This window comes from Kitasatospora sp. NPDC058032 (assembly GCF_042885845.1).
Classification (GTDB): Bacteria; Actinomycetota; Actinomycetes; order Streptomycetales; family Streptomycetaceae; genus Kitasatospora.
The window spans coordinates 224,340-282,010 of the sequence record NZ_JBHVRK010000003.1 but is presented as its reverse complement, the minus strand read 5'-3'; the positions used below and the strand labels follow the sequence as shown (position 1 = coordinate 282,010).

Genomic DNA, 57,671 nt, shown 5'->3' with positions numbered 1-57,671 from the left:
CCATCCAGTCGGCCGAGGTGAGGGTGCGGCCGAGGCGGGCGGCGGCGAGGTGGAAGATCCCGGGGTCGGGTTTGCGGGCGCCGGCCTCCTCGGAGACGCAGACGACGTCGACGGCGGGGAGCAGGCCGGTGCGGGCGAGTTTGGCGCGCTGGATGTCGGTGGAGCCGTTGGTGACGACGGCGATGGTCCAGCCGGCCGCGCGGAGTGCGGCGAGGGCTTCGGGGACGCCGGGGATCAGGCGGGTGCGGGCGGCCTCGTGGGTGACGTGCTGCTTCCACAGGGTGGCGCCCGAGTAGGGGAGGCGGAAGCGGGTGCCGATGCGGCCGAAGCCGGAGGGGGAGCGGTCGGCGCGGAAGAGGGCGTAGACGACGGGGGCGGCCTCGGGGGGCAGGTCGTGGGCGGCGCAGAAGGCGGGGGTCCAGGCCTCGGGGCCGCCGTCGCGTTCGACCAGGGTGTGGTCCAGGTCGATGAGGAGGAGGGGTGAGGAGGAGGGCAGGACGGAAGGGAAGAGCTGAGGGTGAGGTGGCATGTGCGGAGGGTAGCGGATGAAGGGGGGTGGGGGTTATTGCGAATGGCTTGCAATTACATGAGCAAGGCAGCACAGTGGTGGGGCAGGGTGGGACCGGACCGTTCAGCTCGGCCGCCGGGAGTCCTTCCCCAGAGCCGATCGTCTTCCCAACCGGCGCCCGCCGGGACAAGCGGTCCGCCCATCCTGTCCAGCCGCCGTCAGGGGCCCGTCAAGAGCGGGCGACGGCGCGTCAGGAACGCGTAGGGGCCGTGGGGTGGGACCGGCCGCCGCCCGCAGGATCGGAGCAGCCGATCGACTGCGGAGGTTCCGTCCGATGTCCAGCCCCCTCGCTCCGGCCGCCGCCGCGGCCCCCGCGGTCGAGCCCGAGTCGCCGGATACCGGCGCGAGCGCGGCGGACCGGCACCGGCTGACCGCGCTCGGGGGTCTGGCGGCACTGTCGTTGGACGCGATGGCCTCGGTGGCGTACGGGCCGGAGTCGGTGGTGCTGGTGCTCGCCGCGGCGGGGGCGTACGGCCTGGGGTTCACGCTGCCGGTCACGGCGGCGATCGCGGTGCTGCTGGCGGTGCTGGTCGCCTCCTACCGGCAGGTGATCGCGGCGTTCCCGGACGGCGGTGGCTCCTACGCGGTGGCCAAGGCGCACCTGGGCCGGCGGACGGCGCTGACCGCCGCGGCCTCGCTGGTGATCGACTACATCCTGAACGTGGCGGTCTCGGTGACGGCCGGCGTGGCGGCGCTCACCTCCGCCGTGCCGGGTCTGTACGGGCACCGGGTCTGGCTCTGCCTGGGCGTGCTGGCGCTGGTGACGGCGGTGAACCTGCGCGGGATCGCCGAGTCGGCCCGCTGGTTCATGGCGCCGACGGCCGTCTTCGTGCTGTCGATCCTGACGATCGTCGTGGTCGGCCTGTTCCGGGACGCGCCGGTGAGCACGGCGGCGGCCGACGGCCACGCCTCCGTGCTGGCCGACAACGCGACGGCGGTGGGCGCGTTGCTGCTGCTCAAGGCCTTCGCGGCCGGGTGTTCGGCGCTGACCGGCGTGGAAGCGGTGGCGAACGCCGTCCCGTCCTTCCGCGTGCCGGGCGTGAAGCGCGCGCAGCGCACCGAGGTCGCGCTCGGCGCGCTGCTCGGTGTGATGCTGATCGGACTGGCCGTGCTGATCGGCCGCTTCCACCTCCAGCCGGTCGAGGGCGTCACCGTGCTTGCCCAGTTGGCCGACGCCTCGCTCGGGCACGGGGCCGGCTTCTACCTGGTGCAGTTCGCCACCGTGGTCCTGCTGGGCCTGGCCGCCAACACCTCCTTCGGCGGCCTGCCGGTCCTGCTCCACCTGCTGGCCCGCGACAACCACCTGCCGCACGTCTTCGCCCTGCGCGCCGACCGCCAGGTGCACCGGCACGGGGTGCTCTTCCTGGCCGCCGTCTCCGCGCTGCTGCTGGTCGGCTCGGGCGGCGACGTCAACAGCCTGGTCCCGCTCTTCGCGATCGGCGTGTTCGTCGGCTTCACGATCTGCCAGGTCGGCATGGTCCGCCACTGGTGCCTGCTCAAGCCGGCCGGCCGGCGGTGGAAGGCGGCGCTGAACGGGTTCGGCGCGCTGCTCACCGGCACCGCCGCCCTCGTCGTCACCGGCACCAAGTTCACCGAGGGTGCCTGGGGCATCTGCCTGGCCCTTCCGCTGCTGGTGCTGCTGTTCGAGGCGGTGCACCGCGGCTACGCCCGGATCGGTGAGCGGCTGGAGCTGGGGCGCGTGCCCGGCCCGCTCACCCCGCAGCGCAGCCTGGTCGTGGTCCCGGTCACCGCGATCACCCGCCTCACCCGCGACGGCCTGTCCGCCGCGCTCTCGCTCGGCGACGAGGTCCTCGCCGTCACCGTCGTCCACGAACCCGCCGAGGCGGAGGCGCTGCGCCGGGACTGGGAGCTGTGGCGGCCCGGCGTGCCGCTGATCGAGATCGCCGACGACCACCGCCGCCTCGGGCAGCCGATCGCCGCCTTCGTCAACGACCTCGCCGCCGAGCACGTCTACGACCGTCTCACCGTCCTCATCCCCGAGGTCGAACCCGCCCGCCCCTGGCAGCGCGCCCTGCAGAACCGCCGCGGCGCCGTCATCGACCGGGCGCTGCGCCGGCACACCGACGCGGTGGTCTGCCGGCTCCGGCTGCGGATGTGAACGGCGCGGGGCTGTGAACGGCGCGGGGCTGTGAACGGCGCGCGGACGCGAACGGCGCGGGGCTGTGAACGGCGCGGAGAGGCGGGCGGGGCGCGGAGGTGAACGGCGCACAAATGCGAACAGCCCCCCCTGATGGAATTGCGGGGATATGTCCCATGTAAATGGAGTGATCGTCATATCTTGACGATGTCTTAACGGCCCTCCTTGACGCCCTCGAAACGCCCCCGACCCACCCGGAACGCCCGTCCATAGCGGCTGCGACCAGCGGAAACATCCCGCCCGTCCGTCCCGCCGGACGCCGCGGGCACGCCGGAACGGCCCATTGCGCGCCCGTCGCACGCGCTTACGCTCGCCGATGTGTTCAACGTGCCCCAGGCGCTCAAGCGCCTCGTGATCGGCAGGGCCATGCGCAGCGAGGAGCTCGGCGAGACGCTGCTCCCCAAGCGCCTGGCCCTGCCGATCTTCGCCTCCGACCCGCTCTCCTCGGTCGCCTACGCGACCCAGGAGATCCTGCTGGTGCTCACCGTCGGCGGCACCGCCTTCCTCTACCTGACCCCGTGGGTCGCGGCCGGCGTGGTCGCGCTGATGGCGGTCGTGGTGATGTCCTACCGCCAGGTCGTGCACGCCTACCCGAGCGGCGGCGGCTCCTACGAGGTGGTCTCCCGCAACCTGGGCGCCAACTCGGGCCTGGTGGTGGCCGCCTCGCTGCTGGTCGACTACGTGATGACGGTCGCCGTCTCGGTGGCCTCCGGCGTGGACAACATCATCTCGGCGCTGCCCTCGCTGGCGGACCACCGGGTGGAGCTGGCGCTCGGCTTCGTCCTGCTGCTGATGGCGATGAACCTGCGCGGCGTGCGCGAGTCCGGCAAGGCCTTCGCCGCACCGACCTACCTCTTCATCGGCGCGATCCTGCTGATGGTGGTCACCGGTCTGATCCGGGTGGCGTTCGGTCACGCGCCGGTGGCGTCCAGCGCCGGGTACGGGATCGTTCCGGAGGACGGCAAGGACAGCCTGGCGGGGCTCGGGCTGCTGATGCTGGGCCTGCGGGCCTTCGCCTCCGGCTGCACGGCGCTGACCGGGGTGGAGGCGATCTCCAACGGCGTGCCGGCGTTCCGGGCGCCGAAGTCGCGCAACGCCGCCGCCACGATGGCCGTGATGGGCACCACGGCCGTGGTCATGTTCGTCGGCATCACCTCCCTGGCGCTGATCTCCAAGGTCCACATCACCGACGACACCTGCCACCTCACCGGCTTCCCCGGGGACTGCGCGAGCGCGCCGCAGCAGACCGTGATCGCCCAGCTGGCGGCGGCGATCTTCGGCGGCGACCACAGCGTCCTCTTCTACGCCGTGCAGGCGGTCACCGCGCTGGTGCTGATCCTGGCGGCCAACACGGCGTTCAACGGCTTCCCGCTGCTGGCCTCGATCCTGGCCGAGCACCGCTACCTGCCCCGCCAGATGCACACCCGCGGCGACCGGCTGGCCTTCTCCAACGGCATCATCGCGCTCGCGGTGGTGGCCGGCGGGCTGCTCTGGCTGTACGACGCGGACGTCACCAGCCTCATCCACCTCTACATCCTGGGCGTCTTCACCTCGTTCACGCTGTCGCAGATCGGCATGGTGCGGCACTGGAACCGGGCCCTGGCCGGCGAGACCGACCCGTCGGTGCGCGGCGCCGCCCAGCGCTCCCGGGCGATCAACTTCTTCGGCGCGGTCACCACGGCGCTGGTGCTGGTCATCGTGCTGCTGACCAAGTTCACCCAGGGCGCCTGGCTGGCGGTGGTCGCGGCGGTGGTGCTGTGGCTGATGATGCGCGGCATCCGCCGACACTACGACGGCGTCGCCGAGGAGTTGGCGGTGGACGACGCACGGGCCGCGGCGGTGCGGCCGTCCAAGGTGCACGGCATCGTGCTGGTCTCCCAGGTGCACAAGCCGACCCTGCGGGCGCTCGGTTACGCGCAGGCGTTCGCGCCGGACTCGCTGGAGGCGCTCACCGTCGCGGTGGAGCAGGACGCCACCGGGGAACTGGAGCGCCGGTGGCGGGAGCTGGACGTCCAGGTGCCGCTGAAGGTGCTGGACTCGCCGTACCGGGAGATCACCAAGCCGGTGGTGCAGTACGTGCGGGACCGGCGGCGCAGCAGCCCGCAGGACGCGGTGGCGGTGTTCATCCCCGAGTACGTGGTCGGCCGCTGGTGGGAGCACCTGCTGCACAACCAGTCGGCGCTCTGGCTGAAGAGCCGGCTGCTGTTCACACCGGGGGTGATGGTGATCAGCGTGCCGTGGCAGCTGACCTCCTCCAGCCGGGCGAACCGGCCCTCGCGGCGCGCCCCCGGCGCGGTCCGGCGCGGCGAGCCGGCGGCCCGCCCGGAGCGTGGGACGGAGCGCGGGACGGAGCGCGAGGAGTCGGAGCACGAGAGGTCGCCCGAGCGCGCGTAGCCACCGCGCGGGGGAGGACCAGGGCCCCGGACGGCACCCGCCGTCCGGGGCTTCCGCGTACCCGGTCACGGCCCGGACAAGCCGCCGTATGGAGCCCGTCAACAATCGAACGGGCGCCGTATGGAGGGCGTCAAGAGATCCGTTGACGCTCCGTGAGCGCGGTTGGCTGGCCTTGCCGGCCCGCCGCCGGCGCCGTGCCCCGCAGGCCCGTGGTTCGCCCCGGACGCGGGCGGCGGCCACTTCCGAGCCACCGTGGTGGAGTCATGTCCGATCTCATCTACGTCGCCGTCACGCTCGCCGTGTTCGGCGTCATCGCCCTGATCGCGCGGGGGGTGGAGAAGCTGTGAGCGTGGAGAACGTCGTGGGTCTTTTTGTGGCCGTCGCGCTCGTCGGCTACCTCGTCCTGGCGCTGATCTACCCGGAGAAGTTCTGACATGGGCTCGACTCTCGCGGGCTGGCTGCAGGTCCTCGCCCTGGTGGGCGCGTTGGCCCTGTGCTACCGGCCGCTGGGCGACTACATCGCCCGCATCCTCACCACCTCCAAGCACCTGAGAGCCGAGAAGGCGCTCTACAAGGTGATCGGCGTGGACGCCGACGCCGACCAGCGCTGGCCGGTCTACCTGCGCTCGGTGCTGGCCTTCTCGGCCGTCTCCGTCCTCTTCCTCTACGGCCTGATCCGCCTCCAGCAGTGGCTGCCGCTGAACCTCGGCGTGCCGCGGATGGAGGGCCATCAGGCGTGGAACACCGCGATCTCCTTCGTGGCCAACACCAACTGGCAGTCCTACAGCGGCGAGGCCGCGATGGGACACCTGGCCCAGATGGCCGGCCTGGCGGTGCAGAACTTCGTCTCCGCGGCCGTCGGCATCGCCGTCGTCGCCACCCTGATCCGCGGCTTCACGCGCAACCGCACCGACCGGGTCGGCAACTTCTGGGTCGACCTGACCCGGATCAGCGTGCGTCTGCTGCTGCCGGTCGCGATCGTCTTCGCCCTGGTCCTGGTGGCGAGCGGCGTGGTGCAGAACTTCCACGGCTTCCACGAGGTGGCCGGCCTGGCGGGCGACCCGCAGGCGATCCCGGGCGGGCCGGTGGCCTCGCAGGAGGTCATCAAGCTGCTGGGCACCAACGGCGGCGGCTTCTACAACGCCAACTCGGCGCACCCGTTCGAGAACCCGAGCGGCTTCTCCAACCTGGTCGAGGTCTTCCTGATCCTGCTGATCCCGTTCGCGCTGCCGCGCGCGTTCGGCCGGATGGTGGGCGACCACCGTCAGGGCTACGCGATCGTCTCGGTGATGGCGCTGTTCTGGATCGCCTCGACGGCGCTGGTCACCCTCTCCGAGTCGCAGCACGCGGGCAGCGCCCTGCAGGCGGCCGGCGGGGCGATGGAGGGCAAGGAGCAGCGGTTCGGCATCGCGGCGTCCAGCCTGTTCGCCGCGACGACGACGCTGACCTCGACCGGCGCGGTGAACTCCTTCCACGACTCGTACACGCCGTTCGGCGGCGGTCTGACGATGTTCAACATGATGCTGGGCGAGATCGCGCCCGGCGGGGTGGGCTCGGGCCTGTACGGGATGCTGGTGCTGGCGGTCGTGGCGGTCTTCGTGGCCGGTCTGATGGTCGGGCGCACCCCGGAGTACCTGGGCAAGAAGCTCGGCGGGCGGGAGATGAAGTTCGCCTCGCTGTACATCCTGACCACGCCGACGATCGTGCTGGTCGGCACGGGTGTGGCGATGTCGCTGCCGGGCGAGCGGGCCGGGATGCTCAACACCGGCGCCCACGGCTTCTCCGAGGTGCTGTACGCGTTCACCTCGGGCGCGAACAACAACGGCTCGGCGTTCGGCGGCATCACCGTCAACACCGACTGGTACGACACCGCGATCGGCCTGGCCATGGTGTTCGGCCGGTTCCTGCCGATGGTCTTCGTGCTCGCCCTGGCCGGCGCGCTCGCGCAGCAGCAGCCGGTCCCCGCCACCCCGGGCACCCTGCCCACCCACAAGCCGCTGTTCGTGGGCCTGCTGTCGGGCGTCGTCCTGATCGTCGTCGGCCTCACCTACTTCCCGGCCCTGGCTCTCGGGCCGATCGCGGAAGGTCTCTCCTGATGTCGTCCACCCTTACCGACAAGCCGGCCCCGCAGCCGCAGGCGGCGTCCGCCGAGGCGCCGCACAGAGCGGCCGGCGGCCTGCTGGACCCCAAACTGATCCTGGCGTCCCTCCCGGACGCGGTGAAGAAGCTCGACCCCCGGGTGATGGTCAAGAACCCGGTGATGTTCGTGGTCGAGGTCGGCTCGGTCGTCACCACCGTCTCCGCGATAGCCGACCCGTCGGTGTTCGCCTGGTCGATCACCGTCTGGCTCTGGCTGACCACCGTGTTCGCCAACCTGGCCGAGGCCGTCGCCGAGGGCCGCGGCAAGGCGCAGGCGGACACCCTGCGCCGCGCCAGGACCGACACCACGGCCCGCCGCCTCACCGACTGGCCGGCGACCCGGGCCGAGGAGGAGGTGGCCGGCACCGCGCTGCGGCTCGGCGACCACGTGGTGGTCGAGGCCGGCCAGGTCATCCCGGGCGACGGTGACGTCGTCGAGGGTGTCGCCTCCGTCGACGAGTCCGCGATCACCGGCGAGTCCGCGCCGGTGATCCGGGAGTCGGGCGGTGACCGTTCCGCTGTGACCGGCGGCACCAAGGTGCTGTCCGACCGGATCGTGGTGAGGATCTCCTCCGAGCCCGGCAAGACCTTCATCGACCGGATGATCGCCCTGGTCGAGGGCGCCGCCCGGCAGAAGACGCCCAACGAGATCGCGCTCAACATCCTGCTGGCCTCGCTGACCATCGTCTTCCTGGTCGCGGTCGTCACCCTGCAGCCGATGGCCACCTACGCGGGTGCCCCGCAGTCGATGATCGTGCTGGTCGCGCTGATCGTGGCGCTGATCCCGACCACCATCGGCGCGCTGCTCTCGGCGATCGGCATCGCCGGCATGGACCGGCTGGTCCAGCGCAACGTGCTGGCGATGTCCGGGCGCGCCGTCGAGGCCGCCGGCGACGTCAACACCCTGCTGCTCGACAAGACCGGCACCATCACCCTCGGCAACCGCCAGGCCGCCGAGTTCCTCGCGGTGACCGGCGTGTCCACCGACGAACTGGCCGACGCCGCCCAGCTCTCCTCGCTGGCCGACGAGACGCCGGAGGGCCGCTCGATCGTCGTCCTGGCGAAGACCGGCTACGGCCTGCGGGCCCGTGCGCAGGGCGAGCTGGCCCACGCCACCTGGGTGCCGTTCACCGCGCAGACCCGGATGTCCGGCGTCGACCTCGACGAGCCGGAAGGGCTCCAGCAGGTCCGCAAGGGCGCGGCCTCGGCCGTGTCCTCCTGGGTCACCGGCAACGGCGGCACCGTCACCGAGGAGGTCTCCTCCCTGGTCGACGGCATCTCCGCGGCCGGCGGCACCCCGCTGGTCGTCGCCACCAGGGCCGGTGAGACGCCCGCCCGGGTCCTGGGCGTCATCCACCTCAAGGACGTGGTCAAGGAGGGCATGCGGGAGCGGTTCGACGAGCTGCGCCGGATGGGCATCAGGACCGTCATGATCACCGGTGACAACCCGCTGACCGCCCGGGCGATCGCGGAGGAGGCGGGCGTGGACGACTTCCTCGCCGAGGCCACCCCCGAGGACAAGATGGCCCTGATCAAGAAGGAGCAGGCCGGCGGCAAGCTGGTCGCGATGACGGGCGACGGCACCAACGACGCCCCCGCCCTCGCCCAGGCCGACGTCGGTGTCGCGATGAACACCGGCACCATGGCGGCCAAGGAGGCCGGCAACATGGTCGACCTGGACTCCAACCCCACCAAGCTGATCGAGATCGTCGAGATCGGCAAGCAGCTCCTCATCACCCGCGGCGCCCTGACCACCTTCTCCATCGCCAACGACGTCGCGAAGTACTTCGCGATCATCCCGGCGATGTTCGCGGCCGTCTACCCGGGCCTGGAGAAGCTGAACATCATGCACCTGCACAGCCCGCAGTCCGCGATCACCTCGGCCATCGTCTTCAACGCCCTGGTCATCATCGGCCTCATCCCGCTGGCCCTGCGCGGCGTGCGCTACCGCCCCACCGACGCCGGCTCCCTGCTGCGCCGCAACATCGGCCTCTACGGCTTCGGCGGCCTGGTCGTCCCCTTCATCGGCATCAAACTGATCGACCTGGTCGTCCAGTTCATCCCCGGCCTCAACTAGCAAGAGAGGAGAACGCATCATGTCCAAGCCCCTGCCCACCGCCGTGCGCACCCACCTCACCGCGCTGCGCGCCCTGCTGGTCCTGACGGTGCTCCTCGGCATCGCCTACCCGCTGCTGGTCACCGGCATCTCCCAACTGGCCTTCGCCGACAAGGCCAACGGCTCGATCGTGAAGGTCGACGGCAAGGAGGCCGGCTCCAGCCTGCTGGGCCAGAACTTCAACCTGCCCAAGCAGAACCCGAACGACCCGGACGAGGCCCCCCGGCCGGACCCGCAGTGGTTCCAGCCGCGACCCGGCGCCTACGACCCCAAGGCCTCCGGCGCCTCCAACCTGGGCCCCAACAGCGAGGACCTCACCAAGACCGTCGAGGAACGCCGTCAGGCCGTCGCCGCGTTCGACGGCGTCAGCCCGGCGAGCGTCCCGGCCGACGCGGTCACCGCCTCCGGCTCCGGCCTCGACCCGCACATCTCCACCGCCTACGCCCGGGAACAGGTCGACCGGGTCGCCAAGGCCCGCGACCTGCCGGCGGACACCGTCCGCAAGCTGGTCGAGAAGTACACCGACGGACGCCCACTGGGCTTCCTCGGACAGCCGGGCGTCAACGTCGTCCTGCTGAACAAGGCACTGGTGGAACAGAAGTGACGACCACGCGCCGAACAGTCGAGTGACCCGGCCGGCCCGGGCGAGCGGAACACCCGCCGCCCGGGCCGGCCGCCCGTGTCCGCGCACCACCGACCTGCCAGCCACGCAAGGAAAGAGCAGCGCCCATGGCCCGCGACCTCACCCCCGGCACCGGTCACCGACGCGGCCGGCTGAGGGTGTACCTCGGCTCCGCCCCCGGTGTCGGCAAGACCTACCGGATGCTGGACGAGGCACGGCGCAGACACGACCGCGGCGCGGACGTCGTCGTCGGCTGGATCGAGTGCCACGGTCGCCGCCACACCGAGGCCATGCTCGACGGCCTGGAGGTCCTGTCGCGGGCCCACCGCTCCTACCGGGACGCCGACTTCGAGGAGATGGACCTCGACGCCGTGCTGGCCCGCCGGCCCGCCGTCGCCCTGGTCGACGAGCTCGCCCACACCAACGTCCCCGGCGGGCGCAACGCCAAGCGCTGGCAGGACGTCGAGGACCTGCTCGACGCCGGGATCGACGTCATCACCACCGTCAACGTCCAGCACCTGGAATCGCTGAACGACGTGGTCCGCAAGATCACCGGCACCCCGCAGCGCGAAACCGTCCCGGACGAGGTGGTCCGCCGGGCCGACCAGATCGAGCTCGTCGACATGGCCCCCCAGGCGCTGCGCCGCCGGATGGCCCACGGCAACGTCTACCGGGCGGAGAAGGTGGACGCCGCGCTCTCCCACTACTTCCGGGTCGGCAACCTCACCGCCCTGCGCGAACTCGCCCTGCTCTGGGTGGCCGGCCGGGTCGACGAGGGCCTGCGCGACTACCGGGCCAGCCACAACATCGACCGGGTCTGGGAGACCCGCGAGCGCGTCGTGGTCGCCCTCACCGGCGGCCCCGAGGGCGAGACGCTGATCCGCCGCGCCGCCCGCATCGCCGACCGCATCGCCGACCGCACCGCCGGCGGCGACCTGCTCGCCGTCCACGTCACCCGCAGCGACGGCCTGGCCGGCGCCTCCTCCGGCGCCCTCGCCCAGCAACGGCAGCTGGCGGAGAGCCTCGGCGGCAGCTACCACGTGGTCGTCGGCGACGACATCCCCACCGCGCTGCTCGCCTTCGCCCGCGCCCACGACGCCACCCAGCTCGTGCTCGGCACCAGCCGGCGCGGCCGGATCACCCGCTTCCTCACCGGCCCCGGCATCGGCGAGACCACCGTGGACGCCTCCGAGGACATCGACGTCCACATGGTCACCCACGCGTTCACCGGCCGCGGCCGGCTGCCCGCGCTCGGCCGCCGCCACTCCCGGCGGCGCACCGTCGCCGGCTTCCTCGCCGGCCTGGTGCTGCCCTGGCTGCTGACCGCGCTGCTCTCGCAGTTCCACGAGACCGTCAACCTCACCACCGACGCGCTGATCTTCCAGCTCGGCGTGGTGGCGGTGGCGCTGCTCGGCGGCGCGACCTCGGCCCTGGTGGCCTCGCTGGTCGCCTCGGTGCTGCTCAACTGGTTCTTCATCCCGCCCGTCCACAACTTCACCATCGGCGAGACCAACAACATCATCGCCCTGGTGGTCTTCGCCGCCGTCGCGCTGACCGTCTCCACCGTCGTCGACCACGCCACCCGGCTCACCGCCCGGGCCGCCCGGGCCACCGCCGAGGCCGAGACCCTCTCCACCCTGGCCGGCAGCGTGCTGCGCGGGGCCGACGCGCTGCCCGCCCTGCTGGAGAAGTCCCGCACCGCCTTCGGGATGCGCACCGTCGCCCTGCTGGAGCGCACCGGCGGCGAGGTGCTGGCCTCCTGCGACAGCGACAGCGACGGCGGTGGTGACGGCGGTGGTGACGGTGGTGGTGGCGGTCGTGGTGGTGGTGGCGAACCCGACCCCGGGCAGGCCGACGGGACCACCGAGGTCCCGGTCGGCGCCGACGCCGTCCTCGTCCTCACCGGCCGCCGGCTGCCCGCCGCCGACCAGCGGGTGCTCACCGCCTTCGCCGCGCACGTCGCCGCCGCCCTGGAACGCGACCGGCTCGCCGTGGTCGCCGCCGAGGTCGAACCGATCAGGGCCGCCGACCGGATGCGCACCGCCCTGCTCGCCGCCGTCAGCCACGACCTGCGCACCCCGCTCGCCGCCGCCCTCGCCTCGGTCGGCTCGCTGCGCAGCCCCGACGTCGAGTTCTCCCCCGAGGACCAGGCCGAACTCCTCGCCACCGCCGACGAGTCGCTCGTCAAACTCACCCGTCTGGTGGACAACCTGCTCGACATGAGCCGCCTCCAGGCCGGCGCGCTCACCCTGCACCTCGCCGAGACCCACCTCGACGAGATCCTCCCGCGCGCCCTGGACTCGCTCGCCGACCCGTACGCGCCCGTCCAGCCGCTCGACCTGGAGAGCGTGCCGCCCGTGCTCGCCGACCCGCCGCTGCTGGAACGCGTGCTCGCCAATGTGATCACCAACGCCCTGCGGTACAACGCCCCCGGCGCCCCCGTGCTGGTCGCCGCCAGCCACCACGCCGGGCGCGTCGAGCTGCGGGTGATCGACCGCGGCCCCGGCATCGCCCCCGAGGACCGCGACCGGGTCTTCCTGCCGTTCCAGCGCCTCGGCGACACCGACAACACCCAGGGCGTCGGCCTCGGCCTCGCCCTCTCCCGCGGCCTGGCCGAGGCCATGGGCGGCAGCCTGGAGGTCGAGGACACCCCGGGCGGCGGCACCACCATGCTGCTCACCCTGCCCGCCGCGAAGCCGTCCGCCGCGAAACTGCCCTCCGAGGGGGAGGTCCCCGTATGAGCGAGATCCTCGTCGTCGACGACGAGCCCGCGCTGCTGAGCACCCTGCGGATCAACCTCGGCGCCCGGCAGTACGCCGTCCGCACCGCCACCACCGGCGGCGAGGCCCTGGACCGCGCCGCGCACCGCGTCCCCGACGCCGTCCTGCTCGACCTCGGCCTGCCCGACCTGGACGGCATGGACGTGCTGCGCGGCCTGCGGCGCCGCAGTGCGGTGCCGATCATCGTGCTGTCCGGCCGCTCCGGCGCCGCCGACCGGATCGGCGCACTGGACGCGGGCGCCGACGACTACCTCACCAAGCCGTTCCTGATGGAGGAACTGCTGGCCCGGCTGCGCGCGGTGCTGCGCCGTCCGCCGGCCGCCGACGGCCCGGCCGCGCCCGCCCCGGTGATCGGCGGCCACACCGTGGACCTCGCCGCGACCACCGTGACCGGCCCGGACGGCCCGGTGCGGCTCACCCCGACCGAGTGGCGGATCCTCGCCCTGCTGCTGGCCAACCCGGGCCGGCTGGTGCCGGGGCGGCAGATCCTGCGCGAGGTCTGGGGACCGGCCCAGGAGCAGCGCGGCAACTACCTGCGGGTCTACCTGGCCGGGCTGCGGCGGAAGCTGGAGCGCGACCCGGCGCGGCCGCGCCATCTGATCACCGAACCGGGGATCGGCTACCGCTACGAGCCCTGAGGCCCTCCCGGGCGTCAACGAACCGTCAAGGACGGCGACCGCGCCGCCAACAGGCCGTCAAGAGGCGCCGGAACCACCCGTTCGCGGGCGTAGCGTCAGCGGTGAGGAAGCGGCCCCGCTCCATGTGGGGAAGTCCGGGGCCGCTTCGCCGCTCAGGCGGCCGGCAGTGGGGGAGGGGCGCGCGGCACAGGGCCGCGCGCCCCGATCACTCGTTCGGCCCGCGCCCGTCCGTGCCGTCCGACTGCCGGGGCAGCGCCAGGACCACCGTGTCGGCGAACTCGCGCACCGCGCTGGTCCGGCTGACCACCCGTCCGCTGTGCACCACCAGCCGGCTGTGCCCGCCCGCCAGCGCCCCGGCCAGGCTGTCCCCGCGCACCGCCAGCAGTTCGGCCGGGAAGCCGGCGTCCACCCGTACCGGCGGCAGCCCGAGCGCCACCCGCGCCTGGTTGGAGACCGCGTCGTACGCCGCCTCCACGTCCATGACGCCGCCCGCCACCAGCAGGTACGCGGCCTCCAGCGGATCGGCCCGTCCGACCGGGTTGGCGCCGTCCCGCAGCGATCCGCTGCCGGCCGCCAGCGGCACCCGGGCCTTCACCAGCTCGCGCAGCAGGGCCGGCCGCTGCCCGGCGGCCAGGCCTTCGAGCCCCGCGCAGCCGCCGCTCTGCGGCAGGCAGACCACCCGGATGCCGGCGCTGGCCAGCACCGTCGAGGCGCCCGGTGCCAGCGACCCGCACGGCCCGACCACCACCCGCGGCCGCAGCGGCGCGAGCGCCCCGGCCAGCCGGGCCAGCCGGCCCGGGTCGGCGGCGGTGGTGTGCAGGTCCACCGGGCAGTCCGCCTCCCGGGCGGCCTCCAGCAGCAGCTCGACGTAGCCCGCCGGGTCCGGGTCCAGCTCGGGGCAGCCGCCGGCCGCGGTGGCGCCGAGCTTGAGCGCCTCCCGCAGCTGGGCCCGGCCGTCCGCCCCGGCCCGGCCGGTGAGCAGCCGGGGCATCGCCACGGCCTGCAGCTCGGCGAGGCCGCGCAGCGCCTGCTGGGCGGTGAGCACCGCCTCCAGCCGGCGCAGCCCGTGCACGTCGCCGATCCGGACGTGGGTGCGCTGGGCGGTCGAGCCGTAGCCGAGCGAGGTCAGCGCGGCCTCGGTGACCCGGCGGGTGAGGTCGGTGGAGGTCTCCGGCGGCGGCGCGGTCAGGGCGGCGGAGAAGGCCACGTCGTAGTGGGCGTGCGCCTCGGCGGGGGCCGGCAGCAGCAGATAGCCGCGCAGGTCGATCCGGGCGCCGGTGGTGACGGTGGGGGCGCCGGGCAGCGCGGGCAGCGGGCCGAGCCCGCCGGCGGTGCCGACGGCCTGGATCCGGTCGCCGCTGATCCGCACGTCCACCACCCGGCCGTCCGCCAGCCGGGCCCCGGTGAGCAGCAGGACGGGTCCGTGCCCGAGCGGGTTGGCGGCCGGGCCGGGGCCGGGCTGCGGTCCGTCGGCGGCTGCGCTGTCCATCGCCCGGCTCCTTCTCGCGTCCGGCTCCTGCTCGCGTCAATGAGCGCCGAGCCTATGGGCGGCGGGCCCGGGGTGCCGGGAGGCGGGCAATAGTCGTATCGGGTCGGGCCGCCGCCGGGGAGGCCGGTCGAACGCCCGGCCTTCGATCGATCGGCCGTGCGTGCCGTGGACCTGCGGACTTCGCCGCCGGATACGGATTTCACCTCTGGGCGCGGAACGTGTAATCTCTTCCTCGTTCGCCCCTATAGCTCAGTCGGTAGAGCGTCTCCATGGTAAGGAGAAGGTCTGCGGTTCGATTCCGCATGGGGGCTCTGGTGAGAAGGAGTCAGCCTCGGCTGTGCTCCGGATCACTGTGGCGGTGTAGCTCAGTTGGTAGAGCAAGCGGCTCATAATCGCTGTGTCACCGGTTCAAGTCCGGTCACCGCTACCCCGCGTAGTCGGTCGGGAGATCGCACTCCCGGTCGGCTACTCTTGTCTGTGTTCTTATTCATTGTCCAAGGAAGGCACTCCCGTGGCTGCCACCGATGTCCGCCCGAAGATCACGCTGGCCTGCGTGGAGTGCAAGGAGCGGAACTACATCACCAAGAAGAACCGGCGTAACGACCCGGACCGTCTTGAGATGAAGAAGCACTGCCCCCGCTGCAACTCGCACACTGCGCACCGCGAGACCCGCTGACCCTGTCGTAGGGCATCGGGCCTGTGTGAATTCAGGTCTTTGACTCCGGGCCGCATCCCTCACTGGGTTGCGGTCCGGAGTTTTTTTCGTTTGTCCACCGCGTTTCCGAGGAGCTTGCCGATGGCGCTCGACCCCTCCTTCATCGGGCGGACGTATCCGCCCACCGAGCCCTACGAGGTCGGTCGCGAGAAGATCCGCGAGTTCGCCGTCGCGGTGGGTGACGCCAACCCGGCGTACACCGACCCGGAGGCGGCCAAGGCGCTGGGTCACCCGGACGTGATCGCCCCGCCGACCTTCCCGATCCTGCTCAGCATGCGGGCCTCCGCCCAGGTGGTGCAGGACCCGGAGCTCGGTCTGGACTACAGCCGGGTGGTGCACGGCGACCAGAAGTTCGTCTACACCCGCCCGGTGCGGGCCGGCGACCGGCTGACCGTGGCGGTCACCGTGGACAACATCAAGTCGCTGGCCGGCAACGACGTACTCACCGTGCGTGGTGAGATCGCGGACGAGTCGGGCGAGCACGTGGTGACGTCCGTCATGACCCTGGTGGCCCGGGCCGCCGACGAGACGACGGGGGAGTGAGCCCGATGACGGTCCGCTACGACGAGGTCGAGGCCGGCACCGAGCTGCCGGCGCAGTCCTTCCCGGTGACCCGCGCCACCCTGGTGCAGTACGCGGGGGCCTCCGGCGACTTCAACCCGATCCACTGGAACGAGAAGTTCGCCCTGGAGGTCGGCCTGCCCGACGTCATCGCGCACGGCATGTTCACCATGGCCGAGGCGATCCGGGTGGTCACCGACTGGGTCGGCGATCCCTCCGCGGTTCTCGAGTACGGCGTCCGGTTCACCCGTCCGGTGCCGGTGCCCAACGACGGGGTCGGCTCGGTGATCGAGGTCTCCGGCAAGGTGGCCAAGCTGCTCGACGACCACAAGGTCCAGGTCGACCTGCTGGCGACCTACGGGGGCCAGAAGGTGCTCGGCATGTCCCGGGCGGTCGTCCGGCTGGCCTGAGCGCGCCCCGGCCCGGGCGGGGCGGCGGACGGGACCCCCGTACGCTGGGGGACGTGCTGGAAGAACTCGACGCCCCCCTCGCCCCGCTGACCACCCTGCGGCTCGGCGGCCCGGCCCGCCGCCTGGTGACCGCGCACACCGATGACGAGGTGATCGCCGCCGTCCGCGCCGCGGACGCGGCGGGGGAGCCGCTGCTGGTGATCGGCGGCGGCTCCAACCTGGTGATCGGCGACGCCGGCTTCCCCGGCACCGTGCTGCGGATCGCCACCACCGGCTTCGTCCTCGACGGCACCGCGCTGGAGCTGGCGGCCGGCGAGGTGTGGGCCGAGGCGGTGGCCCGCACCGTCGACGCGGGCCTGGCCGGCATCGAGTTCCTGGCCGGCATCCCCGGCTCGGCCGGTGCCACCCCGGTGCAGAACGTCGGCGCCTACGGCCAGGAGGTCGCCCAGACGGTCACCGAGGTGGTCGCCTACGACCGTCGCTCCGGCGAGACCGTCACCCTCGGCAACGCGGCCTGCGCCTTCTCCTACCGGCACAGCCGCTTCAAGGCGGACCCGGACCGCTACGTGGTGCTGCGGGTCCGCTTCGCGCTGGAGGACGCCGCCGGGCGCTCCACCCCGGTCCGCTACGCCGAGGTCGCCAAGCACTTCGGGGTGGCCCAGGACGAGCGGGTCGGGCTGCGCGAAGCGCACGACGCGGTGCTCGGCCTGCGGGCCGGCAAGGGCATGGTGCTGGACGCGGCCGACCACGACACCTGGTCGGCGGGCTCCTTCTTCACTAACCCGGTGCTGAGCGCCGACCAGTACGCCGCCTTCCTGGCGGTGGCCGCCGGGCGCGAGCAGGCCGCCCCCGCCTACCCGGCGCCGGACGGGTGCACCAAGACCTCGGCCGCCTGGCTGATCGACAAGGCCGGGTTCGGCAAGGGCTACGGCAGCGGTCCGGCGACCCTCTCCACCAAGCACACCCTGGCGCTCACCAACCGCGGCGCCGCCACCACCGAGGACCTGCTCGCGCTGGCCCGCGAGATCCGGGACGGCGTGCGGGCCGCCTTCGGGGTGGAGCTGGTCAACGAGCCGGTGATGGTGGGCGTCAGCCTCTAGGGCCGGGCCGCTCAGGCGGTCAGCCAGCTGTCGATGTCGGCCAGCAGCTCCTTCTTCACGCTCTCCGGCGCGCAGGAGCCGCGCACCGACTGGCGGGCCAGCTCGGCCAGCTCCTGGTCGGAGAAGCCCAGGACGTCGCGGGTCAGGTCGTACTGGGCGGCGAGCCGGGTGCCGAACAGCAGCGGGTCGTCGGCGCCGAGCGCGAGCGGCACCCCGGCGTCGAACAGCCGTCGCAGCGGGACCTCCTCGGGGTGCTCGTAGACGCCGAGCGAGACGTTGGAGGAGGGGCAGACCTCGCAGGTGATCTGACGGTCGGCCAGCCGCTGCATCAGCCGCTCGTCCTCGGCGGCCCGCACGCCGTGGCCGATCCGGCCGGCGCCGAGGTCGTCCAGGCAGTCCCGGACGGACTCCGGGCCGGCCAGCTCGCCGCCGTGCGGGGCGGCCAGCAGCCCGCCCCTGCGGGCGATGTCGAAGGCCCGGTCGAAGTCGCGGGCCAGGCCGCGCCGCTCGTCGTTGGAGAGCCCGAAGCCGACCACGCCCCGGTCGGCGTACCGGACGGCGAGCCGGGCGAGCGTCCGGGCGTCCATCGGGGACTTCATCCGGTTGGCGGCGACCAGGACCCGGATGCCGACCCCGGTGGCCGCGGCGGCGTCGTCCACCGCGTCCAGGATCAGTTCCAGGGCGGGGATCAGACCGCCCAGCCGGGGCGCGTAGGAGGTCGGGTCGACCTGGATCTCCAGCCAGCGGGAGCCGTCCCGGCGCTCGTCCTCGGCGGTCTCCCGGACCAGCCGGCGGATGTCGCTCTCGTCGCGCAGGCAGGAGCGGGCGGTGTCGTAGAGGCGCTGGAAGCGGAACCAGCCGCGTTCGTCGGTGGCCCGCAGCTTGGGCGGCTCGCCGGAGCTGAGCGCCTCCGGCAGCCGGATCCCGTGCTTGTCGGCCAGTTCGAGCAGGGTGGCCGGGCGCATCGAGCCGGTGAAGTGCAGGTGCAGGTGGGCCTTCGGAAGGTCCCTGACGTCTCGCGGGTTCAGCAGGCGTTCCATTCACGAATCCTGCCGCATCAGGGGGGCCCACGGGAACCGCCCTCTTCCCGTCCCCCGAAGGGGTGGAAAGAGGGCGGTCCGGTCAAGCGATGTTGACGAGCTCCGACGAGCGAGCCCAATGGCGTCAGTCCCGGGCCTCGGCCAGCAGCTTCTGGACGCGCTCGACGCCCTCGGCGAGGTCGGCGTCGCCCAGCGCGTAGGAGAGCCGCAGGTAGCCGGGGGTGCCGAAGGCCTCGCCGGGGACGACCGCGACCTCGGCCTCGTCCAGGATCAGCGAGGCCAGCTCGGCGGAGGTCTGCGGGCGGCGGCCGCGGATCTCCTTGCCCAGCAGGGCCTTGACGGACGGGTAGACGTAGAAGGCGCCCTCGGGCTCGGGGCAGACCACGCCGTCGATCTCGTTGAGCATCTTCACGATGGTGCGGCGGCGCCGGTCGAAGGCGGTGCGCATCTCGTGGACGGCGGACAGGTCGCCGGCGACGGCGGCCAGGGCGGCGCGCTGGGCCACGTTGGAGACGTTCGAGGTGGCGTGCGACTGCAGGTTGGTCGCGGCCTTGATCACGTCCTTGGGACCGATCACCCAGCCCACCCGCCAGCCGGTCATCGCGTAGGTCTTGGCGACGCCGTTGACCACGATGGTCTTGTCGGCCAGCTCGGGCAGCAGGGCCGGCAGCGAGGTGAACTCCGCGTCGCCGTAGACCAGGTGCTCGTAGATCTCGTCGGTGAGCACCCACAGCCCGTGCTCCAGCGCCCAGCGGCCGATCGCCTCGGCCTCGGCCCGGGTGTACACCGCGCCGGTCGGGTTGGACGGCGAGACGAACAGCACCACCTTGGTGTTCTCGGTGCGGGCGGCCTCCAGCTGCTCGACCGAGACCTTGTAGCCGGTGGTCTCGTCGGTCACGACCTCCACCGGCACGCCGCCGGCCAGCTGGATCGACTCGGGGTAGGTGGTCCAGTACGGGGCCGGGACGATGACCTCGTCGCCCGGGTCGAGGATCGCCGCGAACGCCTCGTAGATCGCCTGCTTGCCGCCGTTGGTCACCAGGACCTGGGAGGCGTCCACCGCGTAGCCGGAGTCGCGCAGGGTCTTGGCCGCGATCGCCTCCTTGAGCTCCGGCAGGCCGCCGGCCGGGGTGTAGCGGTGGTTCTTCGGGTCACGGCAGGCCTCGACGGCCGCCTCGACGATGTAGTCCGGGGTGGGGAAGTCCGGCTCGCCGGCGCCGAAGCCGATGACCGGACGGCCGGCCGCCTTGAGGGCCTTGGCCTTGGCGTCCACGGCGAGGGTGGCGGACTCGGCGATCGCGCCGATCCGGGCGGACACGCGGCGGTCGGCGGGGCGGACGGAACTGTCGGGCTGCGGGGTGGAAGCGCTCATGCCTGCATGGTCGCAGACCGCACACGGCCCGGGCATGGCGGTTTCACGATATGTACGGGGCAGTCCACATGGCGGCCCGCCGGGACCCGGGCGACAGCCGGAAAAGAAGAGGTTCGACCAAACGCCCTCCGACCACGTACACTCACTGCTCGACGGCCACCGAATGAACCGGAGCCTCCGCCGCCGTACAGAGCCTGTACGGAGATCGGCGGGAGATGCGGTAGGTTGGTGGTCGCTACTGGGGCCGCGAGGTTCCGTAGGGCAATAGCTCAATTGGTAGAGCACCGGTCTCCAAAACCGGCGGTTGGGGGTTCAAGTCCCTCTTGCCCTGCTGCTTGATCCGTACTCAGCCCGTTCGCTCCGCAGAGCGAGCGGGCTTGATGCGGAGAGGGCGCCGATCAGCACCGTTAGCCGGCCGCTCGTGCCCTTTTCGGGGTACGCAGTCGACGTCCGGCAGGACCCGGATTCAGGTGAGGACGAGTGACGGAGACCACGGGCTCCACCGCAACGCCTGAGAGCGGCAACCCCGAGGGGACCGACGGCGCTGCCGAGACCGCGCCCGCGGAGGGCGAGTCGCGCCGCAAGCGCTCTGGCGACAAGAAGTCCGGCAAGCGCGGCAAGAAGGGCGCCTTCGCCCGCCTCGCGCTGTTCTACCGGCAGATCATCGCCGAACTCCGCAAGGTCGTCTGGCCGACCCGCAACCAGCTGATGAGCTACACCAGCGTCGTCGTGGTGTTCGTCGTGGTCGTGATGGCCTTCGTCTGGGGCCTCGACTACGGCTTCTCCAAGGCCGCCCTCTGGATCTTCGGCTGACGCAGCCGTCCACCTTCGAAACAGCTTCCCCGACCCGGGCCGGTCCTCGGCCCGGGTCGAGCTGTCTGCGTCGGCGGGATGAGGCCGCTACCGTGGACTCGGTACTGTTGAAGTCTCCGAGGCGAACGTCCGGCGACCGCGTGAGCGGAGCGTCGCCGGTCCGTCGCGGAGCGCGCCACCTTCACCATCTCCAGGAAAGAAGCAGCCACCGTGTCTGAGTCCCCCCTGTACGACGCCGACGAGACCGTCCGCGAGGCGGATGTCGCCGCCGAGGACGCGGCCGAGCTGGCTGACGACGTCGAGACCGACGAGCAGCAGATCGTGGACGCCGTCGACGCCGACGAGGACGAGGCCGAGGCGCACGACGAGGCCGAGGCCGGGGAGTCGGCCGAGGAGGCCGCGCTGCACGTGGAGTCCGACGAGGCCGCCGAGGACGAGGCCGAGACCGAGGAGACCGTCGCCGAGGAGACCGCGGAGGAGCCGGCCGAGGAGGTCGACCCGGTCGCCAAGTTCCGCGAGGACCTGCGGTTCATGCCGGGCGAGTGGTACGTGATCCACACCTACGCCGGCTACGAGAACCGGGTGAAGCAGAACCTGGAGCAGCGCGCCGTCTCCCTCAACGTCGAGGAGTACATCTTCCAGGCCGAGGTGCCGCAGGAGGAGGTCGTCCAGATCAAGAACGGCGACCGCAAGACCATCCGCCAGAACAAGCTCCCCGGCTACGTCCTGGTGCGCATGGACCTCACCCCCGAGTCCTGGGGCGTCGTGCGCAACACCCCCGGTGTCACCGGCTTCGTCGGCAACGCCTACGACCCGTACCCGCTGACGCTGGACGAGGTCGTCAAGATGCTCGCCCCCGACGTCGAGCGCCAGGCGGCCAAGGAGGCCGGCAAGCCCTCGCCGGTCAAGCCCAGCGAGATCCAGGTGCTCGACTTCGAGGTCGGCGACTCGGTCACCGTCACCGACGGTCCGTTCGCCACCCTCCAGGCGACCATCAACGAGATCAACCCGGACTCGAAGAAGGTCAAGGGCCTGGTCGAGATCTTCGGCCGGGAGACCCCGGTCGAGCTCTCCTTCGACCAGATCCAGAAGAACTAGTCCCACACTCTTCGGATGCGGGGCGGGGGCCGAGGCCCCCGCCCCGCATCCGTTTTGGTCCAGCGACGCCGAGGCGTTAGCCTGGTCCGATGTGTGTGCTGGCGACCGGGTGTCGCCCCGGTTCCGCGCACACCAGCAATCACCTCTCGGAAGGACCCGGAGAGACATGCCTCCCAAGAAGAAGAAGGTCACGGGGCTTATCAAGCTCCAGATCAACGCCGGTGCGGCCAACCCGGCCCCGCCGGTCGGCCCCGCGCTGGGTCAGCACGGCGTCAACATCATGGAGTTCTGCAAGGCCTACAACGCTGCGACCGAGTCGCAGCGCGGCATGATCGTGCCGGTGGAGATCACGGTCTACGAGGACCGTTCCTTCACCTTCATCACGAAGACGCCGCCGGCCGCGCGCCTCATCCTGAAGGCCGCCGGTGTCGAGAAGGGCTCCAGCGAGCCGCACAAGACCAAGGTCGCGAAGCTCACCAGCGCCCAGGTCCGCGAGATCGCCACCACCAAGATGCCCGACCTGAACGCCAACGACCTGGACGCGGCGGAGAAGATCATCGCCGGCACCGCCCGGTCGATGGGCATCACCGTCGAGGGCTGATCACCCCTTCTCGTCCCCCGTGGTAGGGCCTGCGCTGGCCCGTGACTACCACAACTCCCATCACCATTCAGGAGCAGCTATGAAGCGCAGCAAGGCCCTGAAGGCCGCGGACGCCCAGGTCGACCGCGAGCGCCTTTACGCCCCCCTCGAGGCCATCCGCCTCGCCAAGGCGACCAGCACCAGCAAGTTCGACGGCACCGTCGAGGTCGCCATGCGTCTGGGTGTCGACCCGCGCAAGGCCGACCAGATGGTCCGCAGCACCGTGATCCTCCCGCACGGCACCGGTAAGACCGCTCGGGTCCTGGTCTTCGCGACCGGCGAGCGTGCCGAGGCCGCGCGTGCTGCGGGTGCCGACATCGTCGGTGCCGACGAGCTCATCGACGAGGTCGCCAAGGGCAAGCTGGACTTCGACGCCGTCGTCGCCACCCCGGACCTCATGGGCAAGGTCGGCCGCCTCGGCCGCGTGCTCGGTCCCCGTGGCCTGATGCCGAACCCGAAGACCGGCACCGTCACCCCCGATGTCGCCAAGGCTGTCAACGACATCAAGGGCGGCAAGATCGAGTTCCGCGTCGACAAGCACTCGAACCTGCACTTCATCATCGGTAAGGCCTCCTTCACCGACGAGCAGCTGGTCGAGAACTACGCCGCCGCGCTGGACGAGGTGCTCCGCGCCAAGCCGTCCGCCGCCAAGGGCCGCTACATCAAGAAGACCGCGTTCTCGACCACCATCGGCCCCGGCATCCAGGTGGACCCGAACCGCACCCGTAACCTCCTCGTCGAGGAGGACCCGGCCGCGGTCTGATCGCAGCCGTCGTCCGTACGGCGGGCCCGTACCCCCTTCGCCGGGGGTGCGGGCCCGCCGTCGTTTCCCGATCGATACCCCCGGTGGGGGGAACCGGGGCGCGGTCCGTCGTACGCTCGCCCGGTCCGCCCGCGTGCTCCCGTCCCGGGGCCGCCGCCGTCCGACCGCCGGAGAGTGCCGTGCCCGCCCTTCGCCCCGCCGCCAAGGGGGCGGCCCTGCTGCTGCTCGCCGCCGGCCTGACCGCGTGCAGCGTGCTGGCCGTGTCCGGCGACCGGACCCCGATCAGCGACCGCCCCACCGTGCGTCCGCCCCGGCAGGTGCTGCTGTCCGCCTCCCAGCGGCTGGACGACTCCGGCGGGGCCCGGGTGCAGGTGGTCCAGGAGGGGCCGGGCGGGCGGCGCAGCGCCGACGGCACGCTCACCTGGGGCGCCCGCGACGCGGCCGAGCTGACCGTCACCGACGAGCTGGGCACCGGGCGGCTGCACCGGCAGGACGGCGTGCTGGAGCTCGGCTACCCCGGGGCCGCGCCCAGGACAGCGGACCGGGACAAGGCGGAGTCACTGGATCCGCGGGCCTCCGCCGGGGCCGCCGGGACGGCCGGGGCGACCGGCTGGGCCGGCGGCTGGATCACCGGGCTGCTGTCCAACCCCGGCGGCCCGGCGCACACGATGGCGCTGGCCGGCCGGCTCACCCCGCTCGGCGGCGAGCAGCTGAACGGCGGGACGGTCGCGCACTACCGGGGCACCGCGTCGGTGGCGGACTACTTCGGCGCCGAGGAGGGGCTGAGCCCCGCGCGGCTGACCGAGGTGCTCGACTACTACGAGCGGAACGGGGTCGAGACGCTCGACTACGAGTTCTGGGTGGCGCCCGGTGACCGGCTGCAACGGGTGCGCTCCACCGTCCGCGGCACGGCCGGCGCGGTGGTGACCACCACGGACGTCACCGAGCCCGCCGAGCCCGCCGAGTCCGTCGCGCCGAGTCCGTAGGGCTCCCGTGGCGGGTCGTGCGGCCGAGTGGCGGGGGGTGCCACCGGGTCGCGTGAGCCCGGGTGGCAAGGTGGGCAGGAACGGACGTCCCGGCCCGAGCGGGAGTCCGGCCGGATCAGTGGCAGTTGGGGAGGCGCGGATGGCGGTGCGGCAGCGGCTGGCGGCGGTGGTCGCCGTCGCGGTGCTGGCGGCCGGCCCGGCCGGGTGCAGTTCGGCCGGCGGCCCGGAGCCGTCCGCCTCGCCGAGCGCGCCCGGCGAGGCGACGCCGACGCCGAGCAGCGCCTCGCCGACCTGGCCGGCCAAGCCGACCGACCGTTCGCCGCACGGGGTGCTGCTCTCCTCCCAGCTGGCCATGCAGACCGCCCGCCGCGCCAAGGTGAGCTACCGGCTGGGCGCGGACGCCGGCTCCGGGCCGCTGTTCTGGCAGCCGAAGACCGCGCTCCAGGTCAAACGTTCCACCCCGGCCGCCGCCGAGCAGCTGATCGTCGTGGACACCGTCGCCTACGAGGGCGGCGACGCGGCCACCGCGGCCAGGCTGGGCGGCAAGCACTGGGAGCGGTTCGCCGGTACGCCGGGCCCGGACGGGCACCGGGAGATCCCCTACGCCGGGCTGATCGACCTGATCAACCCGGTGGTGGCGCTGGCCGCCGCGACCGCCGACGGGATCACCGCCCAGTACGTCGGCGAGGAAAAGTTCGAGGACTCGACGGTCGAGCACTACCGGGTGGCCACCGACGCGGCCCGCTACGCGGCGGCGCAGACCCAGCTCGCCCCGGCCCGCCGGGACGGCCTGCGGGCCGCGCTGGCACCCGGCGGCTCGGCCTCGCTCACCCTGGACCTCTGGCTGAACGACAAGGACCAGCTGGTCCGGATGGAGCGGACCGGGACGGGGGACAGCGGCCGGCTGGACGACTCGGTGCTCTACTCCGAGCCCGGCGGCGCGCTCTCGGCGCAGGCCCCGGCGGAGGCGGACACCGTGGACACCGGCACCCGCAGCACCTCCCCGCTGGCCCGCTGATCCCGGCCCGCCGAGGCCGGCCCCTTGCCCCGGGTCGGGCCGCCGCCGGGGGCGATTTGCCCCGGACGGCGGCGTCCGGCTACTGTGGCGGAAGCCAAAGACCGCTGGTTGTCGCCGTGCGTCCGTGAGGAAGCTCGCGACCGAAGGATCTGCGCTTCACGCGCAGGCAGCCCGCGCAGGACTGTTTGGAGCTTTGACCTCCGGGTCGCGTGCCCCGCACGTGGATCCGTCGAGTTCACGCCGAGCCCCGTGCGCCTGCGCACCGGGGCTCATCTGCTTTTCCGCAGGGGGTTTCCTTCGTCCGGTGGTTCGAGGCGCGAATGGTCGACTCTTGCGGTCGGCCGGACTTCGACATCACGGAAGGAGGCGTAAGCCTATGGCTAGGCCCGACAAGGCTGCTGCCGTCGCCGAGATCACGGAGCTTTTCCGTGGCTCGAACGCGGCCGTGCTGACCGAGTACCGCGGTCTCACGGTGAAGCAGGTCAAGACCCTGCGTCGCTCCCTGGGTGACAACGCCCAGTACGCCGTGGTGAAGAACACGCTGACCAAGATCGCGGCCAATGAGGTCGGGATCACGGAGCTCGACGACCTGTTCGCCGGTCCGACGGCTGTCGCCTTCGTCACCGGTGACCCGGTGGAGTCGGCGAAGGCTCTGCGTGACTTCGCCAAGGAGAACCCCGCTCTCGTCATCAAGGGCGGTGTCCTTGACGGCAAGGCGCTGTCCGCCGACGAGATCAAGAAGCTCGCGGACCTCGAGTCCCGCGAGGTGCTGCTCGCCAAGCTGGCGGGTGCCCTGAAGGCCAAGCAGTCCCAGGCTGCCGCGCTCTTCCAGGCCCTGCCGTCGAAGCTCGTCCGCACTGTGGACGCGCTGCGCGACAAGGTCGAGCAGGGCGGTGCCGGTACGCCGGCTCCCGCCGCCGAGGAGACCGCGGCCGAGTAATCGGCCGGGGCCATGCCTCGCTGCGGGCCCGTACGCCCGCCAACCCGTACATCCGGCACCACCTGCCGATTTAGTGGAAGGACGCCAATCATGGCGAAGCTGACCCAGGACGAGCTGCTCGCGCAGTTCGAGGAGCTCACCCTCATCGAGCTGGCCGCCTTCGTGAAGGCCTTCGAGGAGAAGTTCGACGTCACCGCTGCCGCTCCGGTCGCCGTTGCCGCCGTTGGTGGCCCGGCCGCCGCCGAGGCCGCTGCCGAGGAGCAGGACGAGTTCGACGTCATCCTCGAGGGTGCGGGCGACAAGAAGATCCAGGTCATCAAGGAGGTGCGCACCCTGACCTCCCTCGGCCTGAAGGAGGCCAAGGACCTCGTTGACACCGCCGGTGCCAAGGTCCTGGAGAAGGTTGCCAAGGACGTTGCCGAGAAGGCCAAGGCCGCCCTCGAGGCCGCCGGCGCCAAGGTCACCGTCAAGTGACTTCTCGCCCCCTCTGAGGGGGCCGCGGGCCGGGCCGATCACCCTTGTGGTGGTCGGCCCGGCCTTTTGTGTTCTCCGGCCCCGGCGGCCCCGTTCCCGGGCCCCGGAGGCCGCCTCGTCCGTGGACACACCGGTGTGGCCGAACGCTCACTCGGCACTGTCGGTGCGGGCGGGTATGGTGATCGCTGTCATCGGGTGAGGCCCCGACCACGGCTTCTGTAACGCCGGGGTGGTCCGGCGCGATGAAGGGGTCGAGGCCCGCGCCGGAGGCGGGCCCTTGACGAACCCGGCAGGGCGCGCGATTCTCGAGGCGCGAGTCGGCCCGGTTGGTCCCCCGTCGGATGCATAACCGGCGGCTCCGGCGGGAAGTGACTCCACGTGAGTCGTGGGGCCCGGCAAGTCCGGGCCGGTGCAGTACCCGGCGGGCGTTCGCGCCCGACGGCTACCGGGAGGAGTCTCCGATTCGGTCTCCGAATCAGAGCTGGACAGCAGTGTCGCCTTTGGCTACACTGTCCCTTTGCGCTGCCTGTTAGCTGCTCCGTGACTCGTCGCCCGGAGTTTGCGTTGCCCCGAAGGGGTCTGGCACCAACTCCGCAAAGCGGCTCTGACCTGGGGTTTCGACCTCGGCAGAGGCCAGTGGCGAGGGAGGTGGGACCAAGCCCGTGAAGGCCCGGCTGGTACGCGCGTAGTGAGCTCCGAGCCCTCGGAAGGACCCCCCTCTTGGCCGCGCCGCGCAACGCCTCGAACAATTCCGCCGCATCCACCGCCCCGCTCCGCGTCTCCTTCGCGAAGATCAAGGAGCCCCTCGAGGTCCCGAACCTCCTGGCCCTGCAGACCGAGAGCTTTGACTGGCTGCTCGGCAACGCGGCCTGGAAGACCCGGGTCGAGCAGGCGCTGGAGAACGGTCTGGACGTTCCCACCAAGTCCGGTCTGGAGGAGATCTTCGAGGAGATCTCACCGATCGAGGACTTCAGCGGGTCGATGTCCCTGACCTTCCGCGACCACCGTTTCGAGCCGCCGAAGAACTCCATTGACGAGTGCAAGGACCGCGACTTCACGTTCGCCGCCCCGCTCTTCGTCACGGCCGAGTTCACCAACAACGAGACCGGTGAGATCAAGTCTCAGACGGTCTTCATGGGCGATTTCCCGCTCATGACCCACAAGGGCACGTTCGTGATCAACGGCACCGAGCGTGTCGTCGTGTCGCAGCTCGTCCGCTCCCCGGGCGTGTACTTCGACTCCACCCTGGACAAGGTGTCCGACAAGGACATCTACTCCTGCAAGGTCATCCCCTCGCGTGGTGCCTGGCTGGAGATGGAGATCGACAAGCGCGACATGGTCGGCGTTCGCATCGACCGCAAGCGCAAGCAGTCGGTCACCGTGCTGCTCAAGGCGCTCGGCTGGACCAACGAGATGATTCTCGAGGAGTTCGGCGAGTACGAGTCGATGCGCGCCACCCTGGAGAAGGACCACACCCAGGGCCAGGACGACGCGCTGCTGGACATCTACCGCAAGCTGCGTCCGGGCGAGCCGCCGACGCGCGAGGCCGCGCAGACGCTGCTGGAGAACCTGTACTTCAACCCGAAGCGCTACGACCTCGCCAAGGTCGGCCGCTACAAGGTGAACCGCAAGCTCGGCAACGCCGAGTCGCTGGACTCCGGTGTGCTCACCGAGCCCGACATCATCAACGCGATCAAGTACCTGGTCAAGCTGCACGCCGGCGAGGTCGACTGGCGTGACGAGACCGGCCGCGACATCGTGGTCGAGGTCGACGACATCGACCACTTCGGCAACCGCCGCCTGCGCAACGTGGGCGAGCTCATCCAGAACCAGGTCCGTACGGGTCTCGCCCGTATGGAGCGCGTCGTGCGCGAGCGCATGACCACCCAGGACGTCGAGGCGATCACGCCGCAGACCCTGATCAACATCCGGCCGGTCGTCGCCTCCATCAAGGAGTTCTTCGGCACCAGCCAGCTGTCGCAGTTCATGGACCAGACGAACCCGCTGTCGGGCCTGACCCACAAGCGCCGTCTGTCCGCCCTCGGCCCCGGCGGTCTCTCCCGTGAGCGCGCCGGCTTCGAGGTCCGTGACGTGCACCCCTCGCACTACGGCCGCATGTGTCCGATCGAGACCCCGGAAGGCCCGAACATCGGTCTGATCGGGTCGCTGGCCTCGTACGGCCGGGTCAACGCCTTCGGCTTCATCGAGACCCCGTACCGCAAGGTCGTCGAGGGCGTGGTCACCGAGCAGGTCGACTACCTGACCGCCGACGAGGAGGACCGCTACGTCATCGCCCAGGCGAACGCCCCGCTGACCGCGGACCTGCACTTCGCCGAGCCCCGCGTCCTGGTCCGCCGCCGTGGCGGCGAGATCGACTACATCCCGGGCACCGAGATCGACTACATGGACGTCTCGCCGCGCCAGATGGTGTCGGTCGCGACCGCCATGATCCCGTTCCTCGAGCACGACGACGCCAACCGCGCGCTCATGGGCTCGAACATGATGCGCCAGGCGGTGCCGCTGCTGAAGAGCGAGGCCCCGCTGGTCGGCACCGGCATGGAGTACCGCTGCGCCGTCGACGCCGCGGACGTCATCACCGCCGAGAAGCCGGGTGTCGTCCAGGAGGTCTCGGCCGACTACGTCACCGTGGCCAACGACGACGGCACGTACACCACGTACCGCGCCGCCAAGTTCACCCGCTCCAACCAGGGCACCGCCTTCAACCAGAAGGTGCTCGTGGACGAGGGCACCCGGGTGGAGGTCAACCAGGTGCTGGCCGACGGCCCCTGCACCGACGAGGGCGAGATGGCCCTCGGCAAGAACCTCCTCGTGGCGTTCATGTCGTGGGAGGGTCACAACTACGAGGACGCGATCATCCTGTCGCAGCGCCTCGTCCAGGACGACGTCCTCTCCTCGATCCACATCGAGGAGCACGAGGTCGACGCCCGTGACACCAAGCTCGGCCCCGAGGAGATCACCCGGGACATCCCGAACGTCTCCGAGGAGGTCCTCGCCGACCTCGACGAGCGCGGCATCATCCGCATCGGCGCCGACGTCGTCACCGGCGACATCCTGGTCGGCAAGGTCACCCCGAAGGGTGAGACCGAGCTGACCCCGGAGGAGCGCCTGCTCCGCGCGATCTTCGGCGAGAAGGCCCGTGAGGTCCGCGACACCTCGCTGAAGGTCCCGCACGGTGAGTCCGGCAAGGTCATCGGCGTGCGCGTGTTCGACCGCGAGGAGGGCGACGAGCTTCCCCCGGGTGTCAACCAGCTGGTCCGCGTCTACGTGGCCCAGAAGCGCAAGATCACCAACGGTGACAAGCTCGCCGGCCGTCACGGCAACAAGGGCGTCATCTCCAAGATCCTGCCGGTCGAGGACATGCCGTTCCTGGAGGACGGCACCCCGGTCGACATCATCCTCAACCCGCTGGGTGTCCCGTCCCGAATGAACCCGGGACAGGTCCTGGAGATCCACCTCGGCTGGCTCTCCAAGCAGGGCTGGGACGTCTCCGGCCTCGCCGACGAGTGGGCCAAGCGCCTGCAGGCGATCGGCGCCGACAAGGTCGAGGGCGGCACCAACCTCGCCACCCCGGTGTTCGACGGCGCCCGCGAGGACGAGATCACCGGTCTGCTCGACCACACCACCCTCACCCGTGACGGTGAGCGCCTGGTGAACTCCACCGGCAAGGCGCGGCTGTTCGACGGCCGCTCCGGCGAGCCGTTCCCGATGCCCGTCTCGGTCGGCTACATGTACATCCTCAAGCTGCACCACCTGGTCGACGACAAGCTGCACGCCCGCTCGACCGGCCCGTACTCGATGATCACCCAGCAGCCGCTCGGTGGTAAGGCGCAGTTCGGTGGTCAGCGCTTCGGTGAGATGGAGGTGTGGGCCCTTGAGGCATACGGCGCCGCGTACGCGCTGCAGGAGCTGCTCACCATCAAGTCCGACGACGTCCTCGGCCGCGTGAAGGTCTACGAGGCCATCGTCAAGGGCGAGAACATCCCCGAGCCCGGCATTCCCGAGTCCTTCAAGGTCCTCATCAAGGAAATGCAGTCGCTCTGCCTCAACGTGGAGGTGCTGTCCTCGGACGGCCAGTCCATCGAGATGCGGGACTCCGACGAGGACGTCTTCCGCGCCGCCGAGGAGCTCGGCATCGACCTGTCCCGGCGCGAGCCGAGCAGCGTCGAAGAGGTCTGACGGAGGTCGGGCCGGCCCGGTAGCCCCGGGCCGGCCCGCCCCCAGGCCCCCCTCAGACCACACGAACGACTCTCGACTTACGAAAGAGGGCTTGACGACCAGTGCTTGACGTCAACTTCTTCGACGAGCTCCGCATCGGCCTGGCCACCGCCGACGACATCCGCCAGTGGTCCCACGGCGAGGTCAAGAAGCCGGAGACCATCAACTACCGCACCCTGAAGCCCGAAAAGGACGGCCTCTTCTGCGAGAAGATCTTCGGCCCCACCCGGGACTGGGAGTGCTACTGCGGTAAGTACAAGCGCGTCCGCTTCAAGGGCATCATCTGCGAGCGCTGCGGCGTCGAGGTGACCCGCGCCAAGGTGCGTCGTGAGCGGATGGGCCACATCGAGCTGGCCGCCCCGGTCACCCACATCTGGTACTTCAAGGGTGTGCCGTCCCGCCTCGGTTACCTGCTCGACCTGGCGCCGAAGGACCTCGAGAAGGTCATCTACTTCGCCGCCTACATGATCACCTGGGTCGACGACGAGCGCCGCCAGCGCGACCTGCCGTCCCTGGAGGCGCACGTCTCGGTCGAGCGCCAGCAGATCGAGAACCGCCGCGACTCCGACCTCGAGGCCCGTGCCAAGAAGGCCGAGACCGACCTGGCCGAGCTGGAGGCCGAGGGCGCCAAGGCCGACGTGCGCCGCAAGGTGCGCGAGGGTGCCGAGCGCGAGATGAAGCAGCTGCGCGACCGCGCGCAGCGCGAGCTCGACCGCCTCGACGAGGTGTGGGCCCGCTTCAAGAACCTCAAGGTCCAGGACCTCGAGGGCGACGAGCTGCTCTACCGCGAGCTGCGCGACCGCTTCGGCACCTACTTCTCCGGCTCGATGGGCGCGGCGGCCCTCAAGGACCGCCTGGAGACCTTCGACCTGGCGGAGGAGTCCGAGCGCCTGCGCGAGATCATCCGCACCGGCAAGGGCCAGAAGAAGACCCGTGCGCTGAAGCGCCTCAAGGTCGTCTCCGCGTTCCTGCAGACCACCAACAAGCCCAACGGCATGGTGCTGGACTGCGTCCCGGTCATCCCGCCGGACCTGCGTCCGATGGTGCAGCTGGACGGTGGCCGCTTCGCGACCTCCGACCTGAACGACCTGTACCGCCGTGTCATCAACCGCAACAACCGCCTGAAGCGGCTTCTCGACCTCGGCGCGCCCGAGATCATCGTGAACAACGAGAAGCGCATGCTCCAGGAGGCCGTCGACGCGCTGTTCGACAACGGCCGCCGCGGCCGTCCGGTCACCGGCCCGGGCAACCGCCCGCTGAAGTCCCTGAGCGACATGCTCAAGGGCAAGCAGGGTCGTTTCCGTCAGAACCTGCTCGGCAAGCGCGTCGACTACTCGGCCCGTTCGGTCATCGTCGTCGGCCCGCAGCTCAAGCTGCACCAGTGCGGTCTGCCCAAGGCCATGGCGCTGGAGCTCTTCAAGCCGTTCGTGATGAAGCGCCTGGTCGACCTGAACCACGCGCAGAACATCAAGTCGGCCAAGCGCATGGTCGAGCGCGCCCGTCCGGTCGTGTGGGACGTCCTCGAAGAGGTCATCGCCGAGCACCCGGTCCTGCTGAACCGTGCGCCCACCCTGCACCGCCTCGGCATCCAGGCCTTCGAGCCGCAGCTGGTCGAGGGCAAGGCCATCCAGATCCACCCGCTCGTCTGCACCGCGTTCAACGCGGACTTCGACGGTGACCAGATGGCCGTCCACCTGCCGCTCTCCGCGGAGGCGCAGGCCGAGGCCCGCATCCTGATGCTGTCCTCGAACAACATCCTGAAGCCGGCCGACGGTCGCCCCGTCACCATGCCGACCCAGGACATGGTGCTCGGTCTGTTCTTCCTGACCTCGGACCGCGACAACGTGAAGGGCGCCGGCCGCACCTTCTCGTCGACCGCCGAGGCGATCATGGCCTTCGACGCCCGCGAGCTGGACGTCCAGGCCCCGATCGAGCTGCGCCTGCCCATCGGCACCGTCCCGCCCCGTGGCTGGACCCCGCCGCTGGACGAGGACGGCCAGTCGAACTGGTTCGAGGGCGAGTCCTTCCGCCTGCGCACCACCCTGGGCCGCGCGCTCTTCAACGAGCTGCTGCCCGAGGACTACCCGTTCGTCGACTACGAGGTGGGCAAGAAGCAGCTCTCCGCGATCGTCAACGACCTGGCCGAGCGCTACCCCAAGGTCACCGTCGCGGCGACCCTGGACAACCTGAAGGCGGCCGGCTTCCACTGGTCGACCCGTTCGGGTGTCACCGTCTCGATCTCGGACGTCATCGTCCCGCCGAGCAAGCCCCAGATCCTCGAGGGCTTCGAGGCGAAGGCGGAGAAGGTCCAGAAGCAGTACGAGCGCGGTCTGATCACCAACGACGAGCGCAAGCAGGAGCTCGTCGGCATCTGGACCCAGGCGACCAACGAGGTCGCGGACGCCATGTCCGCGAACTTCCCGAAGACCAACCCGATCTTCATGATGGTCGACTCGGGCGCCCGTGGAAACATGATGCAGATGCGCCAGATCGCCGGTATGCGTGGTCTGGTGTCCAACGCGAAGAACGAGACCATCCCGCGACCCATCAAGGCGTCGTTCCGTGAGGGTCTCTCCGTGCTGGAGTACTTCATCTCCACCCACGGTGCCCGTAAGGGTCTCGCGGACACCGCTCTGCGTACCGCCGACTCCGGTTACCTCACCCGTCGTCTGGTCGACGTCTCCCAGGACGTCATCATTCGCGAGGAGGACTGCGGCACCGAGCGCGGCCTGAAGCTGGCGATCGGCTCCGTGGGCGCCGACGGCGTGCTGCGCAAGGCCGACGACGTCGAGACCAGCGTCTACGCCCGCATGCTCGCCGAGGACATCACCGTCGACGGCAAGCTGCTGGCCACGGCCAACACCGACCTCGGTGACGTGCTGATCGACGAGCTGATCCGCCACGGCATCAGCGAGGTCAAGACCCGCTCGATCCTGACCTGTGAGTCGGCCGTCGGCACCTGTGCCTTCTGCTACGGCCGCTCGCTGGCCACCGGCAAGCTGGTCGACATCGGTGAGGCGGTCGGCATCATCGCCGCCCAGTCCATCGGTGAGCCCGGTACCCAGCTGACCATGCGTACCTTCCACACCGGTGGTGTGGCCGGTGACGACATCACCCAGGGTCTGCCGCGTGTCGTCGAGCTCTTCGAGGCCCGTACCCCCAAGGGTGTGGCCCCGATCTCGGAGGCCCAGGGCCGGGTCCGCATCGAGGACACCGAGAAGACCCGCAAGCTGGTCGTCACCCCGGACGACGGCACCGACGAGATCGCCTACCCGGTCTCCAAGCGTGTCAAGCTCCTGGTGAGCGAGGGCGAGGCGGTCGAGGTCGGCCAGAAGCTGACCATGGGTGCCACCAACCCGCACGACGTCCTGCGCATCATGGGCCAGCGCGCCGTCCAGATCCACCTGGTCGCCGAGGTCCAGAAGGTCTACAACTCGCAGGGCGTGTCGATCCACGACAAGCACATCGAGATCATCATCCGGCAGATGCTCCGCCGCGTGACGATCATCGAGTCGGGCGACGCCGAGCTGCTCCCGGGCGAGCTCGTCGAGCGCGGCCGCTTCGAGCAGGAGAACCGTCGCGTGGTCTCCGAGGGCGGTCACCCCGCCTCCGGCCGTCCGCAGCTGATGGGTATCACCAAGGCCTCGCTGGCCACCGAGTCCTGGCTGTCGGCCGCCTCCTTCCAGGAGACGACCCGGGTCCTCACCGACGCGGCGATCCACGCCAAGTCGGACCCGCTGCTGGGCCTCAAGGAGAACGTCATCCTCGGTAAGCTCATCCCGGCCGGTACGGGTCTGCCCCGCTACCGCAACATCCGGGTCGAGCCGACCGAGGAGGCCAAGGCCGCCATGTACTCGGCCGTCGGCTACGACGACTACGACCTGTCGCCCTTCGGCGCCGGCTCCGGCCAGGCGGTCCCGCTGGACGACTACGACTACGGCCCGTACACCGGCTGAGTCGAAGGTTGCTGATCGCTGGGCGGTCACCCCGTGCGGGGTGGCCGCCCAGCGGCGTTCCCGGGGGCGGGCGGAAGGCGATTTGGGGTTCTGGGCCGAAGTCGCGTAGAGTCAGGTTCACCGACGCGGGGTGGAGCAGCTCGGTAGCTCGCTGGGCTCATAACCCAGAGGTCGCAGGTTCAAATCCTGTCCCCGCTACTGCATCGAAGGGCCCGGAGGCTTCAAGCCTCCGGGCCCTTCGGCGTTCCCGGGGTCCGTCGTGCGGGGGAGGGCGGGAAACCGCTCCGGCGGGGGAGGCCGGGGAGGGGGAGGGCGGGACAGGCTCGGGGCGTCGGATTGCGGCGCGGACGGGCGGAGGAACACGGGGATGGCTGTGCGACGGGTGCTGGGAGCGGTGGCGATCACCGGGGCGGTGGGGCTCGGTTCGGCGGGGTACCTGTGGGAGGCGGGGTACCTGGGGCCGGGGGACGGGCCCGAGCGGCTGACGGTGTCCTACGGGGTGTCCGAGCCGGTGCGGGAGCTGGTGGTCGAGGGGCTGACCGGCGGCATCGAGGTCCTCGCCGGGGACGCGGTGCGGGTGGTGGAGCAGCAGTCCTTCCGCGGTGATCCGCCGCGGACCCGGCACGAGGTGAGCGACGGCACGCTGCGGCTGACGTACGACTGCTCGGACTGCGGGGTCGGCTACCGGGTGACCGTCCCGGCCGGGACGAAGGTCCGGCTGAGCAGCGGGACCGGCGGGATCCGGCTGGCCGGGCTGGCGGGGGAGGTGCGGGCGGAGGCCGGTACCGGCGGGGTGACGGCGAGCGGGCTGACCTCGTCGGCGGTGCGGGTGAGCGTGGCGACCGGCGGCATCGACCTGGGCTTCGCGACGAGCCCGACCACCGTGGAGGCGCGGGCGGACACCGGCGGGGTGCGGGTCGCGGTGCCCGGCGGGGAGGAGCCGTACGCGGTGGACGCCGGGGCGGACACCGGTGGGGTCGAGGTGACGGTGCCGCGCCGGGCCGGTGCGCCGCGCAGCATCACGGCGCACACCGGGGCCGGGGGCGTGGCGGTCACGGGTGGCTGAGGCCGGCGCGGGCCGGGAGGTGCCCACCGTGCTGCCGGTCGGGCATGATCTTCTCCGCGGGGGCGGCTTCCCCCGGTACGGGGGAGGGATCATGGCCGGACGGGTGGCGGCGCGGTGGCGGGCACGGATGGCGGGGGTCGACCCGTACGTGCTGGACGGCCTGCTGGCGGCGGCCTCGGCGGCGGTCTCGCTCTGGTCGGTGTACCAGGACGTCACCGCCAGGCCCTGGTGGGTCTATCTGCTGGCGCTGGGAACGGCCCTGCCGCTGCCCTGGCGGCGGCGCGCGCCGGTCACCGTGATGGTGGTCAGCGGCGCGGTGTCGGCGGTGCTCTCGGTGGTCGCCCACTCGGCGATGCCGCAGCTGCCGCTGTTCGTCGTGGTCACCCTGTACACGGTGGCCGACCGGGCCGGGGAGTGGCAGCGCTGGAGCGTGCTGGCGGTGACCGTGACCGCCAACGTGGTGGGGACCCACTCGCCGAACGGTGCGCTGTTCTCGCTGATCACCACGGTCGGCGCGTTCGTCTTCGGCTGCCTGGTGCGGGAGCTGCGCCGGCTGGCGGCGGTGGAGGCGGAGCGGGCCCGGGAGGCCGGCCGTCGCGCGGCCAGCGACGCGGCCCGGGCGGTCGCCGAGGAACGGGCCCGGATCGCCCGGGAGATGCACGACATCCTGGCGCACGCCGTCTCGCTGATGGTGATCCAGGCGGAGGCGGGGCCGCTGGTGGTGCGCGGCGACCCGGACCGGGCGGTCAAGGCGTTCGACACCATCGCCGACTCCGGGCGGGACGCGATGGCCCAGCTGCGGCGCCTGCTGGGGGTGCTCAAGGAGGAGGGCAGCGGGCCGGAGCTGGCGCCGCAGCCCCGGCTGGCCGAGCTGCCGGCGCTCGCCGAGCGGGTGCGCCGGACCGGGGTGCGGGTCGAGCTGGAGGTGGACGAGCGGGCCGGGCCGCTGCCCGCCGACATCGAGGCGGCCGGCTACCGGATCGTGCAGGAGGCGCTGACCAACACGGTCAAGCACGCGGAGGCGAGCCGGATCTCGGTCCGGGTGGTCCGCGAGGGCGGGGAGCTGGCGGTGCTGGTGTCCGACGACGGCCGCGGGGCGCGGCGGCGGCCGGGCGGGCCGGCCCCCGCGGGGAGCGGCCTCTCCGGCGGCCGCGGGCTGGTCGGCATCCGGGAGCGCGCGGCGGCCTGCGGCGGCCGGGCCGAGGCCGGTCCCGGGCCGCGGGGGCGGGGATTCCTGGTGAGCGCCCGGCTGCCGCTGGGCACGGAACGGAGGGTGGCGTCATGACGCCGATCCGGGTGGTCGTCGCGGACGACCAGGAGCTGGTGCGCGTCGGGTTCGGGATGATCCTGGACGCGCAGCCGGACATCGAGGTGGTCGCCGAGGCGGCGAACGGCGCGGAGGCCGTCGAGGCGGTCCGGGTGCACGGGCCGGACGTGCTGCTGCTGGACGTCCGGATGCCGGTGATGGACGGCCTGGAGGCGGCCCGCCGGGTCTGCGCCGAGTACCCCGGCACCAGGGTGATCATGCTGACCACCTTCGACGCCGACGACTACGTGTTCGACGCGCTGTACGCGGGGGCGAGCGGCTTCCTGCTCAAGGACGTCCGCCGCGACGACCTGGCGCACGGGGTGCGGATGGTGGCCTCCGGTGAGGCGCTGCTGGCGCCGTCGGTGACCCGCCGGCTGATCGGTGAGTTCGCCGCCCGCCGGCCGGGCTCCGCCGAGCGGGCGGTGCGGGCGCCGTCGCGGCTGCTGGAGCAGCTGTCCCCGCGCGAGCGGGAGACCCTGGTCCTGCTGGCGCGCGGGCTGTCCAACGCGGAGATCGCCGCCGCGCTGGTGGTCAGCGAGCACACCGTGAAGACCCATGTCAGCAATGTGCTCGCCAAGTTGGGGCTGCGCGACCGGGTGCACGCGGTGGTCTTCGCGTACGAGGCGGGCGCGGTGGTGGCGGGGGAGGGCTGAACCGTCTCCCCCGCGCGGGGGAGCGGCCGGGTTCGCCGGTGCGGGTGATCCCCGACGAGGGGCGCGGCGGACAGGATCCGGGGTGTCGGAACAACGGCCCCTTCGTCAGGAGCGCACCCATGGACACCTCTCGGCGCAGCAGCGTCACCTCGTTCGCCGTCGTCGCGGCTCCCGTGCTGATGGCGCTGTACGGCGGCATCCGGCTGCTGGAGGGCTCGCGCGAGCCGGGCCCGGGCTGGCTGGTCGGGCACGGCCTGATGCTGCTGGGGCTGCTGCTGTTCGGCCCCGTGCTGGCCGCGCTGGGGCGGGGGCGCGGGGCGGTGGGCCGGGCGGCGGCGGGGGTGGCGTTCGCCGGGCTGGCCGCCTCGCTGGGGCAGATCGGGATCGACCTGTACGTCGGGGCGGTGGCGGTGGACAAGGCCGACCAGCAGCGGCTGTTCGACGTGGTCCAGAGCCGGCCGGGCGTGCTGCCGGCCTTCTACTCGGTGGGCCCGATGCTGTTCTACGTCGGCCTGCTGGCGCTGCTGGTGATCGCCGCGACCGGTGCCGGTCGGGTGCTGCGCTGGTGGAGCCCGGTGCTGATGCCGGCCGGGACCGTGCTGACGGCGGCCGACCTGGCGTTCATCCCGGTCGCCGCGGGCTGCTACCTGGTGGCGCTGGCTCCGCTGGGCGGCTTCGGCGCCGCCCGCCCGGTCGCCGCCTGATCGGTGCTCCCGGGCGTGGCGGTCGGGGCGGTCGGGGCCGATGGGGCGATCGCGGCGGCTCGATCGTGGCCGGTCGATTTTCGGTGGCGGGCGGCCCGTGCGGGCCGTACCGTCCGGGGCATGAACGCGAAGCGCCCGCTGATCGCCGTACTCACCGGCGCCGGGATCTCCACCGACTCCGGCATCCCCGACTACCGCGGCCCGAACGGACTCTGGCAGCGCGACCCGGAAGCACAGCGGCTGGTCACCATCGGCCCCTACATGGACGACCCGGAGGTCCGCCGCAAGGCCTGGCGGATGCGCGCCGAGGCGGGTGCGCTCGCCGCCGAGCCGAACGCCGGGCACCGGGCCCTGGTCGGGCTGGAGCGCTCCGGACTGCCGCTGCGGGTGCTCACCCAGAACGTCGACGGGCTGCACCAGCGGGCCGGGCAGACACCCCGCAAGGTGCTCGAACTCCACGGCACCGCACGGGAGGTGCAGTGCGTGGACTGCCGGGTGGTGGGCCCGATGGAGCAGGCCCTGGAGAGGGTCGCCGCCGGTGAGCCGGATCCGCGGTGCCGGGACTGCGGGGGGATCCTGCGCCCGCGCACCGTGATGTTCGGCGAGCAGCTGGACCCCGAGGTGCTGCAGCAGGCGGACGCGATCAGCAAGGCCTGCGAGCTGTTCATCGCCGTCGGCACCAGCCTGCAGGTCTTCCCGGTGGCCGCGCTGCCGTACAACGCGGTGAAGACCGGCTCCCGGCTGATCATCGTCAACGCCGAGCCGACGCCGTTCGACGAGGCCGCCGAGGAGGTCGTCCGCGAGCCGATCTCCACCGCCCTGCCGGCCCTGGTCCGCCAGCTGGTCGCCCAGTACGCCTGACGGCGCCCCGCGGGGCGGCGGGTTCGGTGACGAATCGGTTGCCGCGTTCCGAACTGGCCGCTCCCGGCCGCTCGTTCTGCGCTACGCTGCCGCGCGGAGCGGTGTGGTCGGTTTCCGGCCACCGGGGGAGGCCGCGCGGGCGCCCGCGCCTGCGCGCCGCACCGGCCGGAGGCGTCCCCCGCTCCGCGGCGGCGCGTACGAAGGAGCCCTCATGACCTCAGGCCCACTGCTGGACCGCCACGCGATCGGGGGCGAGCTGCGGACCCTGGCGGACCGGCCCGGACTGGTGCACCGTCATGAAGAGCTCAGGGAGCTGGGCTTGGCGCTCTCGGGCGCCGGCGACCTGGACCGGTGGGCCGAACTCGACCTGGTGCACAGCTTCGTCCGGCCGGAGAGCGTACGCTCCGCGGTGCGGCCGCGACCCGAACCGAGGTTCTGGGCCTGGGCCGAAGTCGCCCTGGGCGCCCTGGTGTTCGTCCCGCTGCTGGTCACCTGGGCTGGGCTGATGCAGGCCACCAGCGCCTACCGGGCGCTGATCGGTGCCGACGCCCGGCAGGCCGCGCGCCCGTTCCTCCAGCTCTGGCAGACCGGCTTCGAGGGCCGGCTGCCCGGCTGGGCCACGTTCGGCGATGTCGCCCTGTCCGCCACCCTGTTCATCGCGCTGCTGCTGGCGCTCTCCGTCGCGCACGGTGTGCGCCGGGCCGGCACCGAGCGCCGTGAGGCGGCGGCCGAGGGCGAGGCGGAGGACCTGCTGGCGGAGCTGGCGCCGGTGCTCACCCGTGCCCAGCTGGTGCTGAACGAGCGCCGCCGGTCCACGCCGCAGCGCTTCGCGGCCGAGCTGACCGGCGCGGCGGAGACCCTGGAGCGACTCGGCCGGCAGGCCGCCGACACCCAGCGCGAGTTGAGCGAGGCGGCCCTGGCCGTCGAGCGCTCGGTCGCCGGGGCCGAACAGCGCCTCGCCGACGCGGGAGAGGCGGTCGAGCCGCTGCGCCGGGCCGTCGACGGCGTCGAGAAGGCGGTCGGCGGGATCGGCAGGTCCGTCGACGGGGTCGGCCTGGCGGTGCGGGACAGCGGGGACCGGCTGGCCGAGTCGGTCCGGGACGGCGCGGCGGCCACCGACGAACTCGTCCAGCGGGGCGCGCGGCAGCTCGCCGACGCGGCCGAGCTGGTCCGGCGGGCCACCGACCGGGTGGGCACCGAACTCGCCGACGCCGGTGAGCGGGTGGAGGACGCGGTGCGCGATCTCGCGGTCGCCCAGCGCGGCTTCACCACCGGTGCGGAGACTGTGGCGGACGTCAACGGGCAGGTGCTGGAGCGGCTCGACGGACTGGCCCGGGAGGTCGTGATGCTGGCCGACCGGGTCGCGGCGGCGGCCTCGGCGGCCACCGCGGCGGCGGCGCGCCTGGACGCCTCCGGGCCGGAGGGGCCGCGCGGCGGGGAGGGCATCGTCATGGTGAAGACGGTGTCCGGACCGGGACCCGACGCGGGCGCCGCCCGGTCCCGGGGCACCGGCACGGCCGCCGCTTCCGCCTCCGCCTCCGCCGAGGTGGACGACCGGACGCTGCTGGAGCTGGACGAGGTGCCGGTGCACGGGCAGGGCCGATGAGGGGCCGGTTCCGGACGGCCCGGCCGCGGGCCCGGGGCGTGCACCTGGCCGGCTGGCTGTTCGCCGACATGCTGCTCGTGCTCGCCCTGGTGGCGATGGGCGACCAGGGCGATCCGGTGGCCGCCGAGCGGGCCGCCACCGGGCCCTCCGCCACCCCGAGCGCGAGTGCCACCGCCGACGGCACGCCCAGTGCCGCGCCCACCCCGACCGGGCCGCGCGGCGTCGAGCACGACCCGGTCACCGTCGACGTCAGCGGCGACGGCTCGGACACGGCCGGCCTGGCCGCGCAGGTCCGCGCGGCCACCGAGCGCTACGCCGGACGGCAGGCGGCCGTGGTCCTCACCTTCGGCAGCAACCGCGATCCCGGCGTCGGCCAGGCCTACGCCCACACCGTCAACGGCCTGCTCGCCCAGGCCCGTCCGGAGATGTTCCGGGGCACCACCACCCGGGACTTCATCTCGCTCGCGGACAACCCCCGGCACGCCTCGCTGGAGATCTACTTCTACACCGGCTGACGCCCACCGACCTGCCAATCGAAGGAGAAGTGCAGTGCAGATCCTCCCGTTCTACGCCGTGTGCGACGAGTCGGGGTCGATGAGCGCCGACATCGACACCCTCAACAAGGCCCTGTTCGACCTCCACCAGGAGATCAGCACCAACCCGACCATCGCCGACAAGACCCGGTTCGGGCTGATCGGCTTCTCCACCGACGCCCACGAGCTGCAGCCGCTGGTCGACCTGAGCGACCTCGACGAGCTGCCCGCCCTGGAGGCCTCCGGCCTCACCTCCTTCGGCAACGCCTTCGGCCTGCTCCGCCAGGCGATCGAGCGGGACGTGCAGGCGCTGAAGGCGGACGGCCACGACGTCTACCGCCCGGTGGTCTTCTTCCTCTCCGACGGCGTGCCGACCGACTCCGACTGGGACCAGCCCTACCAGGACCTGCTGGCCGCCGCGTTCCGGCCGCACATCATCGCCTTCGGCATCGGCCAGGCCGACCGGAGCGTGATCGCGCGGGTCGCGACCTTCAAGGCGTTCATGCAGGAGGACGGGAAGGCCGACGTGGCGCCCGCGCTACGGGAGTTCGCGGGCAGCCTGACCCGCTCGATCGTCCGCTCGGTGAGCGGGGCGACCGAGGCCGGCCAGGGCATGAGCCTGCAGGTCGACGACAACGTGCCCGGGTTCACCTCCGTCTCGCTCGACAAGCTCTGAGGCCGGGCCGCCGGATGAACGCGTACGACAACCAGCTGCCGGCCGGGCGCGCGGCGGAGCCGGGGCCGGAGCACGCGCCGACCCGCAAGGAAGACCCGATCGACCTCGCCGCCTCGGTGTACGAGTACGGCTGGGAGGGGCCGGTGACCGCGGCGGCGCCGTCCGTCGTCTCCGGGCCGGTGGTCCCGGACGGGTTCCTGCCGCGCCCGATCGGACCGGGGCCGTCGGCGGTCCGCGGGCCGTGGAACGCGGACGGCCCGGTCGCCCCCGCCTCCCTCACCGCGGCCGCAGCCGCCTCCGCTTCCGCCGAGCCCGAGCCCGAGCCCGAGCCCGGGCCCGTCGTCCGGCCGGCCTCGTTCCGGGAGCCCGGCCCGCTGCACCACGTCGGCCGCAAGGCCCCCGCCTACCCCGCCGAGCCGACCGACATCCCCGCCCTCTCGACCGGTGACCTCTTCGGCGCCCTGCTGCCCGACACCGTGGTGGACGGCGGACGGTTCGGCCCGGTCACCGTCCGCGCCGCCTCCGTCCGCGGCGACGGGCACCGCTACGCGGCCGAGTGCCGCCAGGACGCCGTCCTGGTCGTACGGACCGGTGAGCTGCTGCTGGTCGCGGTGGCCGACGGCGTCGGCTCCCAGTCGCACTCCCACCACGGCTCCCACGGGATCCTCCGGAAGCTGACCGGTCAGGTCGCCCGGAAGGAGGAGACCCTGCTGGCCTTCCTGCGCACCGGCGCCGAACCCGACTTCGCCAGCATGATGAGCCGGCTCATCGGGGCGGCGGCCGACGAACTCGCCGAGGAGGCCAGGAAGGAGGGCCGTCCGCCGAAGGCCTACTCGACGACCCTGCGGGCGCTGCTGGTGCCGGCCGACCCGACGGTCCCGTTCCGCGGCTTCGTCTCGGTCGGCGACGGCGGCCTGCTGCGCCTGCGCGAGGGCGGCTGGCAGGACCTCGAAGCGGCCGAGGCCGGCCAGGGCGGTGGGCCGATCAGCACCCGGACCGACTGCCTCCCCGAAGCGTACGAGCACGCCCGGGCCCGGCTGATCACCGACTCCCGCCCCGGCGACGTCCTGGTGCTCTGCACCGACGGGCTCGCGCTCCCGCTGCTCAAGGAGCCCGAGCTGCAGGGGTTCCTCGGCGAGCGCTGGGGCGGTGAGGTGCCCGGCCTCGCCGAGTTCCTCTGGCAGACCCAGGTCCGGGTGCGCAGCTACGACGACGACCGCTCGGTCGTCTGCCTCTGGGAGGCCGCACCGTGAGCGCCTCCGACATCGCCACCGCGCTGGCCGGCGGCGGGGACGCCGTCCTGGCGCTGCTCCCGGTCGGCGCCGAGGCCGGCCGGGGCGGCCAGGGCAAGGTGCAGCGCCTCGACGGCTACCCCGGCCTGCTGTTCAAGCGCTACCTGGAGGCCGGGCGGGTCAACGGCGCGGCACTGGCCGAGCTGGTCGCGCTGCGGCTCGCGCTGCCGCAGGCCGACCGGGAGCGGCTGGACGCCCAGGCCGCCTGGCCGCTCTGCCGGGTGGTGGACGGCCCGCGCTGCGTCGGCTTCCTGATGCGGGAGGCCCCGTCGGCGATGACCTGGCAGACGGCCACCGGCGCGCGCAAGCTCACCGAGGCGCAGTACCTGCTGTACCCGGAGAAGCCCGCCACCCAGGGCATCGTCCGCCCCGACCCGGAGCAGCGGCTGGCGCTGCTGCTGGAGCTGGTCGGGCTGATCGACCGGCTGCACCGCTGGGGGCTGGTGATCGGGGACCTCTCGCACGCCAATGTGCTCTGGACGGCGCTGCCCGAGCCGGCGGTGCACCTGCTGGACTGCGACGGCATCCGCCGGGTCGGGGCCTCCCCGGTGCTGGAGCAGGCCGACACGCCCAACTGGGCGGACCCGTACTCCCCGCACGGCAGTGGCGCCTCCGTGGACAGCGACCGCTACAAGGCGGCGCTGCTGATCGGCCGGACGCTGGCGCAGGACCCGTACGTGGCGCCGGGCGCGCCGCTGGACCCGCTGCCGCAGGTGCTGACGGACCGGCAGCTGGAGATGGTCCGGCGGGTCTGGGAGCAGGCCGCCGGCCCGTACGGGAGCCGGCCGGACCTGACCGCCTGGCTGCTGGCGCTGGGCGGCCGGGGCAGCATCCCGCTCGCGCCGGGCTTCACCCCGCCGCCGCGCCAGGCCCGGCCGGCGGACGATCGGCTGTTCGACGGCCGGGCGGCCCGGGGGAGCATCCGGCTGCAGCGGCCCAGCTGACGAGGCCGGGTCGACGGGCCGGGCCGACGGGGTCGCAGGCCAGGCCGGGTCGACGGGGCCGGGGGCCGGACGGAGCGCATGCGTACGATGATCCTTCCGGCTCCCCCCTCATGGCCTGGAGTGATCGACCGATGACGACGACGGCGAACTTCGACCCCTGGTCGGCGGCGTTCGTGGCCCACCCCTACGACGCCTACGCCACCCTGCGCGAGCAGGCCCCCGTGACGTACTTCGAACCCACCGACCAGTGGCTGGTCTCGCGCTTCGAGGACGTCAGCGCGCTGCTCCGCGACCGCCGGCTCGGCCGCACCTACACCCACCGGTTCAGCCACCAGGAGTTCGGCCGCCCCGAGCCCGACCCGGCGCACGAGCCGTTCCACACCCTCAACGACAACGGCCTGCTCGACCTGGAGGCCCCGGACCACACCCGGATCCGCCGGCTGGTCTCCAAGGCCTTCACCCCGCGCATGGTCGAGGGCCTTCGCCCCACCGTCCAGCGGCTGGCCGGCGAACTCGTCGACGGACTGCTCGCGGACGGCGGCGGCGACCTGATCGCCGCCGTCGCCGAGCCGCTGCCGGTCGCGGTGATCGCCGAGATGCTCGGCGTCCCGGAGTCCGACCGGCACCTGCTGCGCCCGTGGTCCGCCGACATCACCGGGATGTTCGAGCTCAACCCGTCCGAGGAGGTCGCCCGCCGGGCCGTCACCGCGAGCACCGGGTTCTCCGACTACCTGCGCGCCCTGATCCGCGAGCGCCGGTCCGCCCCCGGCGGGGACCTGATCAGCGCACTCATCCAGGCCCAGGAGGGCTCGGACGCGCTCAGCGAGCAGGAGATGATCTCCACCTGCGTGCTGCTGCTCAACGCCGGCCACGAGGCGACCGTCAACACCACCGGCAACGGCTGGTGGGCGCTGTTCCGCCACCCCGAGGAGCTGGCCCGGCTGCGCGCCGACGTCGACGGGCTGCTGCCCACCGCCATCGAGGAGCTGATGCGCTGGGACACCCCGCTGCAGATGTTCGAGCGCTGGGTGCTGGAGGACATCGAGGTCCGCGGCGTCACCATCCCGCGCGGCTCCGAGGTCGCCCTGCTCTTCGGCTCCGCCAACCGCGACCCGGAGCGCTTCACCGACCCCGACCGCCTGGACCTCGGCCGCACCGACAACCCGCACATCACCTTCGGCGCCGGAATCCACTTCTGTCTCGGCGCTCCGCTCGCCAGACTGGAGCTCACCGAGTCCTACGGCACCCTGCTCCGCCGGGCCCCGGGCCTGCGGCTGGTCCGCGAGCCCGAGTGGCAGCCGGGCTACGTGATCCGGGGGCTGAAGGAGCTGCTGGTCGAGATGTAGCGGAAGAGGGGAGCGGCCGTGGGCGGCAGGGCGACGGGGGCGATGCTGGGGCTGGCGATCGGCGACGCGCTCGGCAAGCACACCGAGTTCGACGACGTGGAGACGATCGCCTGGCAGTGGCCGGACTGGCGGCAACTGCCGCTGCCGAAGCGGGCACTGGTCACCGACGACACCCAGATGACGCTCGCCCTCGCCCGCGGTCTGCGCACCGCGCTGGCCCGCGGGCCGCTCACCCCGCTGCGCCTGGAGCGGCCGCTGCGCGAGGAGTTCGTCGACTGGTGGCGCTCCCCGCAGAACACCCGTGCCCCCGGGATGACCTGTCTGCGGTCCTGCCGGCGGCTCAGCACGCCCGAGCGCCGCTGGCAGACGGCGAGCGACGTCGGCTCCAAGGGCTGCGGCGCCAATATGCGGGTCGCCCCGGTCGGCCTGGTCCGGGAGCTGACCCCGGCCCAGGCCGCCGGCGCCGCCCAGCTCCAGTCCGGGCTCACCCACGGCCACCCGACCGCGCTCGCCGCCTCCGACCTCACCGCGTACGCCGTCCGCAGGCTCGCCGGGGGCCTGCCGCCGGCCGGTCTGACCGCCGCGCTGCGGGCGTACGCGCTCGAGAACCGCGGCCGCTACGACGCGTTCTGGCTCGGGGACCTCGCCGAGCACGCCCAGGACCGTACGGCCGAGGCGTTCATCACCAGGGGCTGGGACGAGTGCCTGGCGGTGCTCGACCGGCTGGACGCCGCGCTCGCGGCACCGGACGTCGAGGCCGACCCCTGCCTGGCCACCGGCGAGGGCTGGATCGCCGAGGAGGCGCTCGCCACCGGGCTGCTCTGCTTCCTGCTGCTGCCGGACGACCCGGTGGCCGCCGTCCGCCGGGCCGCGTACTCCTCCGGGGACTCCGACTCGATCGCCTGCCTGACCGGCGCCTTCGCCGGTGCCCACCTGGGCGCCGACGCCTGGCCGGCCGGGTGGGTGGAGCGGATCGAGTACCGGGACGAGCTGCTGGAGTTCGGCGCGCTCTGGGACTGACCGATCCGCCCGGTCCTCTTCGGCCTGCCGACCCGGGGAACCGGTTGCGGGCCGGCCGCGTCCAACCGGTACCCAGGCGCGGGCACCGGCCCGCACCGTGACCCGGGAGGCAGGCCGGCCATGCCCGCGACGTTCGCCCGCACCCGCCGTCCGGCGGTGCTCCTGCTCTGCTGCGCGGCCCTGCTCACCGCCTGCGGCTCCTCCGGCGGCGGCACGGCCGTGGTCCGGGTCGAGCCCGTGACGCTGCCGCCCGCCGACCCCGGGCAGGTCGCCGCCACCGCCGCGGCCACCGGTGCCTTCGGCCTCGACCTGCTGCACACCCTCACCGCCGACCCCGCCGCGGGCGGCGGCAACCTGGTGCTCTCGCCGTCCGGCCTGGCCACCGCCCTCGCCATGGTGCTGCCCGGCGCCCGCGGCACCACCGCCGACGAACTCGCCGCGGCGCTGCACACCGGGCTCACCCCCGAGCAGTACGCGCTCGCCGTCGGCGCCCTGAACCGCCCCGTGACGCCGTCCGGCAAGGGCGGGACCGTCCTGCGGCAGTCCGACGACCTCTGGTCCCAGCGCGACGAGCCGCTCGACCGGCGCTACCTCGGCGTGCTGGCCGCCGCCTTCGGCACCGGCGTGCACACCGCCGACTTCCGCAAGGACCCGGAGGGCGCGCGCAAGGCCGTCAACGGCGTCGTCGAGAAGGCCACCGAGGGCCGGATCAAGAACCTCTTCGCCCAGGGGCAGATCAACCCGGACACCCGGCTCGCGCTCACCGACGCGCTCTACCTGAAGGCCGACTGGGCCGAGCCCTTCAAGGCCGGGAAGACCACCGACCGGCCGTTCCACCGCCTCGACGGCACCGGGACGGCCGTCCGCACCATGGCCCAGACCACCGGCCTGCGCTACGCCGAGGGCTCCGGCGGCATCCTCGGCGAACCCTGGCAGGCCGTCGAACTGCCCTACGCGGGAAGCACCTTGGCGATGGACCTGGTGGTGCCCGGGCAGGGCGGCTTCGCGGCCTTCCGCAAGGGCCTGGACCAGCCGGAGCTGGACCGGATCCTCGGCGCGCTCGCCCCGCGGACCGTCGACCTCACCCTGCCGAAGTTCCACTTCGACACCGCGAACGAGCTCACGCCCACCCTGCGGGCCCTCGGCGTCCAGGCCGCCTTCGGCCCGTCCGCCGACCTCTCCGGCATCCGCGGGCCGGGCGGCGACGGGCGGCTCGCGATCAGCACCGTCGTCCAGAAGGCCACCGTGCAGGTCGACGAGCAGGGCACGGTCGCGGCGGCCGGCAGCGGCGTCGGGGTGGACGTGATGGCCGCGCCCGTGCCGATCAACCCGGTCGAGCTGCACATCGACCGGCCGTTCCTCTTCCTGATCCGGGACACCGCCGACGGGCGGCCGCTCTTCCTCGGACAGGTCACCGACCCGTCCGCCGCCGCGAAGTGAGGCTGCCGGAGCGGGGGTGTCGGAGCGGGGCTGCCGGCGTGAGGGTGCCGAGGTGAGGGCGCGCTATCCGGCCGGGTAGCGGTCCCCGAGCGCCGGGTGGCCCGGCTCGCGGCTGCCGAACAGCACCAGCAGGTCGTCCGCCGTCCGCAGCAGCGCCTCCCGGCCCTCCACCGCCTCCGCCCAGTCGGCCGGCAGCGCGCTCGCGCCGTACGCCGCGCCGACCAGGTTGCCGCAGACCGCACCGGTCGAGTCGCTGTCCCCCGAGTGGTTCACCGACAGCAGCAGCGCCGACCGGACCGGATCCGGCCCGCCGGCCGCCGCGAGCAGGCAGTACACCGCGATCGCCAGGCACTCCTCGGCGATCCAGCCCAGCCCGACCCGCTCCACCGCCTCCGCCGACGGCTCCGACTCCTCGGCCACCCGCACCGCCCGGGCCAGCGCCTGCACCGTCTCCTTCGAGGCCGGCCACTCCCGGGTCTGCTCCACCGTCTCGCCGACCGCCGCCCAGGGCTCCGTCCCGGCCGCCAGCCGCTCCACCAGCGCCGCGAACGCGCCCGCCGCCAGGTAGCCGGTCGGATGCCCGTGGGTCAGCTGCGCGCACTGCGCGGCCAGCCCGAACGACTGCTCCGCCCCCAGCCGGCCCAGCCCGAACGGCGCCGAGCGCATCACCGTGCCGCAGCCCTTGGAGTGCGCGTTGATCGGCCCCGGCTGCCCGAGCGCCACCGGCGGCTCGAACACCGGGTGGTACTGCACCCCGGTCAGACAGGCGTTGCCCGGCGCCCGCCGCGCGTACAGGAACGGCTCGCGCAACAGCCAGCCGTCGTACGGGTGGGCCAGCGGCTCGCGGTCCGGCGCCCCCTGCTCCTGGGTGAGCAGCCACCGCCGGTACGCGCCGTGCACCGCCTCCGGCACCGAACCGCCGCCGCCCGACCAGCCGCGCACGAAGCCGCGGATCAGACCCTCGGCGGTGAACAGCGTCATCTGGGTGTCGTCGGTGACCTCGGCGACCCGGCCGCCGCCCGGCAGACCCGTCACGCCGTCCGGGCCGAAGCGCTCGCGGATCTGCTGCAGCTGCTGGAACTCCACCGGCCAGCCCAGCGCGTCCCCGATCGCCCCGCCGAGCAGCGCCCCGCGCACCCGGTCCCGGAACCCCGTCTCCGTACTCACCGTCTCGGTACCCACTCTGCCTGCCCGCCCCTCGTCGGTTGCCCGGGACCTGTTGTACCAGGCGCCCGGGTTGCTGCCACGGATCTCGGCCGCGGATCCGGCTCCGGACCCCGGCGGCCGGCCTCAGCCGCGGATCTCCCCGGAGCGTCCGCGCAGGGACGCCCGGTCCGCGGCCGCGCGGCCCGCCGCCCAGCCCTCGCCGTCGCTCACCCGCACGCGCTGCGACACCAGCTTGGGGAACATCCGGTCCACCTCCTGGTCCACCGCCTCGGTGCGGGCCTTCAGGGCCGGCAGCAGCCGCTCGTCCGGCAGCAGCTGCTCGGCCGTGCCGTCCTCGCGCAGGTGCCGGCCGGCGGCGGCGTCGCTGGTCGTCCGCTCGGTCGCCTCGGCCAGCCGCTCGCGGATCCGGGCGGCGTACGCCACCAGGAAGGACTGCCGGAACGCCTTGGTGCGGGAGGCGCCGTCCAGGTGCTGGCGGGCGCCGGCCTGCTGCATCGCGTGCGTCGCCTGGACGAGGAGCGAGGTGTAGAGCAGCTCGACGCCGTCCAGGTCGGCGTCGAAGCCGATCACGGTGCAGAAGCCGAACTCCTTCGCCCAGATCACGCGGCAGCGGTTGGCGGCCGCGACCGCGTCCAGCAGCATCGTCTTCGGGCCCTCGTACGGGTTGTCCACGCCGATCCGCAGCGCGCCCGGCGCGTGCGGGTCGGCGCCGTCGACGGCGAGCAGGGCCTCGTCGATGCTGTGCTGGGCCATCAGCTGCTGGGCCTTGGCGGTCAGCGCCTCGGCCTCCTCGGGGAAGTCGGTGGACTCCGCCTTCGCGAGCAGCGCCCGGATCCGCGACAGCATCCGCGGCTCGCCGGTCACCGGGCCGCGCGGCCTGCGGTCCGGGCGTCCGGGCTGTGCCGTCTGCCCGGGGGCCGGACCCACCGGGGCGATCGGAGGCAGCCGGCCCCAGCTGCGCAGCAGCTCCAGCAACGCGGTGGCCAGCGCGAAGCGGTCGAGGCGGTGCCGCTGGGCGAGCGCGGGCAGGTAGCCCTCGTCGGACGGCCACCAGACCTCGCTCTCCAGCTCGCGCAGCTGCTCCTGCCAGCGCCGGTCCGCCGCGGCGGCCGGGTAGCGGCGGCCCTCGGCGGCGATCAGGTCCACGGCGAGCGCCAGGTGCACCGGCTTCAGCTCGCGCCGCACCACCCGCACCAGGTCCGCCGGCCGCCACCCGGCCGACCAGCACCGCCCCACCGCCGTGTCCGCGTACCCCAGCACCGCCCGGCTCACCGCCGGCCACTGCCCGGCGGAGGCCGCCAGCAGCGAGGCCCCGGTGTCCAGCGCGAGGTCCAGCCCCTCCTCCGGAGCCGTCACCACGCCCCGCACCGCCATCTCCAGCAGCGCCCCGGCCTCCCCGCCGCCACCACCGTCCTGCTGCTTCCGCCTGCCCACGCCGCCTACCTCCGGGTCCCATACCTCCCACCCATGATGCCGGAACCCCCCGAACCCCCCGCCGGCCCAGCAACCCCACGGCCACGCACAGTCCCACCGCCGGCGGGGCCGACTTCCCCCTCCGCCGCAACTTCTCCGGGCCCCGATTGCCCCGCGCTCAGCCCGAGCGAGGGGCAACCACCCACAGCCCGCCGCCTCCCTCCCGGGCAGGGACCGCCGAGGAGTGGAAAGTCGACGTGGCCGACTTCCCACTCCGCCGGAGCCGCCCGACCCACTGGAAATGCCGGCAGCGGCTTCGGCTGTGCCTCGCCGCTGCCGTTCCTGGTCGCGGAAAGCCCGATAGGGCGTAGAAAGTCGGCCCCTCCGACTTCCTGCTCCACACCTGTTGACCCCTACCGCCGCCCGCACCGCGCGCTCGTCGCGGGCGGATCGGACGGGCCGGAGCGGGAAGTCGACGTGGCCGACTTCCTGCACAGGCGGTCGGTGGCGGCGGAACGTTTCTCTGCCGTCGCCGATGCCTTCGCCGGGGAACAGGAAGTCGGCGGGGCCGACTTTCGTGGGGGTGAGGCAGTTGGTGCTGTGTGCGGTTCGGTGGGGTCGGGGTCAGCGTTCGACGGCCTTGGCGAGGATCTCGGGGAGGCGCTCCAGGAGCCGGCCGGCGGCGAGGCGCAGGCCGAGGGCGGCGACGACGGCGCCGTAGAGGGGGCCGGCGAACAGGAGGGGCCAGGTGGGGGCGTCGGTGGCGAGGGCCCAGCCGAGGTAGCCGATGGCGGGGGAGGCGAGGAGGACGCTGCCGAACATCGAGCCGAAGCTGTTGAGCATCACCAGGCCGCCCTGGCCGGGCGCGGCGTTGCGCATCGGGTTGTTGTCGGCGGGCATGGTGTACGGCGCGAGCACGCTGAGCACCGCGCCGATGGCGATGCCACTGCCCAGCAGGGCGAAGGCGGCGCCGACGGCCGAGGGCAGGCCGGACCAGTCGCCGGTGGTGCCGGCGAGGACGACGGCGAGTACCAGGGTGACCGGGACGGCGTAGGACAGCAGGGCGAGCGCGCGGCCGCGCAGTTCGTCGCGGGCGTCGGAGGGGGTGAGCAGGGTGGCGGCGACCATCCAGAAGGCGGAGCCGTCCATGCCGAACAGGTTGAGCATCTGCAGGCCGAGGAACATCCCGGTGATCGCCACCAGGTAGACCGTGGACCAGCCCTGGACGATCGACAGCACGCAGATCACCAGCGTCATGCCGATGCTGGTGAAGACGGCGGCCTTGGCCCGCGGCTCGCGCCAGGCGTACCGCAGGTGGCGCTGCATCACGGCGCCGACCCGGCCGTCCGGCAGGAAGCGCCAGCCGCGCCGCGACTCGTGGACGCCGCGCACCACCTCCACCGTCGAGGCGTCGGCGGTGACCATCAGCTGCTGCAGGCTGGCCCGCCACCAGCGCAGCAGCAGGACGAGCAGCGCGGCGGTGGCGGCGAGCTGGAGCAGCGCCAGCGCGTACCGGCCCTCGCCGGCGGTGCGGACGGCGTCGACGGCGGAGACCGGCGGGATCCAGCGCAGCACGGCGGCGATCGGGGCGAGCGGTTCGAGGTCGAGGCCGTCGGCGCCGGGCTTGCCGAAGACGCTCTGCGAGCCGACGTTGGCGATCTGGACCAGCAGCGCGAAGAGCAGGCCGCCGAAGACGGCGAAGTCCTTGCCGCGCCGGCTGGAGAGCAGTCGGGCGTTGCCGGCGGCGACCGCGCGGGAGAGGACGACGACGGTGAGCACGGCGAGCGGCACGCCGACCACCCCGGTGGCCGCCGAAGCGCCACCGGCGGCGCCGGAGAGCGCGGCACCGGTGAGCAGGACCAGGCTGACCAGCGGTCCGGGGCCGATCAGGGCGGCCAGCACCGAGCCGCGCAGCAGCGGTCCGGGCCGCAGCGGCAGCATGGTGAGCCGGGTCGGGTCGGCGCTCTCGTCGCTGGAGAAGAGGAACAGCGGTATCGCGGCCCAGCCGAGGGCCAGCGCGCCGGTGAGGACGACGCCCGCGTCGCCGGCGGAGCCGCTGTCGACGGCGTGCGACAGCATGGCCAGGGCGAGCGCGATCCCGGCGGCGAACAGCAGGCCGAGGACGGTGCCGAGCGCGTAGAGGACGGCGCGGCCGCGGTTGCGGCGCAGGCCGTTGCGCAGCAGCCGGAGCTTGAGCGAGACCAGGGTGCGCACGACCGTGCGGTCGGTGGGCACCCCGGTGTGCGCGGCGGCGGCCGGCGCGGTGGGGGCGGGCGTCGCGGGGGTCGGCGTCGTGGGGGAGTTCACCGGTCGCCCCCGCCGAGCCAGCCCAGTGCCTGGCCGTCGTCCTCGCGGACGCCGATCAGCTCCAGGAACGCCTCGTGCAGGCTGCGCCCGCCGCGGACGGCGTCGAGCGGGCCCTGGGCGATGACCCGGCCGGTGCTGACGACGGCGACCCAGTCGCAGAGCTGCTCGACGAGCTCCATGACGTGGCTGGAGAAGACGACGGTGGAACCGGCCGCCGCGTACCGCTTGAGCACGCCGCGGATGGTCTGGGCGGAGACCGGGTCGACGCCCTCGAAGGGCTCGTCGAGGAACAGCACGTCCGGGTTGTGCAGCAGGGCTGCGGCGAGACCGATCTTCTTGCGCATGCCGGTGGAGTAGTCGGCGACCAGCTTGTCGGCGTGGCCGGCGAGGTCGAGGACGGCGAGCAGTTCCTCGGCGCGGCGGTCGGTCTCGGCGCCGGGCAGGCCGCGCAGCCGGCCGTTGTACTGGAGCAGCTCGCGGCCACTGAGCCGCTCGAACATGCGCAGGCCCTCGGGGAGGATGCCGATCCGGGACTTGGCGGCGACCGGGTCGGCCCAGACGTCGGCGCCGTGGATGAGCACGGTGCCCTGGTCGGGCCGGAGCAGGCCGGTGACCATCGACAGGGTGGTGGTCTTGCCGGCGCCGTTGGGGCCGACCAGCCCGACGAACGCCCCGGCCGGCAGCTCCAGGCTGAGCCCGGCCACGGCGGCCTGGGTGCCGAAGTGCTTCCACAGCCCCTGGATGGACACGGCCGAGGGAGCGGCCGGGGACACGGGGGAGGCGGGGACGGGGGACGGCGGCGGCACTGACGCCTGCATGGCGGCTCTTTCCACTGGTGGTCGGACCGGTCGGGGCCGGCGGAGGAACCATGATCGACACGGGTCCGACGACAGCCTGCCACCGTCCGGCCGGGCCTGTCTCCTGTGGCGATGCCCCGGGTGTGTCTGACCCAAACGGGTGAGACGGAGGGCCGGCGGGGCCGCGCGGAGGCCGGGTCGTCACGGATTTTCGGGAAAACGCCGTCCGATGCGCGGAATTGGCAACTACTCAGGACGCCCGTTCGTCCTGCACTATGAGAGTCGAGTGAACGGGGAGGGACCGTGGTCGCGCGGGGGTACCGGGAGGTGGCGGATGGCCGTTCAGCCGTGGGGTGAGCAGGGCCACGGGATGGCCAAGCCGCCCGCGTCCACCCCGTCCGCACCGGCGATGCCCCCGGCGCCGCCGATGCACGCGCCGCAGCACGGCGCGATGCCGCAGTCGGCGATGCGCGCGGCGACCGCGGACCGCGAGCGGACGGTGGACGTGCTGAAGGCCGCGTTCGCCGAGGGCCGGCTGAGCGCCGCCGAGTACGGCGACCGGTTCGACGCGGCGAGCACCGCGCAGACCTACGGCCAGCTGGCCCGGCTGGTCGCCGACCTGCCGTCCGGGCCGATGGTGGCCCCGCAGATGATGGCGCCCGCGATGGCCGGTCCCGTCGCCGCACCGGTGCCGCCGACCTTCCTGGCCCCGCCGCCGGTGCGCCGGACCAACGCCGTCGCGGTGACCTCGCTGGTGCTCGGCCTGCTCTGCGTGCCGACCGGCGGCCTGCTGGGGGTGCCGGCCGTGATCACCGGCCACATCGGCCGCAAGCAGGCGGCGGAGCGCAACGAGGAGGGTGACGGCATGGCCGTCACCGGTCTCGTCTTCGGCTGGCTGTCGATCGGCTTCTGGCTTCTGATCATGACCACGGTGGTCCTGTTCGGCTGACCCGGGACGCCCGGGCGGCGGCCGTCCCGGGTGGCAGCCACCTCCCCGGTGTGGTAAAGCGGCAAGAGGGCGGTCCGACACCGGGCGGCCGTGCGCGGGACACCCGTGCGACATCCGGTCGACGGCCGCCACCTGCGGCGTTGCATTTGTTTTGACCGAGCCCGATGCGCTAGGTACGCTCTGACCTTGTGCCTGGGGTGTCCCCGGGTCCTTGTGCGTGCATGCACACCGGTCGCCGCGCCGAGCCGGAGCGCCTCCCAGCGCGCCGCGCGTAGAGCGCCGTCGCTGTACATCAGCTCACGGGATTCCGTGCCGGAAAAAACCCAACACACCCGACCGCGTGGGTCGACCACGGGGCCGTGTGCGAGGGAATCACCGCAGGTTAGTTCCACCAAGCCTTGGCACACAGAAAACGGAGAAACGGTGCCTACGATCCAGCAGCTGGTCCGAAAGGGCCGGCAGGACAAGGTCGAGAAGAACAAGACTCCCGCGCTGAAGGGCTCCCCGCAGCGCCGTGGGGTCTGCACGCGTGTGTACACGACCACCCCGAAGAAGCCGAACTCGGCCCTTCGTAAGGTCGCCCGTGTGCGCCTCACCAGCGGGATCGAGGTCACCGCTTACATCCCGGGCGAGGGCCACAACCTGCAGGAGCACTCCATCGTGCTGGTTCGCGGTGGTCGTGTGAAGGACCTTCCTGGTGTCCGCTACAAGATCATCCGCGGTTCGCTCGACACCCAGGGTGTCAAGAACCGCAAGCAGGCCCGCAGCCGCTACGGCGCCAAGAAGGAGAAGTAAGAATGCCTCGTAAGGGCCCCGCCCCGAAGCGCCCGGTCATCATCGACCCGGTCTACGGCTCCCCGGTCGTCACCCAGCTGGTCAACAAGATCCTGCTGCACGGCAAGCGCTCCACCGCCGAGCGGATCGTCTACGGCGCCCTCGAGGGCGTCCGTGAGAAGACCGGCTCGGACCCGGTCGTCACGCTGAAGCGTGCGCTGGAGAACGTCAAGCCGGCCCTCGAGGTCAAGTCCCGCCGTGTCGGTGGCGCGACCTACCAGGTTCCGGTCGAGGTCCGTCCGGGCCGCGCCAGCACCCTGGCGCTGCGCTGGATGGTCGGTTACTCGCGCGCCCGTCGCGAGAAGACCATGACCGAGCGCCTGATGAACGAGATCCTCGACGCCAGCAACGGCCTGGGCGCTTCCGTGAAGCGTCGCGAGGACACCCACAAGATGGCCGAGTCCAACAAGGCCTTCGCGCACTACCGCTGGTAGTCCGTACCCCGTCACTAGACAGAGAGAGAACGAGCCACCATGGCTGCAACCTCCCTTGACCTCGCCAAGGTCCGCAACATCGGGATCATGGCGCACATCGACGCGGGCAAGACCACCACCACCGAGCGGATCCTGTTCTACACCGGTGTGTCGTACAAGATCGGTGAGGTCCACGATGGCGCCGCCACCATGGACTGGATGGAGCAGGAGCAGGAGCGCGGCATCACGATCACGTCGGCCGCGACGACCTGTCACTGGACCGTCGACGACGCCGACCACACCATCAACATCATCGACACCCCGGGGCACGTCGACTTCACCGTCGAGGTGGAGCGTTCGCTGCGCGTCCTCGACGGTGCCGTGACGGTGTTCGACGGTGTCGCCGGTGTCGAGCCCCAGTCCGAGACCGTGTGGCGGCAGGCTGACCGCTACGGCGTTCCGCGCATCTGCTTCATCAACAAGCTGGACCGCACGGGCGCCAACTTCTTCTTCTGCGTCAAGACCATCGTGGACCGCCTCGGCGCGACCCCGCTGGTCATGCAGCTGCCGATCGGTGCCGAGTCGGACTTCCAGGGTGTTGTCGACCTGGTCCGCATGAAGGCGCTGGTCTGGTCGGCCGACGCCGCCAAGGGCGAGATGTACGACGTCGTCGACATCCCGGCCGACCTGCAGGAGCAGGCGGACGAGTACCGCGAGGCGCTGATCGACACCGTGTCGAACATCAGCGACGAGATCATGGAGCTCGCCCTCGAGGGCGAGGACATCCCGGTCGAGCTGCTGCAGACGGCGATCCGCAAGGGCACGCTGAACTCGGACTTCACCCCGATCTTCTGCGGCACCGCGTTCAAGAACAAGGGCGTCCAGCCCCTGCTCGACGCCGTCGTCAAGTACCTGCCGTCCCCGCTGGACATCGAGTCCATCGAGGGCACCAAGCCGGGCGACGACACCGTCAAGATCTCCCGCAAGGCCTCGGACGACGAGCCGCTCGCCGCGCTCGCGTTCAAGATCATGTCGGACCCGCACCTCGGCAAGCTCACCTTCGTCCGGGTCTACTCGGGCCGCCTGGAGTCCGGCACCTCGGTGCTGAACGCCGTCAAGGGCAAGAAGGAGCGCATCGGCAAGATCTACCGCATGCACGCGAACAAGCGTGAGGAGATCGAGTCGGTGGGCGCCGGCGACATCATCGCCGTCATGGGCCTGAAGCAGACCACCACCGGTGAGACGCTGTCCGACGAGAAGAACCCGGTCATCCTGGAGTCCATGGACTTCCCGGCCCCGGTCATCCGCGTCGCGA

47 protein-coding genes and 4 tRNA genes (2 of these 51 cut by a window edge) are annotated in these 57,671 nt (G+C 72.4%); 43 read left to right on the top strand and 8 right to left on the bottom strand.

What is annotated here, in order from left to right:
* Window positions 1-529: the 5' portion of an HAD family hydrolase gene (locus ACFVUH_RS06740; RefSeq protein ID WP_355358210.1), read on the bottom strand. The gene continues 170 nt to the left of window position 1, outside the view; only the first 529 of its 699 coding nucleotides appear in the window; the start codon lies at window positions 527-529; its stop codon lies off the left edge, out of view.
* Between the two features lie 313 nt (window positions 530-842).
* Here ACFVUH_RS06740 and ACFVUH_RS06735 point away from each other — a divergent pair, with 313 nt between their 5' ends.
* The 8 genes from ACFVUH_RS06735 to ACFVUH_RS06700 all read left to right on the top strand — a co-directional run bounded on the left by ACFVUH_RS06735 (window position 843) and on the right by ACFVUH_RS06700 (window position 13,415).
* Entirely contained in the window at window positions 843-2,687 is a 1,845-nt protein-coding gene (locus tag ACFVUH_RS06735) for an amino acid permease (protein ID WP_387911591.1), read from the top strand.
* A gap of 405 nt (window positions 2,688-3,092) precedes the next feature.
* Window positions 3,093-5,120, top strand: a complete 2,028-nt coding sequence (locus ACFVUH_RS06730) for an APC family permease (RefSeq protein WP_387911819.1) — start codon at window positions 3,093-3,095, stop codon at window positions 5,118-5,120.
* Between the two features lie 343 nt (window positions 5,121-5,463).
* Window positions 5,464-5,553: a K(+)-transporting ATPase subunit F gene (kdpF, locus tag ACFVUH_RS06725; RefSeq protein WP_355358216.1), complete on the top strand. Its 90-nt coding sequence runs from the start codon at window positions 5,464-5,466 to the stop codon at window positions 5,551-5,553.
* Window position 5,554: 1 nt separating this feature from the next.
* Window positions 5,555-7,216: a potassium-transporting ATPase subunit KdpA gene (gene kdpA, locus ACFVUH_RS06720; RefSeq protein WP_387911588.1), complete on the top strand. Its 1,662-nt coding sequence runs from the start codon at window positions 5,555-5,557 to the stop codon at window positions 7,214-7,216.
* Entirely contained in the window at window positions 7,216-9,336 is a 2,121-nt protein-coding gene (kdpB, locus tag ACFVUH_RS06715; protein ID WP_387911586.1) for a potassium-transporting ATPase subunit KdpB, read from the top strand. Before kdpA ends, kdpB begins: the two co-directional genes overlap by 1 nt.
* 19 nt (window positions 9,337-9,355) lie before the next feature.
* On the top strand, window positions 9,356-9,979 hold the full coding sequence (gene kdpC / locus ACFVUH_RS06710; protein ID WP_387911584.1) for a potassium-transporting ATPase subunit KdpC: 624 nt from the start codon (window positions 9,356-9,358) through the stop codon (window positions 9,977-9,979).
* A gap of 125 nt (window positions 9,980-10,104) precedes the next feature.
* Window positions 10,105-12,738, top strand: a complete 2,634-nt coding sequence (locus tag ACFVUH_RS06705; RefSeq protein WP_387911583.1) for an ATP-binding protein — start codon at window positions 10,105-10,107, stop codon at window positions 12,736-12,738.
* Window positions 12,735-13,415 (top strand): response regulator, encoded by a 681-nt coding sequence (locus ACFVUH_RS06700; RefSeq protein WP_387911581.1) that lies wholly within the window; start codon window positions 12,735-12,737, stop codon window positions 13,413-13,415. Before ACFVUH_RS06705 ends, ACFVUH_RS06700 begins: the two co-directional genes overlap by 4 nt.
* A 205-nt stretch (window positions 13,416-13,620) precedes the next feature.
* Here the strand turns inward: ACFVUH_RS06700 and ACFVUH_RS06695 are convergent, their stop codons facing one another.
* A complete protein-coding gene (locus ACFVUH_RS06695; protein ID WP_355358234.1) occupies window positions 13,621-14,904 on the bottom strand; it encodes a hydrolase in 1,284 nt (427 codons plus the stop codon).
* Between the two features lie 238 nt (window positions 14,905-15,142).
* Between ACFVUH_RS06695 and ACFVUH_RS06690 the strand changes: the two genes are divergently transcribed.
* The 6 genes from ACFVUH_RS06690 to ACFVUH_RS06665 all read left to right on the top strand — a co-directional run bounded on the left by ACFVUH_RS06690 (window position 15,143) and on the right by ACFVUH_RS06665 (window position 17,690).
* Window positions 15,143-15,215 (top strand) — tRNA-Thr (locus ACFVUH_RS06690).
* A gap of 43 nt (window positions 15,216-15,258) precedes the next feature.
* Window positions 15,259-15,331: transfer RNA gene (locus ACFVUH_RS06685), tRNA-Met, on the top strand.
* Between the two features lie 84 nt (window positions 15,332-15,415).
* A complete protein-coding gene (rpmG, locus tag ACFVUH_RS06680; protein WP_006604855.1) occupies window positions 15,416-15,580 on the top strand; it encodes a 50S ribosomal protein L33 in 165 nt (54 codons plus the stop codon).
* A 120-nt stretch (window positions 15,581-15,700) separates the two neighbouring features.
* Entirely contained in the window at window positions 15,701-16,162 is a 462-nt protein-coding gene (locus ACFVUH_RS06675) for a MaoC family dehydratase N-terminal domain-containing protein (RefSeq protein WP_355358237.1), read from the top strand.
* 5 nt (window positions 16,163-16,167) lie between these two features.
* Window positions 16,168-16,590 carry a MaoC family dehydratase gene (locus ACFVUH_RS06670; protein WP_355358240.1) on the top strand — a complete coding sequence of 141 codons (423 nt, stop codon included), beginning with the start codon at window positions 16,168-16,170 and terminating at the stop codon, window positions 16,588-16,590.
* Window positions 16,591-16,643: 53 nt separating this feature from the next.
* Entirely contained in the window at window positions 16,644-17,690 is a 1,047-nt protein-coding gene (locus tag ACFVUH_RS06665; RefSeq protein WP_387911580.1) for a UDP-N-acetylmuramate dehydrogenase, read from the top strand.
* A gap of 11 nt (window positions 17,691-17,701) precedes the next feature.
* Here ACFVUH_RS06665 and ACFVUH_RS06660 read toward each other — a convergent pair whose 3' ends face one another.
* Both ACFVUH_RS06660 and ACFVUH_RS06655 read right to left on the bottom strand, forming a co-directional pair.
* Window positions 17,702-18,730, bottom strand: coding sequence for an adenosine deaminase (locus tag ACFVUH_RS06660; RefSeq protein ID WP_355358243.1), 1,029 nt, complete (start codon window positions 18,728-18,730; stop codon window positions 17,702-17,704).
* 124 nt (window positions 18,731-18,854) lie between these two features.
* Entirely contained in the window at window positions 18,855-20,102 is a 1,248-nt protein-coding gene (locus tag ACFVUH_RS06655; RefSeq protein WP_355358246.1) for a pyridoxal phosphate-dependent aminotransferase, read from the bottom strand.
* Window positions 20,103-20,360: 258 nt separating this feature from the next.
* Here ACFVUH_RS06655 and ACFVUH_RS06650 point away from each other — a divergent pair.
* The 25 genes from ACFVUH_RS06650 to ACFVUH_RS06530 all read left to right on the top strand — a co-directional run bounded on the left by ACFVUH_RS06650 (window position 20,361) and on the right by ACFVUH_RS06530 (window position 48,476).
* A tRNA-Trp gene (locus tag ACFVUH_RS06650) sits at window positions 20,361-20,433 on the top strand.
* 149 nt (window positions 20,434-20,582) lie between these two features.
* Window positions 20,583-20,915 carry a preprotein translocase subunit SecE gene (gene secE / locus ACFVUH_RS06645; RefSeq protein ID WP_355358249.1) on the top strand — a complete coding sequence of 111 codons (333 nt, stop codon included), beginning with the start codon at window positions 20,583-20,585 and terminating at the stop codon, window positions 20,913-20,915.
* Window positions 20,916-21,125: 210 nt separating this feature from the next.
* A complete protein-coding gene (nusG, locus tag ACFVUH_RS06640; protein ID WP_387911577.1) occupies window positions 21,126-22,013 on the top strand; it encodes a transcription termination/antitermination protein NusG in 888 nt (295 codons plus the stop codon).
* A 166-nt stretch (window positions 22,014-22,179) separates the two neighbouring features.
* Window positions 22,180-22,614, top strand: coding sequence for a 50S ribosomal protein L11 (rplK, locus tag ACFVUH_RS06635; RefSeq protein ID WP_153461023.1), 435 nt, complete (start codon window positions 22,180-22,182; stop codon window positions 22,612-22,614).
* A gap of 79 nt (window positions 22,615-22,693) precedes the next feature.
* On the top strand, window positions 22,694-23,416 hold the full coding sequence (rplA, locus tag ACFVUH_RS06630; protein ID WP_355358252.1) for a 50S ribosomal protein L1: 723 nt from the start codon (window positions 22,694-22,696) through the stop codon (window positions 23,414-23,416).
* Window positions 23,417-23,595: 179 nt separating this feature from the next.
* Window positions 23,596-24,402, top strand: a complete 807-nt coding sequence (locus ACFVUH_RS06625) for a hypothetical protein (RefSeq protein WP_387911575.1) — start codon at window positions 23,596-23,598, stop codon at window positions 24,400-24,402.
* A gap of 139 nt (window positions 24,403-24,541) precedes the next feature.
* Window positions 24,542-25,420 carry a hypothetical protein gene (locus ACFVUH_RS06620; protein ID WP_387911574.1) on the top strand — a complete coding sequence of 293 codons (879 nt, stop codon included), beginning with the start codon at window positions 24,542-24,544 and terminating at the stop codon, window positions 25,418-25,420.
* A 376-nt stretch (window positions 25,421-25,796) separates the two neighbouring features.
* A complete protein-coding gene (gene rplJ / locus ACFVUH_RS06615; protein ID WP_344342466.1) occupies window positions 25,797-26,360 on the top strand; it encodes a 50S ribosomal protein L10 in 564 nt (187 codons plus the stop codon).
* Between the two features lie 90 nt (window positions 26,361-26,450).
* Window positions 26,451-26,834 carry a 50S ribosomal protein L7/L12 gene (rplL, locus tag ACFVUH_RS06610; RefSeq protein ID WP_387911572.1) on the top strand — a complete coding sequence of 128 codons (384 nt, stop codon included), beginning with the start codon at window positions 26,451-26,453 and terminating at the stop codon, window positions 26,832-26,834.
* A gap of 720 nt (window positions 26,835-27,554) precedes the next feature.
* Complete coding sequence (gene rpoB, locus ACFVUH_RS06605; RefSeq protein WP_355358265.1) at window positions 27,555-31,031, top strand: DNA-directed RNA polymerase subunit beta; 3,477 nt, start codon at window positions 27,555-27,557, stop codon at window positions 31,029-31,031.
* 101 nt (window positions 31,032-31,132) lie between these two features.
* The gene (locus ACFVUH_RS06600; RefSeq protein WP_355358268.1) at window positions 31,133-35,026 is read left to right on the top strand and encodes a DNA-directed RNA polymerase subunit beta'; all 3,894 of its coding nucleotides are present in this window, start codon (window positions 31,133-31,135) and stop codon (window positions 35,024-35,026) included.
* A gap of 124 nt (window positions 35,027-35,150) precedes the next feature.
* Window positions 35,151-35,224: transfer RNA gene (locus ACFVUH_RS06595), tRNA-Met, on the top strand.
* Window positions 35,225-35,393: 169 nt separating this feature from the next.
* Window positions 35,394-36,092: a hypothetical protein gene (locus tag ACFVUH_RS06590; protein WP_387911570.1), complete on the top strand. Its 699-nt coding sequence runs from the start codon at window positions 35,394-35,396 to the stop codon at window positions 36,090-36,092.
* A gap of 91 nt (window positions 36,093-36,183) precedes the next feature.
* A complete protein-coding gene (locus ACFVUH_RS06585; RefSeq protein ID WP_355358274.1) occupies window positions 36,184-37,377 on the top strand; it encodes a histidine kinase in 1,194 nt (397 codons plus the stop codon).
* Complete coding sequence (locus ACFVUH_RS06580; RefSeq protein WP_355358277.1) at window positions 37,374-38,054, top strand: response regulator transcription factor; 681 nt, start codon at window positions 37,374-37,376, stop codon at window positions 38,052-38,054. The genes ACFVUH_RS06585 and ACFVUH_RS06580 overlap by 4 nt, the downstream gene beginning before the upstream one ends.
* A 119-nt stretch (window positions 38,055-38,173) precedes the next feature.
* Entirely contained in the window at window positions 38,174-38,758 is a 585-nt protein-coding gene (locus ACFVUH_RS06575) for a hypothetical protein (RefSeq protein WP_387911568.1), read from the top strand.
* A gap of 120 nt (window positions 38,759-38,878) precedes the next feature.
* The gene (locus ACFVUH_RS06570; protein WP_387911566.1) at window positions 38,879-39,619 is read left to right on the top strand and encodes an NAD-dependent deacetylase; all 741 of its coding nucleotides are present in this window, start codon (window positions 38,879-38,881) and stop codon (window positions 39,617-39,619) included.
* Window positions 39,620-39,830: 211 nt separating this feature from the next.
* Window positions 39,831-41,225, top strand: coding sequence for a methyl-accepting chemotaxis protein (locus tag ACFVUH_RS06565; protein ID WP_387911564.1), 1,395 nt, complete (start codon window positions 39,831-39,833; stop codon window positions 41,223-41,225).
* Window positions 41,222-41,740, top strand: a complete 519-nt coding sequence (locus ACFVUH_RS06560; RefSeq protein ID WP_387911562.1) for a hypothetical protein — start codon at window positions 41,222-41,224, stop codon at window positions 41,738-41,740. The genes ACFVUH_RS06565 and ACFVUH_RS06560 overlap by 4 nt, the downstream gene beginning before the upstream one ends.
* Window positions 41,741-41,774: 34 nt before the next feature.
* Window positions 41,775-42,434, top strand: coding sequence for a VWA domain-containing protein (locus ACFVUH_RS06555; protein WP_355358291.1), 660 nt, complete (start codon window positions 41,775-41,777; stop codon window positions 42,432-42,434).
* 14 nt (window positions 42,435-42,448) lie between these two features.
* On the top strand, window positions 42,449-43,687 hold the full coding sequence (locus ACFVUH_RS06550; RefSeq protein ID WP_387911561.1) for a protein phosphatase 2C domain-containing protein: 1,239 nt from the start codon (window positions 42,449-42,451) through the stop codon (window positions 43,685-43,687).
* Complete coding sequence (locus tag ACFVUH_RS06545) at window positions 43,684-44,670, top strand: hypothetical protein (RefSeq protein WP_355358297.1); 987 nt, start codon at window positions 43,684-43,686, stop codon at window positions 44,668-44,670. Before ACFVUH_RS06550 ends, ACFVUH_RS06545 begins: the two co-directional genes overlap by 4 nt.
* Before the next feature lie 131 nt (window positions 44,671-44,801).
* On the top strand, window positions 44,802-46,016 hold the full coding sequence (locus ACFVUH_RS06540) for a cytochrome P450 (RefSeq protein ID WP_387911559.1): 1,215 nt from the start codon (window positions 44,802-44,804) through the stop codon (window positions 46,014-46,016).
* Window positions 46,017-46,058: 42 nt separating this feature from the next.
* The gene (locus ACFVUH_RS06535) at window positions 46,059-47,036 is read left to right on the top strand and encodes an ADP-ribosylglycohydrolase family protein (protein WP_387911818.1); all 978 of its coding nucleotides are present in this window, start codon (window positions 46,059-46,061) and stop codon (window positions 47,034-47,036) included.
* Window positions 47,037-47,156: 120 nt separating this feature from the next.
* Window positions 47,157-48,476: a serpin family protein gene (locus ACFVUH_RS06530; protein WP_387911557.1), complete on the top strand. Its 1,320-nt coding sequence runs from the start codon at window positions 47,157-47,159 to the stop codon at window positions 48,474-48,476.
* 63 nt (window positions 48,477-48,539) lie between these two features.
* Here ACFVUH_RS06530 and ACFVUH_RS06525 read toward each other — a convergent pair whose 3' ends face one another.
* From ACFVUH_RS06525 to ACFVUH_RS06510, 4 genes are all read right to left on the bottom strand, one after another.
* Window positions 48,540-49,643, bottom strand: a complete 1,104-nt coding sequence (locus ACFVUH_RS06525; protein WP_387911556.1) for an ADP-ribosylglycohydrolase family protein — start codon at window positions 49,641-49,643, stop codon at window positions 48,540-48,542.
* A 123-nt stretch (window positions 49,644-49,766) separates the two neighbouring features.
* On the bottom strand, window positions 49,767-51,017 hold the full coding sequence (locus ACFVUH_RS06520; RefSeq protein ID WP_387911817.1) for a DUF2786 domain-containing protein: 1,251 nt from the start codon (window positions 51,015-51,017) through the stop codon (window positions 49,767-49,769).
* Window positions 51,018-51,680: 663 nt separating this feature from the next.
* Entirely contained in the window at window positions 51,681-53,363 is a 1,683-nt protein-coding gene (locus ACFVUH_RS06515; protein ID WP_387911554.1) for a transporter, read from the bottom strand.
* The gene (locus ACFVUH_RS06510) at window positions 53,360-54,181 is read right to left on the bottom strand and encodes an ABC transporter ATP-binding protein (RefSeq protein ID WP_355358318.1); all 822 of its coding nucleotides are present in this window, start codon (window positions 54,179-54,181) and stop codon (window positions 53,360-53,362) included. The genes ACFVUH_RS06515 and ACFVUH_RS06510 overlap by 4 nt, the downstream gene beginning before the upstream one ends.
* 313 nt (window positions 54,182-54,494) lie before the next feature.
* On the opposite strand from ACFVUH_RS06510, the gene ACFVUH_RS06505 reads away from it, so the two are divergent.
* The 4 genes from ACFVUH_RS06505 to fusA form a co-directional block, all read left to right on the top strand.
* Window positions 54,495-55,109, top strand: a complete 615-nt coding sequence (locus ACFVUH_RS06505) for a DUF1707 and DUF4190 domain-containing protein (protein WP_355358321.1) — start codon at window positions 54,495-54,497, stop codon at window positions 55,107-55,109.
* 423 nt (window positions 55,110-55,532) lie between these two features.
* On the top strand, window positions 55,533-55,904 hold the full coding sequence (gene rpsL, locus ACFVUH_RS06500) for a 30S ribosomal protein S12 (protein ID WP_014144289.1): 372 nt from the start codon (window positions 55,533-55,535) through the stop codon (window positions 55,902-55,904).
* Window positions 55,905-55,906: 2 nt separating this feature from the next.
* Complete coding sequence (gene rpsG, locus ACFVUH_RS06495) at window positions 55,907-56,377, top strand: 30S ribosomal protein S7 (protein ID WP_030055803.1); 471 nt, start codon at window positions 55,907-55,909, stop codon at window positions 56,375-56,377.
* Window positions 56,378-56,416: 39 nt separating this feature from the next.
* On the top strand, window positions 56,417-57,671 hold the 5' portion of the coding sequence (fusA, locus tag ACFVUH_RS06490; protein ID WP_355358324.1) for an elongation factor G. Its footprint extends 851 nt past the window's final position; only the first 1,255 of its 2,106 coding nucleotides appear in the window; its start codon is at window positions 56,417-56,419; its stop codon lies beyond the right edge, outside the window.

What these genes read in the sequence shown, in the direction of transcription:
- ACFVUH_RS06735 (WP_387911591.1), top strand. Translation starts at nt 843, where the DNA reads ATGTCCAGCCCCCTCGCTCCGGCCGCCGCCGCGGCCCCCGCGGTCGAG.
- ACFVUH_RS06730 (WP_387911819.1), top strand. Translation starts at nt 3,093, where the DNA reads ATGCGCAGCGAGGAGCTCGGCGAGACGCTGCTCCCCAAGCGCCTGGCC.
- kdpA (WP_387911588.1), top strand. Translation starts at nt 5,555, where the DNA reads ATGGGCTCGACTCTCGCGGGCTGGCTGCAGGTCCTCGCCCTGGTGGGC.
- kdpB (WP_387911586.1), top strand. Translation starts at nt 7,216, where the DNA reads ATGTCGTCCACCCTTACCGACAAGCCGGCCCCGCAGCCGCAGGCGGCG.
- kdpC (WP_387911584.1), top strand. Translation starts at nt 9,356, where the DNA reads ATGTCCAAGCCCCTGCCCACCGCCGTGCGCACCCACCTCACCGCGCTG.
- ACFVUH_RS06705 (WP_387911583.1), top strand. Translation starts at nt 10,105, where the DNA reads ATGGCCCGCGACCTCACCCCCGGCACCGGTCACCGACGCGGCCGGCTG.
- ACFVUH_RS06700 (WP_387911581.1), top strand. Translation starts at nt 12,735, where the DNA reads ATGAGCGAGATCCTCGTCGTCGACGACGAGCCCGCGCTGCTGAGCACC.
- ACFVUH_RS06695 (WP_355358234.1), bottom strand. Translation starts at nt 14,904, where the DNA reads ATGGACAGCGCAGCCGCCGACGGACCGCAGCCCGGCCCCGGCCCGGCC.
- ACFVUH_RS06675 (WP_355358237.1), top strand. Translation starts at nt 15,701, where the DNA reads ATGGCGCTCGACCCCTCCTTCATCGGGCGGACGTATCCGCCCACCGAG.
- ACFVUH_RS06670 (WP_355358240.1), top strand. Translation starts at nt 16,168, where the DNA reads ATGACGGTCCGCTACGACGAGGTCGAGGCCGGCACCGAGCTGCCGGCG.
- ACFVUH_RS06660 (WP_355358243.1), bottom strand. Translation starts at nt 18,730, where the DNA reads ATGGAACGCCTGCTGAACCCGCGAGACGTCAGGGACCTTCCGAAGGCC.
- ACFVUH_RS06655 (WP_355358246.1), bottom strand. Translation starts at nt 20,102, where the DNA reads ATGAGCGCTTCCACCCCGCAGCCCGACAGTTCCGTCCGCCCCGCCGAC.
- rplK (WP_153461023.1), top strand. Translation starts at nt 22,180, where the DNA reads ATGCCTCCCAAGAAGAAGAAGGTCACGGGGCTTATCAAGCTCCAGATC.
- rplA (WP_355358252.1), top strand. Translation starts at nt 22,694, where the DNA reads ATGAAGCGCAGCAAGGCCCTGAAGGCCGCGGACGCCCAGGTCGACCGC.
- ACFVUH_RS06620 (WP_387911574.1), top strand. Translation starts at nt 24,542, where the DNA reads ATGGCGGTGCGGCAGCGGCTGGCGGCGGTGGTCGCCGTCGCGGTGCTG.
- rplJ (WP_344342466.1), top strand. Translation starts at nt 25,797, where the DNA reads ATGGCTAGGCCCGACAAGGCTGCTGCCGTCGCCGAGATCACGGAGCTT.
- rplL (WP_387911572.1), top strand. Translation starts at nt 26,451, where the DNA reads ATGGCGAAGCTGACCCAGGACGAGCTGCTCGCGCAGTTCGAGGAGCTC.
- ACFVUH_RS06590 (WP_387911570.1), top strand. Translation starts at nt 35,394, where the DNA reads ATGGCTGTGCGACGGGTGCTGGGAGCGGTGGCGATCACCGGGGCGGTG.
- ACFVUH_RS06585 (WP_355358274.1), top strand. Translation starts at nt 36,184, where the DNA reads ATGGCCGGACGGGTGGCGGCGCGGTGGCGGGCACGGATGGCGGGGGTC.
- ACFVUH_RS06580 (WP_355358277.1), top strand. Translation starts at nt 37,374, where the DNA reads ATGACGCCGATCCGGGTGGTCGTCGCGGACGACCAGGAGCTGGTGCGC.
- ACFVUH_RS06575 (WP_387911568.1), top strand. Translation starts at nt 38,174, where the DNA reads ATGGACACCTCTCGGCGCAGCAGCGTCACCTCGTTCGCCGTCGTCGCG.
- ACFVUH_RS06570 (WP_387911566.1), top strand. Translation starts at nt 38,879, where the DNA reads ATGAACGCGAAGCGCCCGCTGATCGCCGTACTCACCGGCGCCGGGATC.
- ACFVUH_RS06565 (WP_387911564.1), top strand. Translation starts at nt 39,831, where the DNA reads ATGACCTCAGGCCCACTGCTGGACCGCCACGCGATCGGGGGCGAGCTG.
- ACFVUH_RS06560 (WP_387911562.1), top strand. Translation starts at nt 41,222, where the DNA reads ATGAGGGGCCGGTTCCGGACGGCCCGGCCGCGGGCCCGGGGCGTGCAC.
- ACFVUH_RS06550 (WP_387911561.1), top strand. Translation starts at nt 42,449, where the DNA reads ATGAACGCGTACGACAACCAGCTGCCGGCCGGGCGCGCGGCGGAGCCG.
- ACFVUH_RS06540 (WP_387911559.1), top strand. Translation starts at nt 44,802, where the DNA reads ATGACGACGACGGCGAACTTCGACCCCTGGTCGGCGGCGTTCGTGGCC.
- ACFVUH_RS06535 (WP_387911818.1), top strand. Translation starts at nt 46,059, where the DNA reads ATGCTGGGGCTGGCGATCGGCGACGCGCTCGGCAAGCACACCGAGTTC.
- ACFVUH_RS06530 (WP_387911557.1), top strand. Translation starts at nt 47,157, where the DNA reads ATGCCCGCGACGTTCGCCCGCACCCGCCGTCCGGCGGTGCTCCTGCTC.
- ACFVUH_RS06520 (WP_387911817.1), bottom strand. Translation starts at nt 51,017, where the DNA reads ATGGCGGTGCGGGGCGTGGTGACGGCTCCGGAGGAGGGGCTGGACCTC.
- ACFVUH_RS06510 (WP_355358318.1), bottom strand. Translation starts at nt 54,181, where the DNA reads ATGCAGGCGTCAGTGCCGCCGCCGTCCCCCGTCCCCGCCTCCCCCGTG.
- ACFVUH_RS06505 (WP_355358321.1), top strand. Translation starts at nt 54,495, where the DNA reads ATGGCCGTTCAGCCGTGGGGTGAGCAGGGCCACGGGATGGCCAAGCCG.
- rpsG (WP_030055803.1), top strand. Translation starts at nt 55,907, where the DNA reads ATGCCTCGTAAGGGCCCCGCCCCGAAGCGCCCGGTCATCATCGACCCG.